This is a genomic window from Pseudothauera rhizosphaerae (assembly GCF_004801305.1).
GTDB classification, from domain to species: Bacteria; Pseudomonadota; Gammaproteobacteria; order Burkholderiales; family Rhodocyclaceae; genus Pseudothauera; species Pseudothauera rhizosphaerae.
This window is the reverse complement of record NZ_SSOD01000018.1, coordinates 1-55,307: the sequence shown is the minus strand read 5'-3', so window position 1 is coordinate 55,307 and position 55,307 is coordinate 1. Positions and strand designations below refer to the sequence as shown.

The window sequence follows — 55,307 nt, the reverse complement described above, 5'->3', positions numbered from 1 at the left end:
GAGGGGCCGTGTTCGGCGGCGAAGTACCAGGCCGCGCTGTTCGGCTCGTTGTTGAGGATGAAGTTGATGTCGCCCTGGCGGTACAGGGCCACGTCCTTGGAACGGTGCTCGGCCACGCGGCTGAAGCCCAGGGCTTCGAACACCGGTTCCAGGGTATCGGGGATGGAGGAGGCGAATTCGACGAATTCGAACCCCATGAGCCCCATGGGGTTCTCGAAGCTGTCTGCCATGGCAGGACTCCTGAACGATCGGTCAATGGAAATTGGACGAGGGATCGATCAGGACTGCGGGGGCGCGCAGGGCCGGCCGCGCACGCTGCGCGCCAGATGCTGGCCTATGCACAGGGGGCTGCCTTCGACGGCGAAGGCGCCGTCGCAATGGCGGGTATAGCGGGACACCGGGTCGTCTCCTCGGTATTGCCGGGCATCTGCGGCCCGGTCTGCTCTGCTGGTGTGCAGCAGTCTAGTCGTACTGCGGCGGATTGTCTTGCAGTGGCGGCTATTCATCCGCGCCCGGGTCCAGGTCCGGGAACAGCACGTCGGTGAAACCGAAGCGGCTGAAGTCGCGCACCCGCATGGGGTACAGGATGCCCGCCAGGTGGTCGCATTCGTGCTGCACCACGCGGGCGTGGAAGCCTTCCGCCTCCCGCTCCAGGGGCCGGCCCCCGGGGTCGAAGCCGCAGTAGCGGATGTGCCGGTGGCGGGGCACCACGCCGCGCAGGCCGGGCACGGAGAGGCAGCCCTCCCAGCCGTCCTCCAGATCGTCGCCCAGCGGCACGATTTCCGGGTTGAGCAGGATGGTGCGGGGCACCGGCGGGGCGTCCGGGTAGCGCTCGCTGCGCTCGAAGCCGAAGATCACCACCTGCAGCCCGACGCCGATCTGCGGCGCGGCCAGCCCCACGCCACCGGCCGCGGCCATGGTGTCGAACATGTCGGCGATGAGTCCGGCGAGCGCCGGCGTGCCGAACTCGCGCACCGGCGCGGCGGGCTGCAGCAGACTCGGGTCGCCCATGCGCAGGATCGTTCTGACGGCCATTTCTCTCACCTCTAAGGGCAGGGCGCGGGCGATGCGCCGCGCCTGCCCGCATGCTATGTTGCCGGCCCGGCACCCGGCAAGTCGCCGCGCCGCCCGTCCGAATCGCACCGGCGCGCGATCCGGTCACGGCGGCGGCGGGCGGATTGCGCTAAGCTGGTTGCCACCACGACGAGAGGACTAGATGCTCATTCTGGCAGCGGACATCGGCGGCTCGCAGGCGCGGCTGCTGCTCGGCACGTGCGAGGGCGCGGGCTGGCGCGAAGTGCGCCGCGAGACGTTTCGCAGCCGCGAGTTCTCCGGCATCGAGGCCTTGCTGCAGCGCTTCCTGCAACCGGGCGAGCAGCCGCACGCGGCCTGTCTCGCCGTCGCCGGGCCGGTGCGCGGCGCGCAGGTGAAGATGACCAATCTGCCGTGGATTCTGGACTCGGCAGCACTCACCGAGCGTTTCGGCTTCCGCCGCCTGCATCTCATGAACGACTTCGCCGCCCAGGCCCTCGCCCTGCCGCTGCTGGGCAAGGACGACCTGCGCACGCTGCAGCCCGGCGTACCCCAGGCCGATGGCGTGTGTGCGCTGATCGGTGCCGGCACCGGCCTCGGCATGGCGCTGCTGGCCGGCTCCGCCGAGCATCCGGTGGCGATGCCCAGCGAGGGCGGCCACGCGGACTTCGCCCCCCGCGACGCGCAGCAACGGTTGCTGCTCGACTACCTGCAGCCCCAGTACGGCCGCGTCAGCCTGGAGCTGCTGCTTTCCGGGCGCGGGCTGGAGCGTCTGTACCGCTTCGTCGCCGGGCTGCCGGCGGGGGCGTCGCCATCCCTCGATGCCGCCGCGATCACCGCCGCAGCGCGGGCCGGCGATGCCCAGGCGGCCGCGGCGGTGGACCTGTTCGGCCGCCTGCTGACCTCGGCGGCCGGCAATCTGGCGCTGACCGCGCTGGCCCACGGCGGCGTATTCCTGAGCGGCGGCATCGCGCCCAGGATCCTGCCTTTCCTGCAGCAGCCAGCGGTGCGCGCGGCCTTCCACGACAAGGCGCCCATGCGCGAGCTGCTGGAACGGATTCCCCTGCACGTGGTGATCAACGAGCAACTCGGCCTGTTCGGCGCCGCGCGCATGGCGGCGAAACTGGCGCAGGCGGGGGAGTGAGCACGATGGAGCCGGAGCGCCCCTCGCGCACCCTCGGCGCCGGCTGGCAGTTCGCCGGGCTGTTCCGCGACTACTGGAACGGCAGCCGCAAGTGGACGGTGCGCGGCGCGGTGCTGCTGCTGATCCTGCTCACCGTCGCCCAGGTGGGGCTGGCGATCTGGGTGAGCTACTGGCACCGGGATCTCTTCGACGCCCTGGAAGACCGTGCGCTGGGCGAACTGCTGCACCTGACCCTGGTGTTCGTGCTGATCTTCGTGCTCACCATGGGCGTCACCGCGCTGCACCTGCACGTCAAGCGCTGGGTGCAGCTCGACTGGCGGCAGTGGCTGACCACGCTGGTGCTCGACCGGTGGATGTCCCAGGCCCGCCACTACCGCCTGCAGTTCGCTGCCGGCGAGCACGACAACCCGGACGGCCGCATCGCCGAGGACATCCGCATCGCCACCGAAGCGGCGGTGGGCCTGGCGCACTCGCTGCTGTATTCGGTGCTCATCCTAGGCAGCTTCATCGACATCCTGCTGGCGGTCTCGGGCAGCGCTGCGCTGCCGGGCACGGACGTGGTCGTGCCCGGCTACATGGTGCTGATGGCTTTCGTGTACGCCGGGGCCGGCACCGGGCTCGGCCTGCTGCTGGGCCGTCCGCTGATCCGCAGCACCAACCGGCTGCAGACCGTGGAAGCCAACCTGCGTTTCGGCCTGGCGCGGGCGCGGGCCCATTCGGAGTCCATCGCGCTGATGCACGGCGAAGGCTTCGAGCGCCGCAGCGCGCGCCGCCTGTTCGACGACGTGGGCCGCGGCTGGAACCGGCAGACCGTGGCCTACCTGGGCATCGTCTCCTTCTCCACCGGCTACGGCACGCTGCTGCCGGTGTTCCCCATCCTGATCGCCGCGCCCCAGTACATCGCCGGCGTGATGACGCTGGGGCTGCTGATGCAGGCCGCCCAGGCCTTCCAGCGCCTGACCTCGGCCCTGTCCTGGCCGGTGGACAACCTGGGCGAACTGGCGCGCTGCCGCGCGTCCATCGACCGCATCGTGTCCCTGTACGACGACATGCTGCAGCTCGAACGGCCCGACCAAGAGGGTGCCGCCGCCGCCGAGCACATCCAGGTCAGCCATGCGCGCCACCCCGATCTCCAAATCCGTGGCCTGTGCCTGACCACCCCCACCGGGCAGCGCCTGCTCGACGGTTTCGACATCCACGTGCGCCGCGGCGAACGCATCCTGATCACCGGCGACCCGGCGGTCACCGTGGCGCTGTTCAAGGCGGTGGCGGGGCTGTGGCCGTGGGGGAAGGGCGAGATCGAGCTGCCCGAAGGGCGCGACGTGATGTTCCTGCCGCAGCATCCCTTCCTGCCCGAGGGCACCCTGCGCGCGGCGCTCTGTTATCCTCACGACGCCGGGCAGTACGGCGACGCCGAGCTGCAGCGCGCGCTCGAATGCGCCGGCATCGTGTGGCTGGCGCCGCGCCTGGACGACAGCGACGACTGGGGCCGCGCGCTGCCCCTGCGCGCGCAGCAGCACCTGGGCGTGGCGCGCCTCGTGCTGCAGCAGCCGGGCTGGGTGTTCATCGACGAGGCCACCAGCGCCTTCGACGGCCAGGACGAGATGGACACCATGGAGATGCTGCACCACGAGCTGCCCAGCACCACGCTGCTCAACATCAGCCTGCACAACGGCGTGCTCCGCTTCTACGACCGCAAGCTGGTGCTCAAGCGGCAGCGCCCGGCGCGCATCCAGTCCTTCCGCACCGAGCGTCCCAGCCTGCTACCCGAAGCGTGAGGGCAGCCAGCCCCGCTCGACCGATGCGCGCAGGCACCAGGCGGGCGTGGTCTCGGTCTTGTAGCTCCAGAAGAACCAGCCCAGCAGCTTCTCGAAGGCGAGGATCTGCGCCGCCGCGTAGCCGCGGCTGGCCACGTCCTGCTGGAAGTCGTCCATGTGTTCCAGGGCGTGGTTGTAAGGGCCTTCGGCCCACAGGGAGACGACCTTCAGGTCCAGCCCCAGGCTCCATTCGCCGCAGATGGCCGGCAGGCCCAGGGCGGCGTTGATGGAATCGGCCTCGTCGCGCCATTCGCCGCTGGCCTTATGGATGTGCTGGTAGATGTCGCTGTCGATGTCGCGGCGGTCGAAGCACTGGTAGCGGTGGTAGTCGAAGATCACGTTCTGCCACACCGGTGGCTGCAGGAAGCCGAGGAATTCCCGGTAGGAGCGGAAGCCGTCGTGGAACACCACCGCCACCCGCTCGGGCGGGCAGTGCTTGCGGATGCGCTCGTAGGCGGCGCGGTAGTAGCCCTTCAGGTAGTCGGTCGGCACGTCCCAGCGCGGTTCGTTCAACACCTCGATGGCGTACAGCGCCCGGTGGGCGCGGTAGCGCTCGGCCAGGCGTTCCAGCACGTCCAGGGAGTGGTCCAGGTATTCGGCCTTGGTGTGCCATTCGCACACGTCCTTGATGCCGCCGTTGTCGAAGCCGTTCTGGCAGCCCGGCGCGGCGTGGAGATCCAGCATCACCCGCAGGCCGAACTCGGCGGCCCAGTCCATGGCCCGGTCCAGCACGTCGATGCCGCCGGTGACGAAGGGGTAGGGGTTGTCGCCGTACTTGGGGTGGTAGGGGTAGTCCGGGCCGAAGATCCAGTGCCCCACCGCGATGCGCACCGCGTTGAGGCCGCGCTCGGCGATCCAGGCGAAGTCCTCGCGGGTGATGAAGCTGTTCCAGTGCCGCCGCAGCCGTTCGCCCGCGGCGCTGCCCAGCTCGGCGCACCAGGTGGTTTCGTCGGTGGCCTGCAGCCCCTCGAACACGCTGGGCACCATCCATTTTTCCAGCAGCAGCCAACTGCCCAGATTGACGCCGCGCAGCTTGTGGGTGGTCGTTGTCGTGCTCATGGCTCGTTCTCCCCGTGTTCCGCCGGATTTGCCAACCAGCATACGCCTGCCGTTTTCAGCCGGCGCGGTCCTTATTGGCGGACGGATGCCGCATCAGGCAGCCCGCCACGAATGCCGCGGCCAGCACCGCGGCGAGCATCAGGAAGCTGCGGGCAAAGGCGGTCGCCAGGGCGGTGCCGGGGTCCAGCACGCTCGCCTGCCATTCGACGAAGACCGCGGCCACGGCCACCCCCATCACCCCGCCCAGTTGCCGGGCATAGGTGATGACCGCCGAGGACTGGCCGAGTTGGTGGGGCGCCAGGCCGCGCAGGGCAGCCAGGTTGAGGGAGGGCAGGATCAGGCCGAGCCCGACCCGGCCCAGCACGGTGACCGCGATCAGTTCGCCGTGGGCGATGCCCCCGCCGAAGATGGCCAGCAGGACGAAAGAGACGCCGAACACCGCCAGGCCGGTCAGGGTGACCCGCTGGGGATGGTGCCGGTCGGCCAGGTGGCCGGCCAGGGGCATGCAGACCGCCAGCACGAGACCCGCGGGCAACAGGATGGCGCCCGCCTGGGTGGCCGAATAGCCGAGGGCGGTCTGCATGAACACGGGGATCAGGTAGGTGGAGGCATAGAACCCGAATCCGTAGGCGAAGGATACGATGCTGCCCATGGCGAAGGGCCGGTCGGCGAACAGTTCCGGGTGTACGACCGGTGCCGGCGTGCGCATGCTGTGCCGCACGAAGCAGGCGAACCCCGCCACGGCGCCCGCCGCCGGCAGCCAGGTCCAGGGACTCCCCAGCCCGCTGTGGTGCAGGCTGGACACGCTTTCGATGGTGCACACCGTCGCCACTGCCAGCATGCCCACGCCAGGCCAGTCGAAGGGCCGCGGCGTGCGTTCGCCCGCCACCGGGAGCAGGTAGAGCGCCGCCACGCCGGCCACCAGGCAGAAGGGCAGGTTGATCCAGAAGATGGCCGGCCAGCCGTAGTGGTCCAGCAGCAGCCCGCCCAGAGCCGGGGCCACCGCCGGGGCGAGGATGATGCCGAAGCCCAGGATGCCCGACGCCTTGCCCTGCCGGTGCGCCGGAAACAGGCGCAGCACGGCCAGCGTGCCCAGGGGCTGCAGCAGACCGGCCGCCAGGCCCTGGACCACGCGCATCGTCACCATGAAGCCGATGCTCGGCGACAGGCTGCCGGCCACGCTGGCGGCGGCCAGCACCGCGATGGCCGCCAGGAAACAGCGCCGGAAACCGAAGCGTTCCAGCAGCCAGGGTGTGGGGAGCATCGCCACCGTCATCGCGCCCATGAAGCCGGTGATGGACCACTGGATGCGCTCCTGCCCCAGACCGAAATGGGCCACCAGGGCGGGAATCGCCACGTTGAAACTGGTCGTGGACAGCACCGCCGCGACGGTGCCGAACGCAACGACGAGCAACGCCAGCCAAGCGTATCGATCACCGAATCGCTCCACCAGCGACTCGCGGGTGGGAGCCCAGGAATGCTTCAAGATATGGACAGCTCAAGCGGAAAGAGCAAAGATATTAGCAAGCTAACTATTAGCCTACAACATGACTCAGCACGATCCGATCCACGACGACTCGGCCCGCTATGCCACCCTGCTGCATCGCGCCTCCGCCCTGTGGCGTACCCGGCTGGACAACCGCCTCCGACCCTACGGCATGACCCAGGCCACCTGGCGCATCCTCTGGCTGCTGAGCCAGGACGGTGCCCCCTGCAACCAGAGCGAACTCGCCGCGCGCCTGGGCGTGGAAAACCCCACTTTGGTCAGGACCCTCGACCGCATGGAGCAGAAAGGCTGGCTGAGACGGGTGGCGGACAGCCGCGACCGGCGCCGGAAGCACGTGGAGATCACCGCGGCCGGACTGGAAGCGGCGCGCCGGATGGAAGGCGACGTGGTGGCGGTGCGCACCGAGATGCTGGCCGGCATCCCGCCCGACGAACTGGTCGGCGGCATACGCCTGCTGGAGCGGATCGTCGCCCAGGGCAGGGCGGGCGAATCGCAGGGGGCCGAGGAAGAACGGTAGGAGGCGGCAGACTCGTGCGTCGTTGCAGACGGGTTGCCTCCATGCAGGTTCAAATCCTGCCCCCGCAACCAGGTGCCGTTCCGGTCATTGTTGCCCATCCTGCCGCCGGAAACCGGGATGGCGTGGCAGCCGGGTTGGATGTATAAACACATATGTCCATAAACACTTATACAGGGGAATCCGATGTCGACGACACGCTGGAATGTGGCGGTTTCCGCCGAAACCGATCAGGCTCTGCGGATGTTCCTCGCCAGCCAGGGGGGCGGACGCAAGGGCGACCTGTCGCGCTTCATCGAGGAGGCGGTGCGTGCCCACATCCTGGAACTGAGTGCGGAAGAGGCGAAAGTGGCCAATGCGGGCATCGGCGAAGCCGAACTGGCCGCGATGGTCGATGAGGCGCTCGGCTGGGCCAGGGCGCGGTAATGCGTGTGGTGCTGGACACCAACATCCTCTTCAGCGCGCTGATCTCGCCCCATGGCGCGCCGGACATGATCTACCGCGCCTGGCGCACGGCGCGCTTCGATCTGGTGACTTCACGCGCGCAACTGGACGAGATCCGCCGCGCCAGCCGTTACCCTAAGCTGCAGGCGGTGCTGCAGCCGGCGAAGGTCGGCGTGATGATCAACAACCTGCAACGCGCCGTGGTGCTGGAGCAGTTGCCGCGAAACTTCGAAGCCGACGACCCGGACGACGCCTTTCTGCTGGCGATGGCCGAGGTTGGCAAGGCGGATTTCCTCGTGACGGGCGACCGCCGGGCAGGGCTGTTGCAGCGTGGCCATCTGGGGCGCACGCGCATCCTGACGCCGGGCACATTCTGCATCGAAGTGCTGAAGGGGTAGGCGGAACACGCCGCCTTACCGCGGACCGTGCATACGCTGCGCCATGTTCCTCGTTCAGTTCGGCCCTGGCCGACCGTTGGAGCAGGGATCAGCGCAAGGCCGCGGCGTGATGGGCGATGTGCTCGCCGATGAAGCTGGCGATGAAGTAATAGCTGTGGTCGTAACCCGGGCGGATGTTCAGTTGCAGCGGATGCCCGGCGGCTTCGCACGCCGCCTGCAGCAGTTCCGGCTTCAACTGGCTTTCCAGGAACTCGTCGTCGCCGCCCTGTTCGACCAGCAGCGGCAGGCGCTCGGTCGCGCCTCTGAGCAGTTCCACCGTGTCGTGCTGCTTCCAGGCCTCCCGGTCCGCGCCCAGGTAGGCGCCGAAGGCCTTTTCACCCCAGGGCACCCGGCTCGGCGCGGCGATGGGCGAGAAGGCCGACACGCTGCGGTAGCGGCCCGGATTGCGCAGGGCGATGGTCAGGGCGCCGTGCCCGCCCATGGAATGCCCGCTGATCGCCCGGGCAGCGCTGGCGGGGAATTCCGTTTCCACCAGCGCCGGCAGTTCGTCCACCACGTAGTCATACATGCGGTAGTGCCTGGCCCACGGCTGCTGGGCGGCGTTGACGTAGAAACCGGCGCCCTGGCCCAGGTCGTAGGCCGGATCGTCGGCCACGTTCTCGCCCCGCGGGCTGGTGTCCGGCGCGACGACGATGAGGCCGTGCTCGGCGGCGTAGCGCTGGGCGCCGGCCTTGGTGATGAAGTTCTGCTCCGTGCAGGTCAGGCCCGAAAGCCAGTACAGCACCGGACAGCGGCGGCCGGCCAGGGCCGCGGCGGGCAGGTAGATGCCGAAGTGCATCCCGCTGCCCAAGGTGGAGGAGGTGTGCTGCCACACCTCCTGGAAACCGCCGTGGCTGGCGTGTCGTTCGATGCGCTCCATGGGATCGGGCCTCGCGCGGGTCAGGTCAGTAGTGGATGACGCTACGGATGGACTTGCCCTCATGCATCAGGTCGAAGGTCTCGTTGATGTCCGCCAGCGGCAGGGTGTGGGTGACGAAGGGTGCGAGCTGGATGCGGCCGGCCATGGCGTCTTCCACCATGCCGGGCAGTTGCGACCGCCCTTTCACCCCGCCGAAGGCGGTGCCCAGCCAGCGGCGGCCGGTGACGAGTTGGAAGGGGCGCGTGCTGATCTCCTGCCCGGCCCCGGCCACGCCGATGATGACCGACTGGCCCCAGCCCCGGTGGGCGCATTCCAGCGCCGCGCGCATCACGTTCACGTTGCCGATGCACTCGAAGCTGTGGTCCACGCCCCAGCCCGTCATCTCCACGATGACCTGCTGGATGGGCTTGTCGAAGTCCGCCGGGTTCACGCAGTCCGTGGCGCCGAAGTGCCGGGCCAGGGCGAACTTGTCGGGATTGGTGTCGATGGCGATGATGCGCCCGGCGTTGGCCAGCTGGGCGCCGTGGATCACCGCCAGGCCGATCCCCCCCAGGCCGAACACGGCCACGGAATCGCCTTCCTGCACCCTGGCCGTGTTCTTCACCGCGCCCAGCCCGGTGGTCACGCCGCAGCCCAGCAGGCAGACGTGCTCCGGGTTGGCGTCCGGGTGGATCTTCGCCAGGGACACCTCGGCCACCACCGTGTACTCGCTGAAGGTGGAACAGCCCATGTAGTGGTAGATGGGCTGGCCGTCGTAGGAGAAGCGGGTGGTGCCGTCCGGCATCAGGCCCTTGCCCTGGGTAGCGCGCACCGCCACGCACAGATTGGTCTTGCCCGACTTGCAGAACAGGCACTCGCCGCATTCGGCGGTGTAGAGCGGAATCACGTGATCGCCCGGCTTCACGCTGGTCACGCCTTCGCCCACCTCCACTACGATGCCGGCGCCCTCGTGGCCCAGCACGGCGGGGAAGACGCCCTCCGGGTCGTCCCCGCTGAGGGTGAAGGCGTCGGTATGGCACACGCCGGTATGGGTGATCCTCACCAGCACTTCGCCCTTTTTTGGCGGGGCCACGTCGATCTCGACGATCTCGAGGGGTTTGCCGGGGGCGAAGGCAACGGCGGCGCGGGATTTCATGGCGGTCCTCCTGTGGGTAAGGGCAGGTGAAGGGATGACCGGCGGGCGGTCGCCGAAGCGGATAGCCGAAGATGGTAACCCACGAGGGTGACGACTCCGTCCATGGAGTTCTGGCGGCCGCCGCCGGTTTCCGCAAGGTGGGAAAACCCTTCCGCAGAGGGTTGTGGAGCAGCACTTGGAAGCAGGGCTTTCAGGCGCAAGCTACGGCGCATGACGAAGTGCCCGTAGGTTGTGCCGCCAGGAACAACACACTGCCTTCGATGGACCCAAAGCAAAAAAGCCAACCACCGTCGGGTGATTGGCTTTTCAGCGATTTTGGTTGCGGGGGCAGGATTTGAACCTGCGACCTTCGGGTTATGAGCCCGACGAGCTGCCAGACTGCTCCACCCCGCGTCGGAGAAAGAGAACTATAGCTGAACCGGCGTTGCCGGTCAAGAAGCTATCGAGAAAATTCCTGGTGCCGGCAGCAGGGATCGAACCCGCGACCTTCGGTTTACAAAACCGCTGCTCTACCTGCTGAGCTATGCCGGCGCGGGCCGGATTATAGCGCATGCGCGGGGTCAGGCCGTGAGGGCGAGGGCCTCCACGGCGGCCGGACAGAGGACGTGGTGCAGGTCCACGACCGGGCCGATGACGATCAGCGACGGGGTGGAGAGGCCGGCGGCTCGCACGCTCGCGGGCAGGTTGCGCACGGGGGCGGTGACGATGCGCTGCTGCGGCGTGGTGGCGGCATGTACCACGGCGGCCGGCGTGTCGGCGGGCAGGCCGTGGGCGACGAGCTGGGTGCAGATGATCTCCAGCGCGCCCAGGCCCATGTAGATGACCACGGTCTGGTGCGGGCGGGCCAGTGCGGTCCAGTCCAGGTTCACGGTGCCGTCCTTGAGATGGCCGGTGGTGAAGATCAGGGTCTGGGCGTGGTCGCGGTGGGTCAGCGGGATGCCGGTACAGGCGGCCATGCCGGCGGCGGCGGTGACGCCGGGCACGACCTCGCAGGCGATGCCGGCTTCGACCAGTTCCTGCATCTCCTCGCCGCCGCGTCCGAAGATGAAGGGGTCGCCGCCCTTCAGGCGCACTACTTTCAGACCCTGGCGGGCCAGCTTGACGAGCAGGCGGTTGATCTCGTCCTGGGGCAGGGCGTGGTTGCCGGCTTCCTTGCCGACGTAGATGAGCTGGGCGTCGGGGCGGACGAGTTCGAGGATGCCGTCGCCGACCAGGTGGTCGTACACCACGGCGTCGGCGTCGGCGATGCGGCGCGCGGCGCGCACGGTGAGCAGTTCGGCGTCGCCCGGACCGGCGCCGACCAGGCTGACCCGGCCGGTGCGCGTCTCGAAGCCCAGCCAGGCGGGCCGCGCCTCGCCATGCAGTCTGCTCTCGAGGGGGATGCGGATGAAGCTGCTGGAAGGCCGGGCATTCATGGTGTTTCCTCTCGCCGAAAGCGTGTGGCGGACTCTAGCAGCGGGGGTGACCGGCTGAAATTGATGCGTGTTAAAGACGTACTTTTCGTAGGGGAACAAAGTCCGCCCTGGCTGACTTAGGCCGATTTCCGGCAATTCACCAGGGAGACTGACCATGAAATTGAAAGGGTTCATGAGCGCCATGGCGCTGGCCACGTTGCCGATGGCAATGAGCAACGCATTCGCGGCCGATGCGCCGCCGCTCACGGAGGACGAGCGCGCCCAGGCGAAGCAGATCTACTTCGAGCGCTGCGCGGGCTGTCACGGTGTGCTGCGCAAGGGTGCGACCGGCAAGAATCTGGAGCCGCACTGGGCCAAGACGCTGGCCGACGGCACCAAGATGGAAGGCGGCACGCTCAAGCTGGGCACGGACCGGCTGGAGAAGATCATTGCCTACGGCACCGACGGCGGGATGGTGAACTACGACGACATCCTGACCAAGGAAGAGATCAACCTGATGGCACGCTACATCCAGCAGACGCCGGACGTGCCGCCGGAGTTCTCGCTGAAGGACATGAAGGATAGCTGGAAGCTGATCGTGCCGGTGGACAAGCGGCCGACCAAGCAGTTGAACAAGATCAACCTGAAGAACGTGTTCGCCATCACGCTGCGCGATGCGGGCAAGCTGGCCCTGGTGGACGGCGACACGCACAAGATCTGGAAGGTGCTGGACACCGGCTACGCGGTGCACATCTCGCGCCTGTCGGCTTCGGGCCGCTACGTGTATACCGTGGGCCGCGACGGCCTTACCACGATCATCGACATGTGGTTCGAGGAGCCGACCACGGTGGCCTCGGTGCGCCTGGGTTCGGATGCGCGTTCGGTGGATGTGTCCAAGTTCAAGGGCTTCGAGGACAAGTACCTGATCGGCGGCACCTACTGGCCGCCCCAGTACTCGATCATGGACGGCGAGACGCTGGAGCCGATCAAGATCGTCTCCACCCGCGGCCAGACCGTCGACGGCGAGTACCACCCGGAACCGCGCGTGGCCTCCATCGTGGCGTCGACGACCAAGCCGGAATGGGTGGTCAACGTCAAGGAGACCGGCCAGATCCTGCTGGTGGATTACTCCGACATCAAGAACCTGAAGAGCACCGCCATCGAATCCGCCAAGTTCCTGCATGACGGCGGCTGGGACGGCTCCAAGCGCTACTTCATGGTCGCGGCCAACGCCTCCAACAAGGTCGCGGCGGTGGATACCAAGACCGGCAAGCTTGCGGCGCTGGTCGATACCGCCAAGATTCCGCACCCGGGCCGCGGCGCCAACTTCGTCCATCCGCAGTTCGGTCCCGTGTGGTCCACCGGCCACCTGGGCGCCGACGTGGTGTCGCTGATCTCCACCCCGTCCGAGGAAAGCAAGTACGCCAAGTACAAGGGCAACAACTGGAAGGTGGTGCAGGAGCTGAAGATGCCTGGCGCGGGCAACCTGTTCGTCAAGACGCATCCCAAGTCCAAGCACTTCTGGGCCGATGCGCCGATGAACCCGGAACGCGAGATCGCCGAGTCGGTGTATGTGTTCGACATGAACGATCTCAACAAGCCGCCGGTGCAGCTCAACGTGGCCAAGGATTCCGGCCTGCCCGAAACCACCGCGATCCGCCGCGCCGTGCAGCCGGAGTACAACGTGGCCGGTAATGAAGTGTGGATCTCCCTGTGGGGCGGCAAGAAGGACCAGTCCGCCATCGTCATCTATGACGACAAGACGCTGAAGGTGAAGAAGGTGATCACCGACCCGTCCATCGTCACGCCCACCGGCAAGTTCAACGTCTTCAACACCATGCACGACGTCTATTGAGCGTGCTCCCGCCCGTCCGCCGTTCCCGCGGCGGACGGGCGGGCCGCGTCGACCACCTACATGCTGGAAGCGGAGACATGACGGATCAAAACGACAAGGCGCCTGCCGGCAAGTCCGGCGGGTTGTTCGCCCGCCTGCGGCGGCCCAGCGCCAGGTATTCGCTGGGGGGACTGCTGGTTGCCGGCTTCGCCATCGGTATCCTGTTCTGGGGCGGCTTCAACACGGCCATGGAGGCCACCAACACCGAGCAGTTCTGCATCTCCTGCCACGAGATGCATGACAACGTGTACCAGGAATACAAGAAGACCATCCACTACTCCAACCGCACCGGCGTGCGCGCCACCTGTCCCGACTGCCACGTGCCCAAGGACTGGACGCACAAGATCATCCGCAAGGTGCAGGCCTCCAAGGAAGTCTGGGGCAAGCTCACCGGCAGCATCGACACGCCGGAGAAGTTCGAGGCCAAACGCCTGCAACTGGCGCGCAACGAATGGGCGCGCATGAAGGCGGCCGATTCGCGCGAATGCCGCAACTGCCACAGCTTCGACAGCATGAACACCGAGGCGCAGAAGCAGCGCGCGCGGCGCCAGCACGAGATGGCGCTGGAAGACCGCATGACCTGCATCGACTGCCACAAGGGCATCGCGCACCACAAGCCCGCGGGCATGACCGAGGAAGACGAAGAGTAAACCCGGCGGCCGCGGCGCGTTCGCCGCGGCCCCGCCTCACCGGAGAATCGACATGAAGAGAACGATGATCGCAGGCGCGCTCGGGGTCGTGTGCGCCGTCGGCTTCAACGCCGCCCACGCCGGGCCCCCGGCCGACTGGAGCAAGGTGGCCGCCACCGACATCACGCTGCTCTATCCCGGCGTGTCGCCGATGGAGTGGATCACCAAGGGCATCGAGCACGGTGGCGCGCGGGCGCTGCGGAAGGGCGAAACCTGTGCCGACTGCCATTCCGAAGAAGCCAACAAGATGGGACAGCTCATTGCCAGCGGGCAGAAGATCGAGCCCACGCCCATCGCCGGCAAGGCCGGCTTCATCCCGGTCAAGGTGCAGGCCGCCCACGATGGCGGCACGCTCTACCTGCGCTTCTCGTGGAAGCAGCCCAAGGCCGCGGGCGGTGCCAAGATGGACGACAAGAATCCGGTCAAGATCGCCTTCATGCTGGACGACGGCAAAGTGGCGATGGCCGACCTGGGCGGCTGCTGGGCGAGTTGCCATGCGGACTCGCGCACCATGCCCGGCGCGGCCGAGACCAAGAAGAAGTACGTCAAGGACGGTGCGCTGGCCACCGGCGTGTTCTACGACCTGGTGCAGTGGCGTAGCGGCGAGAAGAAAGGCTTCGACGGCCACGTGGCCGACACCCGCGTGATGGAAGGCGGCAAGGCGCTGGCGAGCGCGGAAGGCAAGCTCGACGGCGACACCTGGTCGGTGGTGTTCGCGCGCAAGTTCGCCGGCGGCGAAGGCGACGTGACCCTGGCCGCGGGCAAGACCTACAACTTCGGCTTCGCCATCCACGACGACCACGCGGCCGGCCGCTTCCACCACGTCTCGCTGGGCTACAAGCTCGGCATCGACGCCAAGGCCCACATCACCGCGGCGAAGCAGTGATGAGTCCCGCACGGCGGCAGAAAGGGGCGGCAACCGGCGCGGCGCGCCGGCTGCCGGCCGTCGTTCTCGCGCTCACGGCCTGGCTGGCGGTGCCCGCGGCGTGGGCGGCCGAGCACGAGATCGAGGTGGCCGATTCGGCCTTCCGCCCCGCCGTCATCCACGTCCGCGCGGGCGACACCGTCACCTGGGTGAACCGGGAGAAGCGCACCAGCCATTCGGTGGCGTTCGATGCCAGCGGGCAGGAATCGGAACGCTTCTTCCCCGGCGAGCGCTGGTCGCACACCTTCACCGCGGCCGGCGAGCACGCCTACCATTGCGGCCCGCATCCGGAGATGACGGGGAAGGTCGTGGTGGAGTGATGCACCCGGGACGGTCTTGCGGCCGTATCGCGGCCAAGGCCGCTCCCACTGGCCGCGATACGGCCGTCCGGATACCCCGCTCCGCCCCGGCCGCGTTGATTCGAGTCAAGGTTTTTCCACCCTTGCCGGTCCATCGTAGGCACCGTTCCTACGGCAGCGGGATACCGCGATGAAACCTCCGCCTCTCCTCGTCCATGTGGCCGTGCTGCTCGGCACGGCCTTCATCGCCGCCTATGCCGCGGCCGCCGCCGATCCGCAGCCCGAACGCCGGCGCGAACTGGTCAGCATGGTCCGCCAGGACTGCGGCTCCTGTCATGGCCTCACCCTCTCCGGCGGGCTCGGCCCGGCGCTGCTGCCGCACACGCTCGCCGGCAAGCCGGTCGATTCCATGGTCGCCACGGTCATGAACGGTCGTCCCGGCACCGCCATGCCCGGCTGGGCGCGCTTCCTGAGCGAGCCGGAGGCCGAATGGGTGGTGCGCACGCTGATGGCCGGCTTCCCTGCCGATGGGGTGGGGCGATGAGGAGTCTGCTGCTGTCTGCCTCCGCCGTCCTGCTGCTCTCCGCCTGTGCCGCCACGCCAACCCTGCGCGGCACCGGCGACCTGGGCCTGGTCATCGAACGCTCCACCGGCCAGGTGGCTGTGGTCTCCCACACCATCCGCGAGCGTCTCGCCACCGTGCCCGGCCTGGGCGACCTGTCCCACGCCCACGTCACCTATTCCCGCGACGGGCGCTACGGCTACGTGTTCGGCCGCGACGGCGGGTTGACCAAGGTGGACCTGCTGCGCGCCCGCATCGAGCGCCGCGTGGTGCAGGCCGGCAACTCCATCGGCGGTTCCATCTCCCAGGACGGCCGCCTAGTGGTGGCGCAGAACTACGAGCCGGGCGGCCTCAAGGTGTTCGACGCGGACACGCTGGAACAGCTTTCCGAAGTGCCGGCCGAGTACGCGCCGGGCAAGCGCTCCAAGGTGGTCGGCCTAGCCGACCTGCCGGGGCAGCGCTTCGCCTACGCCCTGTTCGAGGCCGGCGAGATCTGGGTCACGGACCTGTCCGATCCCCGCGCACCGAAGACCGAGCGCTACCCCGCCGGCCGCCAGCCCTATGACGCCCTGGTCACGCCGGACGGCCGCCACTTCATCGCCGGCCTGTTCGGCGAGGACGGCCTGGCGCTGCTCGACCTGTGGCACCCGGAACGCGGCGTGAGGAAGATCCTTGCCGGCTACGGCAAGGGCGAGGAGCCCCTGCCGGTGTACAAGATGCCCCATTTGCGCGGCTGGGCGGTGGCGGGGGGCTACGCCTGGCTGCCCGCCATCGGCCGCCACGAGGTGCTGGTGGTGGATACGCGCACCTGGCAGGAGGTGGCGCGCGTGCCGGTGCACAGCCAACCCGTGTTCGTCATGGCCCGCCCGGACGGCCGCCAGGTATGGGTGAACTTCGCCTTCCCGGACAACGGCACGGTGCAGGTCATCGACACCGAGGCGCAGCGGGTGGTGGACACGCTCAAGCCCGGCCGTGCCATCCTGCACATGGAATTCACCCCGCGCGGCGAGGCCGTGTGGCTGTCCGCGCGCGACGACAACAAGGTGGTGGTCTACGACACCGGGACCCGCCGCCCCCTCGCCGAACTGCCCGCCGATCATCCCAGCGGCATCTTCTTCACCAGCCGCGCCGTGCGCATCGGGTTCTGACCGTCATGGACGAGGCCCGCCTGCGCCTGCTCAACGATTGGCAGCACGGCTTTCCGCTCGTGGAGCGGCCCTTTGCCGAGATTGGCGCGGCCGTCGGCATGAGCGAGGACGCGGTGCTCGCCGCCTACCGGGCGTGGCAGGCGGACGGCGTGGTGAGCCGCATCGGCCCGGTGGTCGCCGCGCGCCGCCTGGGCGCCAGCGCGCTGGCCGCGCTGGCCGTGCCGGCCGGCGATCTGGACGCGGTGGCGGCGCGGGTCAGCGCGCTGCCGGAGGTCAACCACAACTACGAACGCGAGCACCGCTACAACCTGTGGTTCGTGGTGGCGGCGCCCGACGCCGCCCGGCTGGACGCGGTGTTCGCCGGCATCGAGGCGGATACCGGCCTGGCGGCCATCGTGCTGCCCATGGAGGAGGCCTACCACATCGACCTGGGTTTCGACCTGGGCGGTGGGGCCCCCTCTCCCCCAGCCCCTCTCCCGCGAGGGGAGAGGGAGAACACCATTGCCCGGACAGACGTTCCGGGGACGAAACTCCCCTCTCCCCTCGCGGGAGAGGGCCGGGGAGAGGGGGCGGCATGCGCACTGCCCGGCATCGAACACGCCTTGCTGCACGCGCTGCAGCAAGGCCTGCCCCTGGTGCCGCGGCCCTTCGACGCCCTGGGCGAGCGGGTGGAACTCTCCGGCGCCCTGGTGTGCGCGCTGATCGACGAATGGCTGGCCGCCGGCCTGCTGCGCCGCTTCGGCGTGGTGGTGCGCCACCACGAACTGGGCTACACCGCCAATGCCATGTGCGTGTGGGACGTGGCCGACGGGCGCGTCGCCGAACTCGGCCGCCAGCTCGGCGCCGAGCCCGGCGTTACCCTGTGCTACCGTCGCCGCCACGCGCCGCCCCACTGGCCCTACAACCTGTTCTGCATGATCCACGGCCGTGCGCGGGACGAGGTGCTGGCCCGGCGCGATGCCATCGCCGCCCGCCTGGGGCTGGACGCCTGGCCCCACGCCGTGCTGTTCAGCCGCCGCCGCTTCAAGCAGTGCGGTGCCTGTTACCTGCCCGACCCGGAGGCCGCCGATGCTTGAAGGACTGGCGCCGCCGCGCGATCCGCTGGACGACATCGACCGCCGCCTCATCAACGGTCTGCAGGGCGGCTTCCCGCTCGCCCACCGGCCCTACGGCGTGGTCGCCGAGCGCCTGGGGCTGGGCGAGGAGGAGGTCATCCGCCGCCTGCGCCGCCTCCTTGTCGACCGCGTGCTGACCCGCTTCGGCCCCATGTTCCAGATCGAGCGCGCCGGCGGTGCCTTCTGCCTGGCGGCGATGGAAGTGCCGGAGGAGCGCTGGGCCGAAGTGGTGGAGCGGGTGAACGGCTTTCCCGAAGTGGCCCACAACTACCGCCGCGAACACCGCCTCAACATGTGGTTCGTGCTCGCTACCGAAACGCCGGACGGTATCGCCGCCTGCGCGCGGGAGATCGAGCGCGCCACCGGGTTGGCGGTGCAGTGCTTCCCCAAGGAGCGTGAGTACTTCGTCGGCATGAAGCTGGAGGCGAGATGAACGCGCCTCATGCCCCGCTGCTGGACGACATCGACCGCCGCCTGATCCGCGCCACCCAGGCCGGCCTGCCACTGTTGCCCAAGCCCTACGAATCCCTCGCCGCGCGTGTCGGCATCCCTGAAGCCGAGGTCATCCGCCGCCTCGCCGCGATGCTGGACGGCGGAGTGATCCGCCGCATCGGTGCGGTGCCCAACCACTACGCCCTGGGCTACACCGCCAACGGCATGAGCGTGTGGGACGTGGACGACGCGGCCATCGACGCGGCCGGCGAGCGCGTCGGAGCGCAGCCCTTCGTCACCCACTGCTACCGCCGCCCGCGCCGCCCGCCGGAATGGCCGTACAACCTGTTCGCCATGGTGCACGGCGTCAGCCGGGAGGAAGTGCTGGCGCGCGTGGGCGAACTGCAGGCCCTGCTGACGGTGGAATTCCCCCGCGCGCTGCGTGATCACGAGGTGCTGTTCTCCACCGCCATCCTCAAAAAGACCGGCCTGCGCCTGCGCGATTGATGCGGATCATTTCGCCCGGTGGCCCGGCCCGCTGTAATCGGACATAACCCGCGAGGCCCGTCCATGTTCCGCATCTCCCAGTTCATCCGCGAACTCGACCATCCCGCCCCGGCCGGCCCCCGGCGCAACCCGCCCGGCCCGGTGGTGATCTGGAACCTGATCCGGCGCTGCAACCTCACCTGCAAGCACTGCTACTCCATCTCGGCGGATACCGACTTCGCCGGCGAGCTGTCCACCGAAGAAGTCTTCCGCGTCATGGACGACCTCAAGGCCTTCCGGGTGCCGGTGCTGATCCTCTCCGGCGGCGAGCCGCTGCTCAGGCCCGATCTCTTCGACGTCGCACGGCGTGCCAAGGCCATGGGCTTCTACGTGGGCCTGTCCACCAACGGCACGCTGATCGACGCCGGCAACATCGGCCGCATCGCCGAGATCGGCTTCGACTACGTGGGCGTCAGCCTGGACGGCATCGGCGCCACCCATGACCGCTTCCGCCGCATGCCCGGCGCCTTCGACGCCTCGATGGCCGGCATCCGCCTGTGCCGCGAGCGCGGGCTGAAGGTGGGCGTGCGCTACACCATGACCGAGGACAACGCCCACGACCTGCCGGCCCTGCTGCGCCTGGTGGAAGACGAAGGCATCCACAAGTTCTACTTCTCCCACCTCAACTACGCCGGGCGCGGCAACAAATACCGCGCCGACGACGCGCACCACCAGACCACCCGCCAGGCCATGGACCTGCTGTTCGACACCTGTCTGGAGCGCGAGCGGCGCGGCCTGCCGCACGAATTCGTCACCGGCAACAACGATGCCGACGGCGTCTACCTGCTGCACTGGGTGGCGAAACGCTTCCCGCAGCACGCCTCGCGCACGGTCCTCCGGCTGCTGCAATGGGGCGGCAATGCCAGCGGCGTCAACGTCGCCAACATCGACAACCTGGGCACCGTACACCCGGACACCATGTGGTGGCACGAGGCGCTCGGCAACGTGCGCGAGCGGTCCTTCTCGGCCATCTGGAGCGATCTCTCCAACCCGCTGATGGCCGGCCTGCGCGCCCATCCGCGCAAACTGGGCGGGCGCTGCGGGCAATGCGCCTATCTGGACATCTGCAACGGCAGCTCGCGCGTGCGCGCCGGGCAGATCACCGGCGACGTGTGGGCGGAAGACCCCGCCTGCTACCTCTCCGACGAGGAGATCGGCCTGGCCCCTGGCGCAGCCGGCGAGCGCGTGCGCACCACGCCCTTCATTCCCCTGCGGCGTGCGGCCGCGCACACGGTGAACCCATGACCCAGGATAGACGCGAGCAGGACCCCCAGTACAAACCGCTGCGCGACTACCTGCCGCGTCCGCTCGAACCCTGGGTGGAAGAAGAGGAGGGCCCGCGGGACGAGCCACTGCGTCCGCCGTCCTCGACCAAGCTGCCGCCCCTGGCCCGCAGAATCATCGTGCTCGCCGCGGTGTGGTTCGGCCTGGCGATGCTGCTCGCCTTCATGCCGGCCAAGGCGCGCGCCACCGACGCGGCTCAGCACTACACCCAGCACTGCGCCACCTGCCACGGCGCCGACCGCCTGGGCGGCATGGGCCCGGCCCTGCTGCCGGAAAACCTTGCCCGCCTGCGCAAGGCGGAAGCGCTCCAAGTGGTGCGCGAAGGCCGCCCGGCCACGCAGATGCTCCCCTTCGGCCAGACCATGACCGCCGCGGAAATCACCGCGCTGGTGGAGTGGATCTACTCCCCGGTCGTACCCGCTCCGCGCTGGACCGAGGCCGACATCCGCGCCTCCCGCATCCAGCACGTCGATCCGGCCACCCTCGCCGACCGCCCCGTGTTCGATGCCGACCCCCTCAACCTCTTCCTGGTGGTGGAGGCGGGCGACCACCACGTCTCGGTGCTGGACGGCGACCGCCTGGAACCCATTCACCGTTTCCCCAGCCGCCACGCCCTGCACGGCGGGCCGAAATTCGCCCAAGGCGGGCGCTACGTGTTCTTCGGCTCGCGGGACGGCTGGGTCACCAAGTACGACCTGTGGAATCTCAAGGTGGTGGCCGAGGTGCGCGCCGGCATCAACACCCGCAACGTCGCCGTGTCGCCGGACGGCAAGCACGTCGCCGTGGCCAACTACCTGCCCCACACCCTGGTGCTGCTGGACGGCGACCTGAACCTGCTCAAATCCATAGCCGCCACCGACCGGGACGGCGTGAAAAGTTCGCGCGTCTCCGCGGTGTACGAAGCCACTCCGCGGCAGTCCTTCATCGCCGCGCTGAAGGACGTGCCCGAAGTCTGGGAGATCAGCTACACCCGCGCGGTGGACGACATCCCGATCGGCTTCATCCACGACTTCAAGCAGGGTGAAGGCGAATTCATCCCCGGTTACCTCAACCCCCGCCGCACCCAGCTCGACGACGTACTGGACGATTTCTTCTTCACCCAGGACTACTCGGAACTGATGGGCGCCTCCCGCGAGGGCAGGGGCCAGGTGGTGAACCTGGACGTGCGCAAGAAGGTCGCCGACCTGCCGCTGGCCGGCATGCCCCACCTGGGCTCCGGCATCACCTGGGACTGGCAGGGCCGCCGCGTCATGGCCAGCACCAACCTCAAGGCCGCCGAGGTCACGGTCATCGACCTCGCCACCTGGGAAGTCCTGCGCCGCATCCCCACCCGCGGCCCCGGCTTCTTCCTGCGCAGCCACGAAGCCAGCCGCTACGCCTTCGTCGATTCCATGATGAGCCCGGAAAACAAGCACGTGCTGCAGGTCATCGACAAGGAAAGCCTGGAAGTGGTGCGGGAGATCGCAGGCGAACCCGGCCGCACCCTGGCCCACGTGGAATTCACCCGCGACGGCCGCTACGCGCTCGCCAGCCTGTGGGAGGACGACGGGGCAGTGGTGGTGTATGACGCACGGACGCTGGAAGAGGTGAAGCGGCTACCGATGCGGAAGCCGGTGGGGAAGTACAACGTGTGGAACAAGGTGATGCGGGAGGAAGGCACCAGCCATTGAGTCATGACAGCGCCCGGCAAGCCGGGCGTTGTCGCGTGGATGGGATGGGGCGGAGCATAGGGCGGTTGGCTGCCGCGAGCAGCGCAGCCACGAGCGGCTTCAGATGGCTCCATGGGGCCATCATATTCTCTCCGCCAGCGCCACGGCATCAGCTCCGGCTGGGAATCGCAGTTGGCCGGATTGGTCGTTGGCGGCGCGCCATATCGCTTCCGCGACGTCGGCCTCGGTGGTCACGGCACCAACTTGCGTGAGCGAAGCGAAAATGCGCTGTGCGAAAGGCTGATAGGCCTCGGGGATCAAGCCACGCATGCGCTCGCTGCCGTTGCTCGTGAAACGCGTGGTCGGCGCGTAACCCGGCTGCACCAGCTTCATGCGCACGTCGAAGGCCTCCAGTTCGAAAGCCAGCGAAGCGGTGAAGCCTTCCACGGCGGTCTTGCTCGCCGTGTACGCGGCAACCAGCGGCATGGGCGCAAGCGTTGCGCTCGAGGTGACGTTCACGACGACACCCGAGCGGCGTGCGCGGAACTGCGGCAGCACCGCCTGCGTCATTGCCATCACGCCGAACGTGTTGGTCTCGAAGACCTCGCGCGTCGTCGCCATCGGAGTGGCCTCGAACGCACCGAAGAGGCCGATGCCGGCATTGTTGACGAGCACGTCGATGGGGCCGCTGGCCTCGAGTGCCGCGGCAATGCTGCGCGGGTTGGTCACGTCCAGCGGCAGTACCCGTAGCCGCTCCGACCGGGGCAACAGGTTTTCGTGCGGGCTGCGCATGGTGGCGATGACGTTCCAGCCCTGCGTGTGGAAGTAGCGGGCGGTCTCCAGGCCGTAGCCGGAGGAGCAGCCGGTGATCAGCACGGTATTCACGGTGGTTTCCAGGGTGGTTGGCATGGGTGACACGATAGGGGGCAAAGACAGGACGCTCTACAATGGAAAGTCCGGAATCAATTGGCGACTGTCCTGCAATGACCGATCCGCTTGCAGAAGTCATCGCGCTGCTGCAGCCCCGCACGGTGTTCGCCAAAGGCATCAGCGGCGCCGGCCGCTGGGGGGTCCGCTACGATCACTTCGGGCAGCCGAGCTTCTGCGTCGTGCTCGAAGGCAGTTGCCGTCTGGCCGTCGATGGCTGGGCTCCCATCGCGCTGGAGACTGGCGACTTCGTGCTCCTGCCGGCGACCCCTGGCTTCGTGTTGTCGGGTTTCGGGCCGGTGGCGCCCACGCGCATCGACCCCAAGGCTGCAGCCGGGCAAACGGGTGAAGTTCGCCACGGCACGCGCAGCGGTCCACCCGATGTACGCCTGCTCGGCGGCTACTTTGTCTTCGACTCGCCGGATGCAGCCTTGCTGGTGTCGCTGTTGCCCGCATTGATCCACGTGCGCGGCGTCGAGCGCCTGTCGGTGCTGGTGCGACTCGTCGATGGAGAGTCGGGCGAACAGCGGCCCGGCCGCGACCTCGTACTCTCACGACTGGTGGAGGTGCTGCTCATCGAAGCCCTGCGGTCGACGTCGGGAGAGGATGCGCCGCCCGGGTTGTTGCGCGGCCTGGCCGATGCGCGCATCGCACAGGCGATCCGGCATATGCACGGAGACCCCGCACGCTCCTGGACGGTGGCGCAACTGGCGAAGAAGGCCGCACTATCGCGTTCTGCGTTCTACGATCGGTTCACGCGTACGGTGGGTCTGCCGCCGATGGAGTACCTGCTGGCTTGGCGCATGGCCTTGGCGAAGGACCTGCTTCGCGGCCATGATCTCGGGATCGCCGAGGTCGCCGAGCGCGTAGGCTACGGATCGGCAAGCACGTTCAGCACCGCGTTCAGCCGCCACGTGGGCCAGCCTCCCGGGCGCTACGCGCGGGCGAGTCGATGGGTTCCTCATCGGGCATCCAGCACGTTGCCGAGGGATGACGCAGAAGATTCCCGCAAATGACAGATGACGGGATGATGGTGCTGGTTGCCGTTACAAACGCAGGAGTCCGCCATGAGTACCAGTGATGATCTGGAGTCCAGGCTCGACCCGTTCTTTGCCGGATTGGTTGGAGTCGATGCGACGGAGATGCTGGCGAAGATTCCCGGAGATGCAGCCACCGGCCATCCAGCCACACAAGACGAGAGCTATGCGCGCATTCGCCACGAGCGCCAGGAGGAAGACGGCAGCGTGCCGCCCGGCATCTGGAGACACGAATTCAAGCGCGCCGATTGGGTGGCGGCAAGCGAACTGTCGGCGCAGGCACTGGCCAGGCGCAGCAAGGATCTGCAACTGGCAGCCTGGCTCTTCGAGGCGCTAGTTGGACGCATCGGCCTGCGGGCTGTGGCACCTTGTCTCCTGCTGATCGACGGCCTGTTCGAGCGTTTCGGTGCGCAACTGCATCCGCAGGACACCGAGCATCGCATCAGCCTGCTGCAGTGGATCAACCACAAGCTGCCGCAGTCGCTGCGCCGGATACCACTCACCGTTACCGGCGACGGGCGCGACTACGGGTGGGACGATTGGGAACAGGCGCAACGAAACGAACAAGTGCGTGCTTCGCTGGGCAAGAAGGCCGAAGCCGGGATGGAGGGAGCCACGCTCGCCGACATTGGCACTGCACTGGCCTGCACGCCGCAGGAACACGTTTTTTCCCACATCGAATGCCTGGAAGCCGGCAGGCAGGCCTTGGATACACTCGAAGCCACGCTTGCCGAACAGATACCGGACGACGCGCCGGGCCTCGGTGCGATGCGCAGACTGCTGGAGCGCATCGAGGGGATGCTGCAGGCCGAGAGCCGGCGGCGCGGCCTCCAATGAGCAGCGGTGTACCGGATCGCCGTGAGGCCTATGCTGCGTTGTTGCGCAGCGTGCCCTCGCTCTGACTGGCTGCATTGGCATGCTCCCGCAATGCCGCAACGTCTCGCTTGGGGGGCACGCCGAACAGACGGCTGTATTCGCGGCTGAATTGGGAGGGGCTCTCGTAGCCCACTTTGAAGGCCGCACTCGACACGTCCAGGTGCTCGTTCAACATCAGTCGTTTCGCCTCGTTCAACCGAAGCCACTTCTGGTACTGCAACGGGCTCATCGCGGTGAGCTGCCGGAAATGGTGATGAAACGTCGGCGTGCTCATCTGCACCCGGGCCGCGAGTTCATCGACGCGAAGCGGCAAGGCGTAGTTCAGCTTCAGCCAGTCGATGGCTCTTGCAATCCGATGGCCCTGGCCGTCCACGGAAGCGATCTGCCGCAGCCTGGCCGCCTGATCGCTCATCAAGAGCCGGTAGTGAATCTCCCGCTGGATCAACGGTGCAAGCACGGGGATCGCTTCCGGCTCATCCAGCAGTTCCAGCAGACGCCCGAATGGCGCCAGGATGGTGGGTGTCGCCACTCCGATGCCCACCCCCATTCCCATCGCTCGATCACGACGCGGCGGCAGACCGCCCTGCGCGATCAGCTCGGCCAGCATGCGCAGATCGAGCTTCAGGGCCAGTCCCAGATAGGGCTGCTCCGGGCTGGCCACCATGACCTCCGAATTGACGGGTATATCCAATGAAGTGATGAGGAATCGCGAGGCGTCATAGGGGTACGCCTCGCCACCTACCCACATCCGCTTCGCGCCTTGGGCGACGAGGATAATGCTCGGTTCGACCATGCAGACGGCGGGCGGTGAAGGCGCTTCGCGCCGAAAGAAGCTGAGGCCGGCGATCGGCGTCCCAAAGTCGCCCGTTCCGCTCGTCCTCGAGCCAATGACGCGCACGAGGGTTTCTTGTGGCGATCCATATCGGACTACCGTGTCGTGTCTGGGTGTCATGTTTGCCTGGAACCTCCGCAGGGGACTGTACCCGGCACGCAGAATCCTGCCTGCAAATCATTCTTCCACTCATAGGATCAGGCAAGAAAACCAGCGAAATGAGCTACTGGTTCATCAACCGGGCCGGGAAAATGTTCATCTGAGCCAATGCACGAAGGAGACTTCAAATGCTTGTACAAGCCTATGGCGCCCACGCTGGCGACAAACCCCTGGAGCCGCTCCAAATCACCCGCCGCGCGCCAGGCGCGCACGATGTCCAGATCGACATCGCTTTCTGCGGCATCTGCCACTCGGACCTGCACCAGGTGCGCGCCGAGTGGGCGGGTACCCAGTTCCCCTGCGTTCCGGGCCATGAGATCGTCGGGCGCGTGTCGGCGGTCGGTGCGCACGTGTCGGACTTCAAGGCAGGCGATCTGGTCGGCATCGGCTGCATCGTCGATAGCTGCAAGCACTGCGACGATTGCGAGGCCGGCCTGGAGAACTACTGCGAAGGGATGATCGGCACCTACAACTTCCCGACGCCGGACGAGCCCGGCTGGACGCTGGGCGGCTACTCGCAAAAGATCGTGGTGCACGAGCGCTATGTGTTGCGCATCCGCCACCCCGAGGCGCAGCTTGCCGCCGTCGCCCCCCTGCTATGCGCGGGCATCACCACCTATTCCCCGCTGCGCCACTGGAACGCCGGGCCGGGCAAGAAGGTGGGCGTCGTCGGCATCGGCGGCCTGGGGCACATGGGCATCAAGCTGGCCCACGCGATGGGCGCCCACGTCGTGGCCTTCACCACCTCCGAATCCAAGCGCGGGGCGGCGAAGGAACTGGGTGCCGATGAGGTGGTGGTGTCGCGCAATGCCGAGGAAATGGCCGCACACGCCAGGAGCTTCGACTTCATCCTGAACACCGTGGCGGCACCACACGGCCTCGATGCATTTCTGGCGCTGTTGAAACGCGACGGCACGATGACCCTGGTCGGCGCGCCAGCTACGCCGCATCCGTCGCCGAACGTGTTCAACCTGATCATGACGCGGCGCTCGATTGCGGGCTCGATGATCGGCGGCATCCCCGAAACGCAGGAGATGCTGGATTTCTGCGCGGAGCACGGCATCGTCGCCGATATCGAGCTGATCCGCGCGGATCAGATCAACGAGTCGTACGAGCGCATGCTCAAGGGCGACGTCAAGTATCGCTTCGTGATCGACAACGCCACCCTGACCGGGCAGACGACCACTGATACCGTCGAGGCATGACGGTTCAACTGAACGGAATTCGAATGCGAAAAGTATTACTTGCCCTCGGACCTCTCATTGCGTCCTTCCACCGTACGCAAGTGGAGGATCGGCGATAAAGCGGCCCGCGGTCCATCGCAATAGCTGTGCGACATTATCGAGTGCAAGGGTCTTGAACTGTGCTCAGAGAGTCACGGACGCACATAGCTCGGCGTTACTTGAGTCCCGGAAAGTACAGGGGCCGCTTACGGAAGCAACGTTCAAATCCCGCCTTTGCAACCAACGCCATTTCAAGAGCCCCGGCCAGTCCGGGGCTTTTGATTTCTGCCGTCAGCGCACCGCCTGCTGCTCAGCCTTTTACAGTGCTGCACGGGTGGTTGGCATGACGATGCCGGCCTTGATCGCAGCCATGATGTCGTCGAATTCGCGCCGCGCCGGAGCAAGCTTGTAGCGCGCGTGCGCAGGATCAGGCCTCGCCGCATGCAGCAGATTCCGCACGTCTTCCTCGAAGTGGAGAGTACGGTCAGATACCTCGGCATCGAAGTCGATGACGCTTTGGAAATTTCTGAGCAGATCGAGATGTGAAGCCCGGGCGGTCGAGGGATGCGAGCAGCACAAGCGCTCTGCGGCCGCTTTCTGAGAGGATGTTGAAAGGGTACTATCGTACTTTAGCTGTCTATGAAAACTTTGTTTTGAAGGTCTGCAGTGGGTTGCGGCCGAACAAGTACTAGAATGCCTACCCACCCCCCGAACGGCCGCCGGCACGTCGCCCCTTGGGTTCGAACATCATGCATGGCAGGCCGGACGAGGCCAGTACGTCCTGCGCGGGCTGACGCCGGGTCTTGAAGCCGAGCCGTCGGCAGCCGTAGGGAAAGGTCGGGTCGTGGGTGATGTAGTAGTGCGCGCAGGCCTTGCAGTCGGGGGCGTGCGCGGTGTCCTGATTGGTCATTGCAGGGGCTGTACCGGCAGGAACAGCAGCAAAGGATTGCCCGGCGCGGCGGTGAAGCCGGCCGCATGAGGGGCGGGTGCATCGAAGAGAGTGCCGGCGCCTTCGTCATGGATGCGCTTCGCCCGCTGCAGCGCATCCACCAGCAGTAGCTCACCCACCGCGTTTCTGGAAACGGGACGATGCGGCCAGCCGCCCAGCGCGCATGCTCCAGTCGCATGGGAATAGGCGGATGGCCTTCTCGTGCTCGATGTCTGTCGGTGTGGTGCCCATGAAGTGCTTCCGCGGATGATCGCGGCAGTCTATTACCGTCGCAGGAATGGCGCCATCGTCGGTATGATCGTATGGCTGTGGGAGCGGGCTTGCCCGCGATGTTTGCATGCGGAACTGCTGCATCGCGGGCAAGCCCGCTCCCACAGCGTTGGGGCGGCGATATGTGGGATGCGCTTCGCCGCTCAGTTCAGGCTCTTCCTCAGCCGCCCGATGTCCGGAATGTGGATGGTGCGGCCCTCCACCTCGATCAGGCCGGCGTCGATCAGTTCGTGCAGGATGCGGGAGAAGTGTTCCTGGGTCAGGTTCAGGCGGGAGGCGATGGTGCCCTTGCTGGTGGGCAGGCGCAGGGATACGGCGCCGCTGGCGTGGCCTTCGCCGTCCAGTTCGTCCTCGCGCAGCAGGTAGCCGATGATGCGTTCGCGGCCGGAGCGCAGGGAATAGGTTTCCACGTCGGCGATCAGGTGGTGCAGGCGCTGGGCCAGGCCGGCGATGATCTTGCGGCAGAACATCGGGTCGCGGCCCATCTCGTCGAACATCACGTGCTTGGAGATGTGCAGCAGGGTGCTGTCGGTGAGGGCCTGGGCCATGACCACGTAGGGCTTGTCCATGAACATCACCGCCTCGCCGAAGGTCTGGCCGGCGCGGATGATCTCGATGACCTTCTCGTGGCCGTCGGCGGAGGTGAAGGCGAGCTTGATCTGGCCGGCCAGCACGAGGTGGAAGCCGTGGCAGGGGTCGCCGCGGTGGAACAGGACGACGCCTTTTTCCACCTTCTGCTCGCGCACGCCGCGGGTGAAATGGACGATCTCGTCGTGGGCCAGGCCGTTGAAGAGGGGGGCCTGGGCGAGCAGGGCGGCGAGGCGTTCGGTTTCCGGGTCCAGCGGCCGTTCGCCGCTGCGGGGCGCATGGTGTTCGGGGGCGAACATCGATGCACAGGGCGGGGGTTCACGCAGGATCATCGCTTCACCTCGTCAGTTGAGCGTAGAACAGGGGCAGCCGGGCGGGCAGTTCCTCGGGTTTGCGGATCACCGCGTAGCCGGCGGGGCCGAACAGGTGGGGCAGGTAACCGGCGCCTTCCCGGTCGATGGTCACGCAGAAGGGCGTGAGCCCGGCGCGGCGGGCTTCCATGACCGCCATGCGGGTGTCCTCGATGCCGTAGCGGCCGTCATACAGGTCCAGGTCGTTGGGCTTGCCGTCGGACAGGATGAGCAGGATGCGCCGCGCCGCGCCGTGGTTTTCCAGCAGCCGGATGGCGCGCCGGATGGCTGCGCCCAGCCGCGTGTAGTAGCCCGGCTTGATGGCCATGACGCGGCCGCGGATGCGGTCGTCGAAGCGTTCGTTGAAGTCCTTGAGGCGGTGGAAGCGCACCTTGCTGCGCTTGACGGACGAGAAGCCGGCCAGGGCGAAGGCGTCGCCGGTGGCGCCCAGGGCCTCGCCAAAGAGCAGCAGGGCGTCGCGGATCACGTCGATCACGCGGGCTTCGGAGGACACCCAGGTGTCGGTGGACAGGGACAGGTCGGCCAGCACCAGGCAGGCGAGATCCCGTTCGCGCTTTTCCAGCGAGAGGTAGAGCTGTTCGGAGGGGTGGCGGCCGCAGGCGCGGTCGGTCTGGGCGCGCACGGCGGCGTCCACGTCCAGCTCGCTGCCGTCGGGCTGGGCCTTGAGCCAGCGCCGGCCGGGGGCGAGGGCGGAGAACTGCTGGTGCAGGCGGCGCGCGGTGCGCTTCAGGTGCGGCGGCAGCGGGCAGGGCGTGGCGTGGCGGGCGGCCATCTCGGTGAGGCGCACGTGGTCTTCCAGCAGGCGCTGCTTGCGGTAGTCCCATTCCGGCAGGGGGATGCCGTCGCCCAGCACCACGTCGTCCTCGGCGGCCGAGGGCAGGTCCAGGTCGAAGCGCACCCTGGAGGCGACGCGGTCCTCGTTCTCGGCCAGGGAAAGCTGGTCCAGGTCGCGGGCCGCGTCGGCGGCGTTGGGGTCGGGCTCGTCGTCGGTGGGGCGGTTGAGCTTGAGGAATTCCGTGACCGCCAGCAGGCTCTCGGCGCGGAACACCATCATCAGGCCGTTCTTTTCCTGGGGCAGGTCCACCCGCTCGGCGCGGTGGGCGTGGCGTTCGGTTTCCTCGGCCGGCGGGGGGCCACCGCTGGCGGCGTTTTCCGGGTCGGGGTTCGCGGCGCGGGGGAAGGGCGCGGGCGCGGCGTCGCCGCCCGCCAGCCACAGCAGCACCGGCGCGGCCGGCGGCGTGCCGGGCGGCACCGGGGGGAGGGCCGCGACGCTGCCCGGTTCGCGCAGGGCGGCGACGATGGCCTCCTCGCGCGCGCGTTCGGCCGGCGGCATCTTGGGCTTGGTCAGCCCCGCAACGAGCCGAGTCAAGCCGTTCGGGCTGAGCCTGTCGAAGCCCTGTCGCGACAATCGCCCTTCGACAGGCTCAGGGCGAACGGTATCGGGTCGCAGGCCGGACAGGCGGCGAGGCACATAGGCCTCCACCAGCCGGCGGTAGCGTGCGGCCACGCCCGGCCAGGTGGCGAGTGCGGCCAGCACCGCGCGCTGGCTGCGCTGGAAGTCGGTCTCGTCCGCCGGGCCGGGGGGCAGTTGCGCCTGGGCGGCGGCCAGCGCGGCCAGCCACAGGTAGAGGTCGCGGTTCAGCGCGCGGTCGGGGAAGGCGTCGATTTCCGGCGGCAGGCGCAGGGTGGCTGCGTCCATGCGGGCGTGGGCCGCGCGGTCGCCGATGCCGGCCACGCGGGCCAGAAGTCCGCGCCGCGCGGCGTGCGGGTCCACCGTGGCCGCGGCCACGCGCAGGCCGGGGTCGCCGCCCAGGGCGCGGAAGAACACCCCGGCGGTGCGCTCCACTTCCTTCAGGCGCACTGCGGCGGCCGGGTAGCTCACCCCGGCGGCGCGGGTGATCAGGCGGTGCCAGAGCTTGCCGACGGTCTCTTCCATGTGCGTGCCCCCTACTGGCCGCGGCCGGCGCGAAAGCCGGCCTCGTTCTGGCGCGCGGCTTCGTCGCTCACCCAGGTCAGCAGCGGTCCCTGCGGGTTGCCGCGCTGGCTCTGCTCGCAGGCCTGCAGGCACTGGCCGCACTGGGTACAGGTGAACATGTGGCGCTTGATGTTGCGCGGGTTGAGCCGCATGGGGCAGACCATGTCGCAGGCCGATTCCCGGTTGGGCAGGCAGGTGGCGCACTGGCTGGCGCGCTGGCGCTGGAAGCCCACCACCATGGCGTCCCGGTTGCTCACCCAGGCCAGGCTCTGGAACAGGCCCACCGCACAGGCGAAGCGGCAGAAGAGATGGCGCGCGAAGAGGAATTCCAGGCTCAGCACGGCGGTGAACGCGCCGATGAAGAGCGCCTGGTTGCGGGTGGGCGTACCGTGCAGGAGGTTGCCGTACACCTCGGCCGGCGGCAGCAGGTAGGTGAGGAAGACCACCGCCCAGGCAAAGGCGAACAGCACCGCGGCCGGCGCCACCAGCAGCCACCAGCGCGCATCGGTGCGGCGCGGCATGCCGTCCGGCTCCCAGGGCGCAAGCGGCTTCTTCTCCCACACGCTGGGCTTGCCGGAGGCGCGCAGCATGAGCTTGTTGATGGTCTCCACCACCGAGAAGTGGGGGCACAGCCAGCCGCAGTACAGCCGCCCCCACCGGTACGCTACCCAGATGAAGGCCGCCGCGCCGGCGAAGATGGGCAGGAACAGGCGCAGCAGCACGTTGGCGCCGGCCTCCAGCGCGCCGATGCGCCCGGCGAGGAAGTCGTCCAGCCCCAGCCGCCATTGCATGCCCAGCAGCCAGGCGTGGCCGGCATCCAGGTCGTAGCGGAAGAGGTCGAACACCGGCGCCAGGACGAACAACACGAAGAGGCCCGCCTGGGTGGCGAGGCGCTGCTTCTGCACGCGGTTGAGGCCCAGGCGGCCGGCGGCGGTATTGGCCTGGACGATGGGGATCACCCTGCGCGGCGTGCTGGCAGACATGGCATTCAGTCTTCCAGGCGCGGCCCGAGCACCGGGTAGCGGTAGGGGCGCTGCAGGATGGCGGCGTTGAGCCCCATGACGCCGAAGATGATCAGGGTGGCGTGCAGGCAGACGAAGTACAGCACGCCGATGACCCACGACCAGGGGTTGTCGAAGCCGCCGAGCAGGAACACCGCCACCGACAGCCCCACCAGGATGAAGCCGCCCCAGATGCTGACGGTGACGGTCTGCTGCAGGTGGTTGCGCACCAGCGGCGAGGGGTGGCGGCGCTTGAACAGCCACAGCAGCATCAGCAGGGCGAAGCCCACGCCGGGCAGGATCATCAGGTTGATCAGGAACAGCGCCTCCGCGGCGACAGCCAGCGGCGGGCCGGGCATGTTTTCCTTCAGCAGGTCGGGTTCGTCGTGGCTCATGGGGGGCGTCCCGGGGGCTGTCAATGGCCGAAGGTGGCGGCGACCACTTCCATCAGCGCCTCGGCCACTTCCGCGTCGTCGGTGAGGCTTTCCACGATGGCCGCGCGGCAGGCCGCCAGCGGGGCCATGCCGGCGCGCACCAGGGTGGCGGCATAGACCAGCAGGCGGGTGCTGGCCGCTTCCTCCAGGTCCTGGTCCTTCAATGCCCGCAGCGCCCGGGCGATGTTCACCAGGCGGCGCGCCAGGTCGGCGTCGCAGCCGGTTTCGCCGCGCAGCACGGCCTCCTCGCGCGCGGCGTCGGGGAAATCGAAGCGCAGGCTGACGAAGCGCTGGCGGGTGGAAGGCTTCATGCCCTTGAGCAGGTTCTGGTAGCCGGGGTTGTAGGACACCACCAGCATGAATTCAGGCGGCGCGGCCAGCAGTTCGCCGGTACGGTCGATGGGCAGCAGGCGGCGGTCGTCGGCCAGCGGGTGCAGCACCACGGTGGTGTCCTTGCGCGCCTCGACCACCTCGTCCAGGTAGCAGATGCCGCCTTCGCGCACCGCGCGGGTCAGCGGGCCATCACACCACACGGTCTGGCCGTCGCCGATCAGGTGGCGGCCCACCAGGTCGGCGGCGGTGAGGTCGTCGTGGCAGGCCACGGTGTACAGCGGGCGGCCCAGGCGCGCGGCCATGTGGGCGACGAAGCGCGTCTTGCCGCAGCCGGTGGGGCCCTTGATCAAGAGCGGCAGGCGGTTCTTCCAGGCGTGCTCGAAGACCTCGATCTCGTCGCCGGCCGGCTGGTAGAAGGGGATGTCGACATGCGGGGTGTTGAGGTCCATCAGGGCATTCCTTTCCAGTAGGCAAGGCCGATCAGCGCGCACACCAGCGCCAGCCAGCCGAGGGTGAGGAGCTTCCACAGCAGCGGCGCGCGGGCGAGCGCCATGAAGTCGAGGATCACCGCCGCACCCTTGAGCAGAGCCACGCCTAGCAGCAGCGCGGCGATGACCGGCCCGCCGGCGCCGCCTTCGCCCACCGCCCAGGTGAAGGCGGTGGCAACGATGAGCAGCCCCCACAGCACGGTGCTGCGGCGGTCGGCGGAGCGGATGTCGCGGATCATGGCGGCGCCCTCAACGAATCACGTAAACCAGCGGGAAGAGCACCAGCCACACCAGGTCCACCATGTGCCAGTAGGCTGCGCCGCTTTCGATGCCGTTCATGTTGTCGGCGTCGTAGCGCCCGCGGCGCGCGTTCACCCACAGCGCGCCGAGGATGACCATGCCCAGCAGCACGTGCATGAAGTGGAAGAAGGTCAGCGACAGGTAGAACATGTGGAAGGTGCTGCTGGACAGGCTGATGCCCGCCTCGAAGGCCGCCGCGTACTCGGCCAGCTTGATCGCCACGAAGCCCGCCGCGCAGCCCAGCGCGGCCAGCAGCCAGCGTGCCCCCCGGTGCCCGCGTCCGGCTTCGGCCGCATGCACCGCACGCACCACGAAGTAGCTGGCGGTGAGCAGCAGCACGGTGTTGATCGCGCCCGCGCTGCGGTTCAGCGCCAGTTGTTCGGCGGCGAAGAGCGCCGGGTCGTTGGCGCGCGCAAAGGCGTAGGCGGCGAAGAACACGCCGAAGGCGAGCAGTTCGGCGAGGATGAAGATCCAGATCGCCAGGTCGCCGGCCAGCCGGGCGTCATGGCGCTCGGGCGGCGGGGCGGGGGCGAGGGCAACGGTGGTGGTGGCGTCCATGCCCGAATTCTGGGCAAGCGCACCGGTCTTTCACTTGATTCCGGTTAACTTCGCAAGATCCTGTTTTTCTTGACCTATGACAAGAGTTTGCCGGAACTGCGCCTTTCCACGGCGCAGCCCGCGGTTCGCCGGATGAGGATCAGAAACGGTGGCGCACGCCAAAACTGACCTGGCGCGTGTCCACGTCGTCATCCGTCAGTTTGTTGTAGAAGCCATAGAGGTCCGTGCGTTTCGACAGGGGGTGCAGGTAGGCCAGCGCATGGCCATCCACCCGGGCCTGCTTGGCCTTTTGCCAGGACGTCAGGATCGAGCCCTTGCCGACGGGGATGCTGGCGCCCACAGTGTAGCTGTCGACCTTGTCGTGCCCGGCAAAGATGCCGCCGTTGCCGTCCTCGACCCGGCCGTAGGCGCCGTACAGGCGCAACGGACCGAAATCGTAGTTGAGTGCGGCCTGCAGGTTGGAGGCGTCCTTTCTGGTTGCGATCTGCTCGGTTGCCCGGAGCTTCTCGTAGGTCAGCGCCCCTCTCAGGGGGCCGTTGCGATAGCGCAGGCCTGCGCTGAGCACGCGGTTGTTGTTCTTGGTGCCGGCCTGCTCGTCCGCGTTGGCGGAGAAGCTGTAGCCGACGCCGGCCTGGAAACCGCCGAAACTGGGGGAAACATAGAAGGCTGAATTCTGCAGGCGTCCGCCGTTGGGGCCGAAATCCCCGCTGCGATAGCCCAACGTCCGGCCCGCCGCGGCGTTGGACCACGCGGCGCCGAACGGGCTGGCTTCCGCGGCGCCCCAGTCGTAGCCGAAATTGCGATGCAGGCCCAGGCGGACTTCACCGAAGCCGCCGCGCAGCCCGACGTATGCCCAGCGGCCGAACAGACTGCCACCCTGCGCCTGGGTACCTGTATCGATATCTACGCCGCCTTCGAGCAGAAACAGGGCAGTCAGGCCGTTGCCGAGATCCTCGCTGCCGCGCAGCCCCCAGCGCGACCCCGAGACGTTGCCGCTGTCTATGGCATGACGATCCTTGTAGCCGTCCGTCTTCTGATAAACGTAGCCCGCGTCGAGCAGGCCGTACAGCGTTACCGACGATTGTGCGGAAGCCGGCGGCAGCAGACCGGCTGTCATGCCGAGCATCAGGATTTTTCCTTTCATGAAACGCTCCGATTGAATGAGTTTATTTGTTCGATTCTGTATTCACGAAGAGTGAATGCAGGGACGGAGCCTACGTGCCGGTACATGAGCGGAAAAATCACGATTTATATTTACTTTCCCATTAATATGGAAAAGATGAAATGACGAACTGCGGAATCGGTGTTCAACATCATGTATTTATTGTGGAAATATATTCATGTTGGCGGTCGGATGAAATTCGCGTTTTATTTTCCATGAAGCTTCTCTTATCGATTTTCCCCGTGGCTTAATGAATTCTCCGCGAGGCCGGCGGTCAGCCGGCGTATGTCGGGCAGCGAAGAAAGCGTGCCGAGAAGTTCGTAAAGTTCATGGACCTGCGCCGCGGGCAGAATCCGGCTGGCGCATTCCTCGAACTTGGCCCGCACCATCGCGGGGGTGAGGGGGTGGTCGTATCCCGCACCGAGGGCCTTGACGACGTGGGTCTGATACAGGCTGCCGTCCCGGGTACGTACGCTGACCTCGGCGCCGCCCAGGTTGTCCTGCTCCCCGTAGCTGCCGAAGGAAATCCGTGCCATCAGGCTGCGCACCAGCGGATCGCGGTAGCTGTCGTCCTCGAAGTCGCTGATGCGCAGCGTCCCGCGCAGGAAGGCTTGGGCGACGCAGAAATGCACGCTGAATTTGGCTTCCAGCGGCGAGGCGGGATCGGGTACGTTGATGTGCGGAAAGCGGATCGGATGGACTTCGACGCGGATGGACTCGATGTCTTCCGCCCGCAGCCCGTGGGCGTCCCGCAGGGCGAGGATGCCGTCGATGGGGGCCAGACATGCATAGCAGACCGGAAAGCGTTTCTGCTTGATGCCCAGATCGAGCACGCACGGCGGGTCGTTCCAGCCCGCCAGCAGCCTGTCGATGTCGTAGTTTTCGCTGCCGCCGTTGTAGACGCGCAGGTAGCCCTGCGGATGCTCGAAGGCGTCGCTCGCGGCGGTGAAGCCCTCCGCCGCGAGCAATACCGCCTGCAGGCCGTTGCGCGCGGCCTGCCCCACGTGCAGCGGCTTGGTCATGCTGCCGAAATTGGATTTCACCCCCGCGCTCATGGAGGCGGCGATGCCCAGCGCCTGGGCGATGCGCGCCTCGTCCAGGTCGAGCAGCAGCGCACATGCCGCCACCGCGCCGAAGATACCCACCGAACTGGTCGGGTGCCAGCCCAGCGTGTACTGGTAGCGGCTGATGCCGGTACCGATGCGGGCGGCTGCCTCGAAGCCGCCCAGGTAGGCCTCCACCACCTGCCGGCCCGAAGCCCCCTCCCGTTCGGCCAGGGCCAGCAGGGCGGGCAGCACGGCCACCGAAGGATGGCCGAACAACTGCGAGTTGGAATCGTCGAAGTCGAGCATGTGCGCGGCCATACCGTTGATCTGCGCCGCATCGAGCAGTCCGGCCCGGCGCGGGTCGCCGACCACGGTGGACTGGCCGTCGCTGCCGTTGCCGAGGACGACGCGCTTGAGTGCGGAGACCCCGGCGTGGTCGCTGCCGGCCAGCATCACGCCGACGGTATCGAGAATCGCCAGTTCGGCCTTGGCGCGCGCTGCGGCGGAAAACTGCTGGGTGCGCAGACCCGCGATGTTGCGGGCGATGAGGGTTGACAGGTGCATGGATGCGTCCTCGTGAAGCGTTGAGGGACGGCCGGGCGCGAGCCTGGCCGAGCCTGGGGTGGAAACAGGGGATGTGGAAAGGTTGGCCGCGCCTGCCGGCGGCCGGTGCCCTCAGCCGTCGCCGGATGCGCTGTCCGGCGCGAGGGCGGCGAGCAGGGCGGGAAGGGTGGCCGGGTCCCCGACGGCGGATGCCGCGCGATACAGTTCGGCGGCACGGGCGGGGCCGGCGACCTGGGCCACCAGGGTGTGAAACTTCTCCGCCAGCTCCGCCTCGCTCAGCGGGTTCTGGGGCACGCCGCGCACCACGTCGGTATCGGCCTGCAGGCGTTCGCCGTCTTCCAGCTCGACGAACAGATGCGCTTCGTGCGCCGGCTGGCCGTCGACCGCTTCGAGTTCCACGAGCGGGACGATGCGGGTCACGCGCTCGTCGGCGAACACCGCATCCACGAAGTCGGTGGCGGCCAGCGTGTAGCCGCGCAGCCCGAGGGCGATGCAGAACGGAATGCTGAACTTGCCTTCCAGTGCCGTGGCCGGTGCGCGCCGCCCGGCCGTGACCAGGCCGTTGGGGTGGATGAGCGCACGCACGCGGCGTACCGCCCGCGCACCGATGCGCGGCGCCAGGCTGCGGGCGGCCTGGGCGCTGGCATGGGTGGCGCGGCAACTAGCATAGAGCTTGAGCCCGTTGTCAAGCAGTTCCCAGTGGCCGAAATCCAGTGGCGGCACGACGGCGTCACCGTCCTGGATGAAGGCACCGAGCAGGCCCTGGCCGGTTTCGTACAGGTCGGTGGCGGCGACGAAGCCGTCCGCCGCCAGTTGAGCGGCGAGGATGCCGTCCATGGCGGCCTTGCCGGCGTGGAAGGGCTTGCCGTGGGTGCCGAAGGAACCGAGCAGGCCGCCCGCCGTGGTGGCCGCCGCGCCCAGCGCGTGGGCGATGGCGCCGCGGTCGAGGCCGAGCATGACGCAGGCGGTGGCCGCGGCGCCGACGCGGCCCACCACCGAGGTCGGATGCAGGCCGCGCCGCTGCAGGCTGCGCCCCACCCCCGGCGGGCCGCCGCCGCCCAGGCGCGCCATGACCTCGTAGCCGGCGACGAAGGCGGGCACGACCCGGCGGTACCCGTCGGCGGCTTCGCCCGCCAGCGCCAGGGCGGTGGACCAGCACGGGCCGCCGGGGTGGGTGTCGTCGTAGTCCATCGCATGGGCCATGGTGCCGTTGACCAGCGCGGCCAGCGCCGGCGTGGTGCGCCCACCCAGGTAGATGCGGGCCGTGCCGCGAGCCTGCCAGCGGGCGGCGGTATGGCGCACCGCGCGTACCGCGGGATCGTGGACCGCGCCCAGGGCGCAGGCCAGATGGTCGATCAGAGCGCGGCGCACCGCCTGCCGCACCGCTTCGGGCAAGGCGCGCCCCGTGGCCGTGGCGATGTAGTCCGCGAGCTGTGCGCCACGGGTGGCGACGGAGGCGGCCGTGGACGTTGCTGTGCTCAATGGATTCTCCGGGGGTAAGCGGTGTCGCGGCGTCTCATGCCAGGGCGCCGCGCCAGACGCGCCGCTGATGCAGAACGAAGCTGAGCACGAGGATGCCGACGCTCAACGCCGTGAAGACCTGGCCGATGGGACTGGCGACGAAGATCGCCGGCGACCCGCCCGAGATCGTCAGCCCCTGGCGCAGCGACTGCTCCAGCGGGTCGCCCAGCACCATGGCCAGCACCAGCGGCGCCGTGGGCACCTGGAACTTGCGGAAGGCGTAGCCCAGCAGCCCGAAGGCCAGCACCAGGTAGAGATCGAACACGCTGCCGTTGATGGAGTAGATGCCGATGCCGGCGATGACCACGATGCCGGGCAGCATCAGCCCGGTGGGGATGTAGAGCAGGCGCACGAAGATGAAGATCAGCGGCAGGTTGAGCACCAGCAGGGCCAGATTGCCCACGTACATGCTGTGGATCACGCTCCACACCAGTTCCGGGTGCTGCTGCATCAGCATGGGCCCGGGCTGGATGCCGAACATGACGAAGGCGCCCAGCAGGATCGCCGTGGTGCTGCCGCTGGGCAGCCCGAGCGTGAGCAGCGGCACCAGATTGCCGCCCACCGCGGCATTGTTGGCGGCTTCCGGCCCCGCCACGCCCTCGATCGCACCCTTGCCGAAGCGCTCGGGCGCCTTCGACAGGCTGCGCTCCAGGCTGTAGGAGAGCACCGTGGCGATGGTGGCGCCGCCGCCGGGCAGCAGGCCCTTGACGAAGCCGATGCCGGTGCCGCGCAGGATGGGCCACACCGAGCGTCGCCATTCCTCGCGGGTCAGCCACAGGGGGCCGGAGATGCCCAGCACCTCGGAACGCCCCCGCAGATGGGCTTCCAGGTTCACGAACACTTCGGCAAGGGCGAACAGGCCCACCGCCGCGATCAGGAAGGGAATGCCGTCGAGCAGTTCCACGTGGCCGCCGGTGAAGCGCGGCATGCCGCTCTGCAGGTCGATACCGACCGTGGCGATGACCAGCCCCAGCAGCATGGAGAACAGGCCCCGCGCCAGCGACTTGCCGGTGAGCGCCGCCACCGAGCACATGGAAAACAGCAGCAGGGTGAAGAATTCCGCCGGCCCCACGTGCAGGGCGAATTCGGAAAAGGGTACCGCGAACAGGCTCAGCAGCAGCACCGAGATGGTGCCGGCGATGAACGAGCCGATGGCCGATACCGCCAGCGCCGCGCCGGCCCGTCCGCGGCGCGCCATCTGGTAGCCGTCCAGCGTGGTCATCACCGCCGCCGATTCGCCCGGCGTGTTGATCAGGATGGAGGTGGTGGAGCCGCCGTACATGGCGCCGTAGTAGATGCCGGCCAGCATGATCAGGGCGCCGGTCGGGTCCATGCCGAAGGTGATCGGCAGCAGCAGGGCGATGCCCGCCGCCGGCCCCAGCCCCGGCAGCACGCCGATGACGGTGCCGAGCAGGCAGCCCAGCAACGTGTACCACAGGTAGATGGGCTGAAGGACGGTGGCGAATCCCTGCAGCATCTGGGCATAGACGTCCATGGGCACCTCAGGAGAACAGCGTGCCGGACGGCAGCGGTACTTTCAGCAGACGGGCGAACAGCAGGTTCGAGCACAGCGGGAAGGCCAGCGCGCAGATCAGCGCCACGCGCTTGTTGGCATGGCAGCAGAGCATGCCGGCGGCCATGAACAGCATGGTCGATAGCAGATAGCCGAGCCTTTCGAAGAGGACGAAATACAGCGCGATCAGGCCGATGGCCACGCCCACCGCACGCAGATCGGTGTCCCCGCGTTCCATGGCCGGGCTGCCCTGACGGCGGGCCTCGAAGAACAGCAGCGCCGCGCAACCCAGCAGGCCCGCCGCGAGCAGCATGGGAAAGGCGCGCGGCCCCAAGGGGTCGCCGCCGCTGGCCAGGGCCGGGATGCGCGTCGCGCCGTGGTACCACGCCGTCGCCAGGACGATGCAGAACAGAGCGAGGATCTTGTTGATCATGCCTGGCCGACCACCTTGCCTGCAGCGGGAATCGGGCCGGCGGGCGAGGCGCCGCGCAGGGCAATGCGTACGGCCATGTCCTAGTTCCCCAGCCGGCCCAGGGCGGTGTAGAGCGCGTGCAGGCGCGCGGCATCGCTGTCGAACAACTGCCTGGCGGCCTCGCTGCCGCCGTAGCGGTCGGTGAGATGGTTGCGTTCGAGTTCGGCCTGCCACTGGGGCGTCAGCGTCACGCGGCGGATGGCCTCCTCCCAGAAGCGCACCTGCTCGGGCGTCAGGTCCGGCGGGCCGACGACCACGCGCCAGCCGCGGATTTCCACGTCGGCCCCCAGTTCCCGCCAGGTGGGCACGCCTTCCAGTTGCGCGCCCGGCAGCCGTTTGCCGGCGGCCACGGCGATCAGGCGCAGGCGTCCGGCCTCGGCGAACGGCACCAGGCTGAAAGGCGTGGTGATGGCCACGTCCACATGGCCGCCCAGGGTCGCCGTCACACCCTCGGCGGCGGAACCGAAGCTCACCGTCTTGAGCCTTTGGATGTCGGCGCCGGCGGCCTGGGCCAGTTGCACCGCGGCGATGTGGTTGAGTGTGCCCACGCCGCTGGAGACCGAGAAGCTGACGCTGGCCGGGTCCTGGCGCACGCGCTCGAACAGGTCGCGGGCGTCGCGGATCGGCGAATCGGACTTCACGGCGAAGAGGAACTGTTCGTCGAACAGCACGGCGAGCGGGGTGAACTGCGTATAGTCGATCGGGCTGCGGCCCAGCAGCTTGTTGGTGACCACCGGCGAGTTGACCACCTGGATGACGTGGGGATTGCCGGCCTGGCGCAGCGTATGGGCGAAAGCCACCGCATGGCCGCCGCCCGGCTTGTTGGCCACGGTGGTTTCAGCGGGGACCAGCCCCTCGGCCGCCAGCGCATCCCTGAGCATGCGGGCGGTGCGGTCCATGGAGCCGCCAGGACCGACGCCGACCACCACTTCGACGGCCTTCGTCGGCGTCCATGCAGGCTCGGCGGCATGGACGCCGCCGACGAGCAACAAGGCCAGCGTGGCGCACAGGCCGCGCAATGGGGCGGCGGCAATCCGGAAAACGCAATGACTCATCGTGTTCGCTCCTAAGTAGTTTCCCGTTTCAAGAAATTCCAGCGATGATTTGCCGTTCAGTCCGGCCGGAAAATACATCTGGTATTTTCGAATGCCGGCGCGGCGCGTCCTGAAAGTGCCGCAGATTATCCACGGGGAGGAGTCTTTTCGTATTAGCCCGCCGGCGCTCGTTCATTAGAATATTTGAAGTATTCCGGTATCGAATGGCGTCCTGCCTGGTTTATCGATTATTTTTCACTTTGTTTTTCATGTGCTTGCATTTTTTGCCCGAATCCTTCGATCCGTTTCTCCGCCGGATATCAATAAGCAATTCACAAATATGTATTTACCGCGCTCATGTGCTTGCCGGGTATTCTTGGCCGCCATCCTTGGGTGCTCCACATATTCATGGAGCGCATTTTTCTCGTGTCCATGAATATCGGGTAAGTGGTGATCTCCAGCTCCTGCGCCGCAGTACCTTTCATCCTCCTGTCCATCGCACTGGCGTTTGCCGGGGGTGCGCTGGTCAATTCCCTGGGTATTCCGTTTGGCTGGATGCTGGGTGCGATCGCGGTTTCGGCGTTTGCGGTCCGCCGGGATGCGCGCCTGAGGCCGCCGCCCGCGGTGCTGGACTGGGCCAGGGTGCTGATCGGCCTCCTGGTCGGCAGTGCGGTGACGCCGGAGTTTCCCCGCCAGGTGGTCCAGTTGTGGCCCATCGTGGCGGTCGTGCTGGTGTATGCGGGCACCCTGATGCACCTGGGCAGCTTCTTCTTCCGCCGCCATGCCGCCTTCGACCGGGTCACGGCATTCTTTTCCGCCGTTCCGGGGGGGCTGTCGGAAATGCTGGCCCTGAGTTCAATGCTCGGGGGCAATACCCTGGCCATCGCGACGACGCATCTGGTTCGCTTCGTCGTCATCATCGTGGGCATCAACGTGATTGCCCAGACCGTGGGATTCCCCCCTGCGGTCGCACCGCCCGCCGGCGCCGCAGCGGCAGCGGACTGGATCGTACTGGCGGCCTGCGGCCTGGGCGGGTTCCTGTTCGCCCGGCGTTTCAGGATGCGCATCGGGCTGCTGCTGTTCCCGGCGCTGCTGAGCGGCGTGGTGCACGGCGCGGGACTGGTCGTTGCCGCCCCGCCGGGCTGGGCCATCGTCATCTGCCAGGTCATCATCGGCGCGGCGGCCGGCGCGCGCCTGACCGGGCTCGGCGATCATGCGGTGCGCAACCTGCTCGCCGCTTCGGCCATCTGGGCCGTGCTGCTGTTTTCCATCACCCTCGGCCTGGCCTGGCTGGTGCACGCCCTGCTGGACTGGCCCCTGGTGACGGTCCTGCTGGCCATCGCGCCGGGCGGGGTCACGGAGATATCCGTCATCGCCCTGGGCCTGGGGGCGGACGTGGGCCTGGTGGTGACCGCCCAGTTGAGCCGGCAATTCCTGATTCTGCTGTTTACCCAGTTCGGCCTGCGCCGCATCGAAAAGCGGGCCCATTCCGACTCCGAGCGGGCGCTTTCGAACCATGACGTACCTTGACCTGGAACTCCTCCACACCCTGACGATGGTGGCGCGTTACGGCACTTTCGCTGCCACGGCGCATCGTCTGGGCAAGACCCAGTCGGCCGTGACCCAGCAGATGCAGCGCCTGGAGGAGCGCGTGGGCCAGCCGCTGTTCAAGCGGCACGGACGCACCAAGCGCCTGTCGGAATACGGCCAGAAGCTGGTCGAGTACGCCAAGCAGATGCTGCGGATCAACGACGAGGCGCTCCGGGTCCTGAGCGACACCACGAACTGTGGCACCCTGCGCATCGGCGCGCCCGGCGGCATCGCCGACAGCCTGCTGCCCAAAGTGCTGACCCACGTCGCCCGTTTCTCTCCCGGCCTGCGCGTGGAGATCCACAACGGCCGCAGCGTGCAACTGCTCGACGAACTGGAGCGCGGCACCCTCGATCTCGCCGTGTCCAACCGCAGCGCGCCCGGCCTCGAAGGCATCGTGCTGCACCATTCCCCCGTGGTCTGGCTGTGCGCGGCCGACTACGTGTTCAGGCGCATCATGCCCTTGCCCCTGATCCTGTCGGACGAACTCAGCCTGTACCGCAAACTGGCGATCGACGCCCTCGACCGTCACAGCGTTTCCTGGACCCTGTCTTATCTCTCGCCGGGCCTGCCCGGCGTCAAGGCGGCGCTGCGCGCGGGGCTGGGGGTCACCGCCCGCAACGTGGAAATTCTCGGGCCCGACATGCGGGTGCTGGGCGAGAAGGAAGGGCTGCCGCGGCTGCCGGAGGTCTCCTACTACCTGTGGCGCCGGCCCGGCACCGTGTCCCCGCTGATCGGGCAGGTGTTCGACATCCTCAGGATGAACATGGGCCTGGGTACCGTGACCGGCGACATGCCGGGCATGCTGCCGGTGCATCGTCCGGAAGTGCGCGAGGACGGGCCGGCCACGGTGTGAGTCAACAACCACTCCTCGCAACTCCGCTTGCGGCAGGAGCACCTTTTTCACTGCGCAGTAAAAATTGCCATCTGGCCATATTTTCGCTAGATTTCGCATATTTACTGAACAGTAAACAAGGCCCAGCGTCGCATGCCTGAGTCCACCCTGACCGAACGACAGTTGATCGCGCGCTTCGTTGACGCTCTGCGAGAGCTTCCGGAGGTGGAGGCCAACCTCGACCATTGGGAGCCCGTCGGCCAGCGCAGTGACCGTGGATACGATGCCCAGGTCGATCTGCACGTCGCCGGCAAGTCCTTCGTCCTGCTGCTCGAAGTCAAGAAGACCGTCTTTCCCCGAGATGTCCGCCAAGCAATTTGGCGGCTTCAGGCGTCGAGTCACGGAAAGCCCACTGGACAGGGGGACACGCCCTTGTCGCTCCTTGTCGCCGAGTCCATCTCCCCCGGCGCAAAGGAACTGCTCAGAAGCGAGCGCATCGGCTACTACGACAGCGGCGGCAGTCTGTACCTGCCTGCGCCCGGTGCATACCTCTACATCGACAAACCGCCCCCCAAGGCCCTGACGAAGTCGGTGCGCACGCTGTTTACCGGACGACGCGCCCAGGTGCTCCACACCCTGTTGGTGCACCATCAGAGCTGGTTCGGCGTCACCAAGTTGGCACAGCAGGCGATGGTGTCGCCAGCCACCGCCTCGCAGGTGCTGACCGAGTTGGAGCGTTTCGACTGGCTGGAGGCACGTGGGCAAGGTCCGGGCAAGGAGCGCTACCTCCGCGAGCCAGCAGCCTTGCTGGACGCATGGGTTAAGCAACTCGCCAGCATTCGTCCGCTGACCCTGCGCCGGTACTACGTGCCGGGCACGAAGGCTGACGCGCTGGTGGCGCGGATCGGCCAAGTCTTCGACGCACACGACGTCCAGTACGCGATCAGCGACGAGGCTGCCGCGCAACGCTATGCGCCCTTCCTTTCCAATGTTTCCCAGGTGCGCGTGCGCGTGCAGATCGACGCAAACTCCGATGCTGCGATCGGTGACCTGAATGCGCGTGTCGTCAACGAAGGCGCCAATTTGGGCGTCATCGAAGCCAAGTCGCCGGGTGAACTGCTGTTTCGCGAGCAGGCCGATGGCCTGTGGCTGGCCAGCCCGATCCAGATCTATCTCGATCTGCTGCGCGGCGAAGGCCGCTCCAAGGAAATGGCTGAGCACTTCCGCAAGGAAAGGATCGGCTTCTGATGGCCAAGCCCGCAACACTCGACGGTTACAGCGACCAGTACACGGTGGATTGCGAGCGTGTCCTCGTGACGCTGCTGCGCGGTCTCGGGCCGTGGAAGGATTCGGTCTATCTGGTCGGCGGGCTCACGCCGCGGTATCTCGTCGCCGCGCGGCCGCCTGCGGTGCCGGCGCACGCCGGCACGCTGGATGTAGACATCGTGATCGACCTGCAAATACTGGCCGACACCGAGGCATATCACACGCTGGAGGATAACCTCAAGAAGATGAACTTCCAGCGCGCCGAGAACGATGCCGGGAAGAAGCTCTCGTGGCGGTGGCAGGCACGCACCGAACGCGGCGCGCTGATGGTGCTGGAACTGCTGGCCGATGCACCGGACCTCGGTGGCGGCAAGGTACAGCCGTTACCAACGGAGGGCACGATCTCGGCCCTGAACATCCCGCACTCGTCGATCGTTTTCGACCTGCACCAACTCACCGAAATCCAAGCGGAGCTGCTGGGCGGCAACGGCGTCGCCACCGAGAAGATCAGGCACGCCAATCTCGTCAGCTTCACCTGCCTGAAGTCCTTCGCGTTCGACCAGCGCTTCGAGCGTAAAGACGCGCACGATCTGATCTATTGCATCGAGCATGCGCCCGAAGGCATGGACGCCGTGGCCGACATCTTCCGCAACGAGCGGGGCGGCAAGCACGGCGCCGTCATTGAAGCCTCGCTGGCCATCCTGCGCAATCGTTTCGCAGGCGACGAAAAGACCGAGGGCTATCGTAAGGATGGCCCAGTATCGGTCGCCAAGTTCGAACTGGGCGAAAGCGATGAGCCAGAGCAACGCGAAGCGCGGGCATTGCGACAGCGGCAGGCCAGCGATGTGATCGAACAGTTCCTTGTCCGAATCGGATGAGGAACACATGGTGCGATGCTGGATAAACAGGATCAATGGATGGCGCTTTCAGGGCTTCGAGGATGCAAAGATCGCCTTGATCGAGGGGATCGTCACGGGGCTGGTCGAGAAGCGTTCGGCGTTGAACAAAGCGGCGGTGTCCGCCAGAAAAAAGGGCGGCCCGCGGGCCGCCCTGCAAATTACATGAGCAGGCGTTCCTCCCCCTTCAAGGGGGAGGCCAGGAGGGGGACGGGTTTCCGTTCAGCATGGCAATGAACCCATCCCCACCCCAACCCTCCCCTTGAAGGGGAGGGAGCCTATCAGCCGCGCGGCACGGTCGCGGTGCCAGCCGGCACCGCGGCGGCCTGCTCGTCGCCCTTGACGAAGAAGCTCGCCAGGTACAGCACCAGGCCGATGAAGAACACCACGCCGGTCGTTTCACGCAGCCAGTAGAACAGGGAGACCTGCTCCTGCACCGCCATGAAGGACAGCGGCGTGTCGGAGACGCGCTGCAGCCACACTTGCAGGATGCCGGCGGCGGTGAGGAACAGGGTGATGAACACCATGGCGATGGTCATCAGCCAGAAGCTCCACATCTCCAGCACCTGGGCCTTGCGGCTGTTGCAGGCGCGGCCGCGCAGGATGGGCATGGCGTAGCTGATGATGGTGATGACCACCATCACGTAGGCGCCGTAGAAAGCCATGTGGCCGTGCGCAGCGGTGATCTGCGAGCCGTGGGTGTAGAAGTTCACCGGCGCCAGGGTGTGCAGGAAGCCCCACACGCCGGCCCCCAGGAAGGCCATCACACCGGTGCCCAGCGCCCACAGCACGGCGGCCTGGTTCGGGTGCTCGCGGCGGCGGCGGTTCACCATGTTGAAGGCGAACACGGTCATGGCGAAGAAGGGGATCGGCTCCAGTGCGGAGAAGATCGAACCCCACCACTGCCAGTATTCCGGCGTGCCGATCCAGTAGTAGTGGTGGCCGGTGCCGATGATGCCGGTGACCAGCGCCAGGGCGATGATCACGTACAGCCACTTCTCGATGACCTCCCGGTCCACCCCGGTGACCTTGATCAGCACGAAGGCGAGCAGCGCGGCCATGATCAGTTCCCACACGCCTTCCACCCACAGGTGCACCACCCACCACCAGTAGAACTTGTCCATCACCAGGTTGGTCGGGTTGTAGAAGGAGAACAGGAAGAACACCGCTAGGCCCCACAGGCCCAGCAGCAGCACGATGTTGATGGCGGTCTTGCGGCCCTTCAGCACGGTCATGCTGATGTTGAACAGGAAGACCAGCGCCACCACCACGATACCGATCTTGGTGAGCAGCGGTTGTTCAAGGAACTCCCGCCCCATGGTCGCCAGGATGTCGTTGCCGGTGTACTGGGCGAGGGTGGCGTAATCCACCGCCAGATAGCCCACGATGGTCAGCGCGCCGGCCACCAGGAAGATCCAGAACATCGCCAGCGCCAGTTTGGAGCTGAACAGCTCGGTTTCCGATTCCTCGGGCACCAGGTAGTAGGCCGCCCCCATGAAGCCGAACAGCAGCCACACGATCAGCAGGTTGGTGTGGACCATGCGGGCCACGTTGAACGGGATTTCGGGGAACAGGAAGTCCCCCACCACGTACTGCAGGCCCAGGATCAGGCCGAAAATGATCTGCCCCACGAACAGCCCGATCGCCGCGATGAAGTAGGGCATGGCGACCGCTTGAGATTTGTATTTCATGACAGCATTCCCCTTGGAGTTTTCGGTGCGCGCATTTCCTCAGCCCTCGATGTTGGGCGGCCAGTTCTGGGTGTTGATCTCGGAGGTGTACTTGAGGAACTCCACGAGGTTGTTCAGCTCCTCGTCCGACAGATTGAAGTTGGGCATCTGCCGGCGGCCGGGGGCGCCGGTCGGCTGCGACTGTATCCAGGCCTTGATGAACTCCGGCCCGCGGCGCTTGTACACGTTGCCCAGCTCAGGCGCGTAGTACGCCCCTTCGCCCAGCAGGGTGTGACAGCCCAGGCAGTTGCGGGTCTCCCAGATATGCTTGCCCGCCGCCACCGCCGGGGTGATGTTGTGGCGGTTGTCGCTCTTGGGCAGCCCCGACGTGGTGTCGAAGGTCAGCGCCAGGAAGAGCAGGAAGAAGAACACCGTCCCGCCGTAAAAGATGTTGCGGGCCATCGCCTTGGTGAAGGTGCCGCTCATGGTTTTCCCCTCATTGTTTCGTGCGTCCGTGTGAGTGTCTGAACAGGTCCAGCAAACCCGAAGGTTCGGCGCACTGTATTTACGGGGGGGTGGGGGCTCCATGATTTGCATCAAAACGGCCCGGAGGGAACCGCATCCGCCTTGCCGGTCTGGCGCCCTGATGGCGACCGAAGCCCCGCCCGGTTCAGAGAACGGGCAGGGGGAAGTCCATCCTTATGAAGGTTTGCGGCTAAGGGAGCGCGAGGAAATCCGCCGGAGCGACGACGCGGATATCGTGAAAAGGGTCGAGCGCCAACAGGTCGCCGTCACCGGTGACGATGGCCTTGGCGCCGCCGTTCCAGGCTACGTCGAGGAACTTGTCGTCCTTCGGGTCGCGGCAGGCGCGAAAGCGTCGATTGATCGGAACGGTACGCGCGACGCCACCGAGCAGGGCGATGAAACGCTGGCGCTCCTCGCGGGTCACGTAAGGGTCGAACTTGGGGTGGCCGAGCACCAGGACCAGTTCGGCAAGCGTGGCCTCGGACATCAGCAACGTGCCGCGCGAGAGCGCGTGGTCAACCGCGCGGGCGGCGATGCCGCGCGGTGCAAGCAGACGGCTGACCAGTACGTTGGTGTCGAGAACCCAAAGTACCGATTCAATCATCGGCCAGTAGCCTGCCGAGTTTTTCTTCCGTCAAACCCCGCTCTGCGGCCTGGGCTCCCACGGCATCGCAGAAACGCTGGAACTCGCTTACGTTCAGACGGACCAGTCGTTCGTATTCCTGCATCGACATCACCACCGCGACGTCGCGCTTCTGCCGGCGGATGACCACCGGTTCGCGTGCTGCTGCTTCGATGACGCCGGCCAAGCCCTGTTTGGCCTCGCTTGCCGTGACGGTACGCATGCCTTTTTCTCCTGCCAGTCAGTGGGTGGGAATTGTACATCTTGTACCTTTTGTATGTGCGGCTTCACGGGGCAACTCCGGCCTTTCCCGCACAGGCTGCGCGCCAGGCATTACCTGTGCCGCAGTTCCAGGCGGCAACGCAGCGCGGGTGGGAGAAACCGCAGAAGACAGGCCGTTGGTCGCATGGTGTGACCCACTCCACGCTTGCGTCATGGAAAACGGAAAATTTGTGCTTGAATTGACTGGTAGCCGCCACTTTTTTCCCGGCAGCGGCTTCGGTGGTCGTATCTTTCACCCCTTGTTTCCTGCGATGAGGTAGGCATCCGCATGGCCCTCCCCCGTCTGAGCATCCGTGAAAGCCTCGTCCTGCACGCCTTCCTGATCGTGCTGGCGACGCTGGCGCTGTTCGCCTTCAGTGCCTACCGCTTCATCGTCGTCCCCGCCATCGGGGAGATCGCCCAGTCGCAGATGGTCCAGGCTGCCTCCGGGGTCGAGGCGCGCATGCAGCGCCTGCTGGCCACCGTGGAAACCACGCTGAACACCAGCCGCCAGTGGGGCGTCGACGGGAATCTGGACCAGGACGACATCCTGGGCTTCAACCGCTTCTTCTCCCCGCTCATCCGGCACAACGCGGACATCGCCTCGGTGATCTTCGCCCACGAGTCGGGGCGGGAAATCCTGCTGCTGCCGGACGGGAACGGCGGCTGGATGAACCGCATCAGCCATCCGGACCTGTGGGGGCGGCAGACCTTCTGGATGTTCTGGAACGCGGACGGGGAACTGGCGCGGGTGGAGATGCGCGAGCTGGACTACGACGCCCGCACCCGGCTCTGGTTCAACGGCGCCATGGCCCTGAGCGACAACGACCCCCTGCCGTACTGGACCGCGCCCTACATCTTCTACACCACCGGCGATCCGGGGGTCACCGTGGCCCGGCAGTGGAGGGCCGCGGACGGCAGTCGCTACGTGATCGGCCACGACGTGACCCTGATCGATCTTTCCCAGTATTCCTCGCAACTGCAGGTGGGCGGGGAAGGTTTCTCCATGCTGATGGCCGAAGCCGGGATGAAGGTGGTGGGACTGCCGCGCCGCGGCCGTTTCGAGGAAGACGCGGCGATGCGCGAGGCCATGCTGAAGACCCCGCTGGAACTGGACATCCCTTCCCTGTCGGGCGGTTTTGGCCGCTGGCAGGCGAGCGGGCAGGCCGGGGATCGCCTGTTGCCCTACGAATCGGGCGGCGCCCACTGGTTCGCCTATTTCCGCCCCCTGATCCTGGGTACCCAGCCTTTCTGGCTGGGCCTGTTCGCGCCGGAAAAGGATTTCGTCCCCGGCCGGGCGAGGGATCTGCCCCTGGGCATCGCCCTGACCCTGGGCGTGCTGGCCTTCGCCTTCGTGGTCGCCCTGCGCATGGCGGCGCGCTTCTCGCGCCCGGTGGAGCAACTCACCGCCGAGAGCGTACGCCTGGGCAACATGCAGTTGCAGCAGCCGGTGCGGGTGCAGGCTTCCTGGCGCGAGGTGGACAAGCTGGCCTGCGCCCAGGAGAGCATGCGCGTGGAACTGCTGCGGGCGACCCGCTCGCTGGAGGAAGCCAACGCCCACCTGGAAGAGAAGGTGCTGGAGCGCACCCGCGAACTGGAGGACGCCAAGTCCGCCGCGGAACTCTCCCGCCGCATGCTCCTGGACATGGCCGATTCCCTGCCGTGCGCCGTGTTCCGCCACGAAAGCCACCCCGACGGCACGGCGGGTTTCGTCTTCGTCAGCAGCCCGGTCAAGGACATCCTCGGCGTCAGCCATCGGGAGATTCTGGAAAATCCCATGCTGTGGCGGAAATACCTGCATCCGGAGGATGCGGAGGCGGTGCGCGGCAGGCCCGCGGAGACTGCGACGGAAAGTCCGGGCACCGTGTTCATGGCGCGGGTCAGCCTGCCCGAAAAGGGTGTGCGCTGGGTGGAAACCTGTTCGGAACTGACCATGCTGGCCGACGGCACGGTATCCCGCAACGGCTACTGGCTGGACGTGACCCAGCGCGAGGAAGCCCAGCAAGTGCTGCGGGAGACCGAAGCATGGTTCAAGGCGATCCTGGAATCGGCCCCGGTCGGCCTGCTGGTCGTGGATGCCGGCGGGTCCATTGCGCTGGCCAACCGCCAGGCCAAGCGCCTGTTCGGCTACGAGGAGGAGGAACTGGTGGGCCAGCCGGTCGAACGGTTGATGCCGGACAACGTGACCGGGCGCCACAGGGACCACATGGCGGGCTATTTCAGCCACCCCGACGTGCGCTCCATGGACCAGGGCAGGGGACTGCCCGCGCGGCGCCGGGAAGGCAGCTTCTTCCCCGCCGAGATCGGCCTCGGGCCGTTGCCGGCCATCAGCGGGCGCCTGCAGTCGGCGGCCGTTTCCGTTGTAGACGTCACCCTGCGCAAGGAGCAGGAAGCGGCGTTGCGCCGCGCCAAGGAAGAGGCCGAGGAGGCCACGCGCATGAAGTCGGACTTCCTGGCCAACATGAGCCACGAGATCCGCACGCCCATGAACGCCATCATCGGCATGTCCCACCTGGCCATGAGGACCGAACTCAGCCCCCGGCAGCGGGACTACGTGGAGAAGATCCAGCAGTCCGGCCAGCACCTGCTGGGCATCATCAACGACATCCTGGACTTCTCCAAGATCGAGGCCGGCAAGCTCACCGTGGAGCACGTGGAGTTCGATCTGCAGAAAGTGCTGGAGAACGTGGGCAACCTGATCGCCGATAAGGCGGCTGCCAAGGGGCTGGAGCTGGTGTTCGGCGTGGACCGGGACGTGCCCACCCTGCTGCTGGGCGACCCCCTGCGCCTGGGCCAGGTGCTGATCAACTATGCCAACAACGCGGTGAAGTTCACCGAACGGGGCGAAATCGACATCCTGGTGCAGATGCGCGAGGCCGATGCGGAAAGCGTGCTGCTCTACTTCGCCGTACGCGACACCGGCATCGGCCTCACCCCCGAGCAGCAGGCGCGCCTGTTCCAGAGCTTCCAGCAGGCCGATACCTCCACCACCCGCAAGTACGGCGGCACCGGGCTGGGGCTGGCCATCTGCAAGAGCCTGGCGGAGCTGATGGACGGCGAAGTGGGCGTGGATTCGGAAGCGGGCAGGGGTTCGACGTTCTGGTTCACCGCCCGCCTGGGGCTCAGCCGCAAGAAGCGCCGCCCGCTGGCCCTGAGCAGCGAACTGGCGGGCAGCCGGGTGCTGGTGGTGGATGACAACGAGAATGCCCGCGCGGTGTTGCGCGAGATGCTGGTGGGGATGAACCTGGCCGTGGGCGAGGCCGCCTCCGGCCCGGAGGCGCTGGACATGGCGGTGCGCGCCCGGGCGGAGGGCCGGCCCTTCCAGGTCGCGCTGGTGGACTGGCAGATGCCGGACATGGACGGCATCGAAACGGCCCGGCGCCTGCAGGCCGAACTGGGGCCGGATTGCCCGCGCATGGCCATGGTTACCGCCCATGGCCGCGAAGAAGTCATGCACAGCGCCGCCCATGCCGGCCTGGAGAACGTGCTCATCAAGCCGGTCAGCCCCTCCCTGCTGTTCGAGGAGATCATGCGCCTGCTGGGCGGCGCCGAGCTGCCGGGCGAGGCGAGCAGCGAGGCGCTCCTGGGCTCCGGCTCCGGCCTGGAGTCCCTGGCGGGCGCGCGCATCCTGCTGGCGGAGGACAACGAGCTGAACCAGCAGGTGGCCAGCGAAATCCTCGCCGATGCCGGCTTCCAGGTGGAGGTGGCCGAAGACGGTGCGGTGGCCGTGGACATGGTGCAGGCAGCCGGGGAATTGCCCTACGACCTGGTGCTGATGGACATGCAGATGCCGGTGATGGACGGCCTGGAAGCCACCCGCCGCCTGCGCGCCCAGGGCTGCAGGCTGCCCATCGTGGCCATGACCGCCAACGCCATGCAGGGCGACCGGGAGCGCTGCCTGGAAGCGGGCATGAACGACCACGTGGCCAAGCCCATCGAACCGGACCAGCTATGGGCCGCCCTGCGGCGCTGGATCGCGCCGCGGCCGGGCCTCGGGCACGGGGCGGACGCGGTGCCGGTCGCCTCTTCCGCCGCTTCCGCCGCTTCGGCGCCCCCGGCGGCGGGCGGACTGCCAACCGGGATTCCCGGCCTGAACGTCGCCGACGGCCTGCGCCGCGTGCTGGGCAAGGAAAGCCTGTACCGCGCCATGCTGGAGAAATTCCGTGCCGGCCAGGCCGATGCGCCGGCCCGCGTGGCCGACGCCCTGGCGGCCGGCGACTGGCCCCTGGCCGAACGCCTGGCCCACACGCTCAAGGGCGTGGCCGGCAACATCGGCGCCGCGGCGGTGCAGGAGGCCGCCGCCCGGGTCGAGGCCGCCTGCCGGGAGAAGGCGTCGGCCGAGAAATGCCGGCCTCTGCTCGACGCCCTGCAGCAGGTTCTCGACCCGCTGCTGGAGACGCTGGCGGGCGTGCTCGAGGTCTCCGCCCGCGGCGAACCCGCGCCGCCCGTGGACCGGGACCGTTTGCAGGCCGTGCTGCAGCGTCTGGAGGCGCTCCTCGCCGACGACGACGCGGAGGCTGGCGAACTGCTGCAGGCGGAGCAGGAACTGCTGCGCCGGGGGTTGGTCGAGGATTTTGTTGTTCTCGAAGGGGCCGTCGAGCGTTTCGAGTTCGAGGCCGCCCTGGAGATTCTGCGCAAGGCCTGTGCCGAGCGCCACCTCACGTCGGGAGAACATTCATGAGCGACGCGCTGGACATCGTCATCGAAAAGCCCACCGTACTGGTGGTGGACGACACGCCGGACAACCTTTCCCTGATGAGCGGCCTGCTCAAGGACCTCTACCGGGTGAAGGTGGCCAACCACGGCGAGAAGGCGCTGCGCATCGCCGCCTCGGACACGCCGCCGGACCTGATCCTGCTCGACATCATGATGCCGGACCTGGACGGCTACCAGGTCTGCGAGCGGCTCAAGGCGGAACCGGCCACGCGGGACATCCCGGTGATCTTCCTCACCGCCAAGACCGAGGTCGAGGACGAGCAGCTCGGCTTCGAGCTGGGGGCGGTGGATTACATCACCAAGCCCATCAGCCCGCCCATCGTGCTCGCCCGCGTCGCCACCCACCTGCAATTGAAGGCGAGCGCCGACTTCCTGCGCGACAAGGCCGCCTTCCTGGAAACCGAGGTGGCCAAGCGCACGCGCGAAGTGCAGGCCATCCAGGACGTGACCATCCTGGCCATGGCCTCCCTGGCGGAAACCCGCGACAACGAGACCGGCAACCACATCCGCCGCACCCAGCACTACGTGCGCGCGCTCGCCCGCCAGCTCCAGCCCCATCCCCGCTTCCGGGACTATCTGAGCAACGCGGCGATCGACATCCTGTACAAGTCCGCGCCCCTGCACGACATCGGCAAGGTGGGCATCTCGGACCGCATCCTGCTCAAGCCCGGGCGCCTCACGCCCGAGGAATTCGAGATCATGAAAACCCACACGACCCTGGGCCGCGACGCCATCGAGGAGGCGGAAAAGCGCCTGGGGATGACGGTGGATTTCCTCGCCTGCGCCAAGGAGATCGCCTACGGCCACCAGGAAAAATGGGACGGCAGCGGCTATCCCCAGGGCCTGGCGGGCGACGCCATCCCCATCCCGGCCCGGCTCATGGCCGTGGCCGACGTGTACGACGCGCTGATCAGCCGCCGGGTGTACAAGCCGGCCATGACCCACGAGCAGGCCCGCCAGATCATCGTCGAAGGCAGCGGCAAGCACTTCGACCCGGACATCGTCGAAGCCTTCGTGCTCATCGAGCCCGAATTCCAGGACATCGCCGCACGCTACAAGGACAGCGAGGCGGACCTGGCGCGGGAGGTGCAGCGCCTGGAGGCCGACGTGGCGGAGCAGGTGAAGTTCTAGGCGGGGCGCTTTTTCATCCCTGAAGCCACCGTTTGATAAATGCGAACGCCGGACGGAGGTGAACTGGCTAGACTCGGTCCTCCCGAGCGGCGGGGCGTGTTCGCCCCGGCAGCAATCACCAAGGAGGACGGCTTTGAAGATACTGGTTCCAGTCAAGCGCGTGGTCGATTACAACGTCAAGGTGCGGGTCAAGGGCGACGGCACGGGCGTGGACATTGCCAACGTCAAGATGAGCATGAATCCCTTCGACGAGATC

The 55,307-nt window shown here is 67.4% G+C and carries 55 protein-coding genes, 2 tRNA genes and 1 pseudogene (1 of these 58 running past the window's edge); 27 read left to right on the top strand and 31 right to left on the bottom strand.

The features are described 5' to 3' along the window. Both hppD and def read right to left on the bottom strand, forming a co-directional pair. A protein-coding gene (gene hppD, locus E6O51_RS18265; protein ID WP_136386448.1) for a 4-hydroxyphenylpyruvate dioxygenase crosses the window boundary here: on the bottom strand, positions 1-230 show its start. It extends 850 nt beyond the left edge of the window; 230 of the gene's 1,080 nt are visible here — the first part of the coding sequence; its start codon is at positions 228-230; the stop codon falls past the left edge of the window. 268 nt (positions 231-498) lie between these two features. Further along, positions 499-1,035 carry a peptide deformylase gene (gene def / locus E6O51_RS18260; protein ID WP_136386447.1) on the bottom strand — a complete coding sequence of 179 codons (537 nt, stop codon included), beginning with the start codon at positions 1,033-1,035 and terminating at the stop codon, positions 499-501. Positions 1,036-1,216: 181 nt separating this feature from the next. Between def and glk the strand changes: the two genes are divergently transcribed. Further along, positions 1,217-2,176 carry a glucokinase gene (gene glk / locus E6O51_RS18255; protein ID WP_136386446.1) on the top strand — a complete coding sequence of 320 codons (960 nt, stop codon included), beginning with the start codon at positions 1,217-1,219 and terminating at the stop codon, positions 2,174-2,176. Positions 2,177-2,181: 5 nt separating this feature from the next. Beyond that, positions 2,182-3,954 carry an ABC transporter ATP-binding protein/permease gene (locus tag E6O51_RS18250; protein WP_136386497.1) on the top strand — a complete coding sequence of 591 codons (1,773 nt, stop codon included), beginning with the start codon at positions 2,182-2,184 and terminating at the stop codon, positions 3,952-3,954. On the opposite strand, the gene E6O51_RS18245 is transcribed toward E6O51_RS18250, so the two are convergent. Together E6O51_RS18245 and E6O51_RS18240 are read right to left on the bottom strand one after the other, a co-directional pair. Continuing rightward, positions 3,940-5,052: a glycoside hydrolase family 5 protein gene (locus E6O51_RS18245; protein ID WP_136386445.1), complete on the bottom strand. Its 1,113-nt coding sequence runs from the start codon at positions 5,050-5,052 to the stop codon at positions 3,940-3,942. The genes E6O51_RS18250 and E6O51_RS18245 overlap by 15 nt on opposite strands. Before the next feature lie 55 nt (positions 5,053-5,107). Next, positions 5,108-6,538 carry a DHA2 family efflux MFS transporter permease subunit gene (locus E6O51_RS18240; RefSeq protein WP_230976844.1) on the bottom strand — a complete coding sequence of 477 codons (1,431 nt, stop codon included), beginning with the start codon at positions 6,536-6,538 and terminating at the stop codon, positions 5,108-5,110. 61 nt (positions 6,539-6,599) lie between these two features. Here E6O51_RS18240 and E6O51_RS18235 point away from each other — a divergent pair, with 61 nt between their 5' ends. The 3 genes from E6O51_RS18235 to E6O51_RS18225 all read left to right on the top strand — a co-directional run bounded on the left by E6O51_RS18235 (position 6,600) and on the right by E6O51_RS18225 (position 7,915). Then, complete coding sequence (locus tag E6O51_RS18235) at positions 6,600-7,076, top strand: MarR family winged helix-turn-helix transcriptional regulator (protein WP_136386443.1); 477 nt, start codon at positions 6,600-6,602, stop codon at positions 7,074-7,076. Between the two features lie 183 nt (positions 7,077-7,259). Next, on the top strand, positions 7,260-7,499 hold the full coding sequence (locus E6O51_RS18230; protein ID WP_136386442.1) for a ribbon-helix-helix domain-containing protein: 240 nt from the start codon (positions 7,260-7,262) through the stop codon (positions 7,497-7,499). Further along, a complete protein-coding gene (locus E6O51_RS18225; protein ID WP_136386441.1) occupies positions 7,499-7,915 on the top strand; it encodes a putative toxin-antitoxin system toxin component, PIN family in 417 nt (138 codons plus the stop codon). The genes E6O51_RS18230 and E6O51_RS18225 overlap by 1 nt, the downstream gene beginning before the upstream one ends. 88 nt (positions 7,916-8,003) lie before the next feature. Here E6O51_RS18225 and fghA read toward each other — a convergent pair whose 3' ends face one another. The 5 genes from fghA to cobA form a co-directional block, all read right to left on the bottom strand. Next, the gene (gene fghA, locus E6O51_RS18220; protein ID WP_136386440.1) at positions 8,004-8,834 is read right to left on the bottom strand and encodes an S-formylglutathione hydrolase; all 831 of its coding nucleotides are present in this window, start codon (positions 8,832-8,834) and stop codon (positions 8,004-8,006) included. A 25-nt stretch (positions 8,835-8,859) separates the two neighbouring features. Continuing rightward, positions 8,860-9,969: an S-(hydroxymethyl)glutathione dehydrogenase/class III alcohol dehydrogenase gene (locus E6O51_RS18215; RefSeq protein ID WP_136386439.1), complete on the bottom strand. Its 1,110-nt coding sequence runs from the start codon at positions 9,967-9,969 to the stop codon at positions 8,860-8,862. A gap of 316 nt (positions 9,970-10,285) precedes the next feature. Continuing rightward, positions 10,286-10,362 (bottom strand) — tRNA-Met (locus E6O51_RS18210). Between the two features lie 62 nt (positions 10,363-10,424). Beyond that, positions 10,425-10,500 (bottom strand) — tRNA-Thr (locus E6O51_RS18205). A gap of 29 nt (positions 10,501-10,529) precedes the next feature. Next, on the bottom strand, positions 10,530-11,384 hold the full coding sequence (cobA, locus tag E6O51_RS18200; protein ID WP_136386438.1) for a uroporphyrinogen-III C-methyltransferase: 855 nt from the start codon (positions 11,382-11,384) through the stop codon (positions 10,530-10,532). Positions 11,385-11,538: 154 nt separating this feature from the next. Here cobA and E6O51_RS18195 point away from each other — a divergent pair, with 154 nt between their 5' ends. The 11 genes from E6O51_RS18195 (at position 11,539) to E6O51_RS18145 (ending at position 21,927) form a co-directional block, all read left to right on the top strand. After that, a complete protein-coding gene (locus E6O51_RS18195; protein ID WP_136386437.1) occupies positions 11,539-13,218 on the top strand; it encodes a cytochrome D1 domain-containing protein in 1,680 nt (559 codons plus the stop codon). A gap of 77 nt (positions 13,219-13,295) precedes the next feature. Then, on the top strand, positions 13,296-13,907 hold the full coding sequence (locus tag E6O51_RS18190) for a NapC/NirT family cytochrome c (RefSeq protein ID WP_136386436.1): 612 nt from the start codon (positions 13,296-13,298) through the stop codon (positions 13,905-13,907). Between the two features lie 52 nt (positions 13,908-13,959). Further along, on the top strand, positions 13,960-14,832 hold the full coding sequence (locus E6O51_RS18185; protein ID WP_211091456.1) for an ethylbenzene dehydrogenase-related protein: 873 nt from the start codon (positions 13,960-13,962) through the stop codon (positions 14,830-14,832). Then, the gene (locus E6O51_RS18180) at positions 14,832-15,191 is read left to right on the top strand and encodes a cupredoxin domain-containing protein (protein WP_136386434.1); all 360 of its coding nucleotides are present in this window, start codon (positions 14,832-14,834) and stop codon (positions 15,189-15,191) included. Before E6O51_RS18185 ends, E6O51_RS18180 begins: the two co-directional genes overlap by 1 nt. Positions 15,192-15,360: 169 nt before the next feature. Further along, positions 15,361-15,714 carry a c-type cytochrome gene (locus E6O51_RS18175; protein ID WP_136386433.1) on the top strand — a complete coding sequence of 118 codons (354 nt, stop codon included), beginning with the start codon at positions 15,361-15,363 and terminating at the stop codon, positions 15,712-15,714. Beyond that, complete coding sequence (locus tag E6O51_RS18170) at positions 15,711-16,880, top strand: cytochrome D1 domain-containing protein (protein WP_136386432.1); 1,170 nt, start codon at positions 15,711-15,713, stop codon at positions 16,878-16,880. The genes E6O51_RS18175 and E6O51_RS18170 overlap by 4 nt, the downstream gene beginning before the upstream one ends. Positions 16,881-16,885: 5 nt before the next feature. Beyond that, positions 16,886-17,956, top strand: a complete 1,071-nt coding sequence (gene ahbB / locus E6O51_RS18165; RefSeq protein ID WP_136386431.1) for a siroheme decarboxylase subunit beta — start codon at positions 16,886-16,888, stop codon at positions 17,954-17,956. Next, complete coding sequence (locus E6O51_RS18160) at positions 17,949-18,428, top strand: AsnC family transcriptional regulator (protein ID WP_136386430.1); 480 nt, start codon at positions 17,949-17,951, stop codon at positions 18,426-18,428. The genes ahbB (E6O51_RS18165) and E6O51_RS18160 overlap by 8 nt, the downstream gene beginning before the upstream one ends. Beyond that, entirely contained in the window at positions 18,425-18,934 is a 510-nt protein-coding gene (ahbB, locus tag E6O51_RS18155) for a siroheme decarboxylase subunit beta (RefSeq protein ID WP_136386429.1), read from the top strand. The genes E6O51_RS18160 and ahbB (E6O51_RS18155) overlap by 4 nt, the downstream gene beginning before the upstream one ends. 63 nt (positions 18,935-18,997) lie before the next feature. Next, entirely contained in the window at positions 18,998-20,218 is a 1,221-nt protein-coding gene (nirJ, locus tag E6O51_RS18150; RefSeq protein ID WP_136386428.1) for a heme d1 biosynthesis radical SAM protein NirJ, read from the top strand. A gap of 188 nt (positions 20,219-20,406) precedes the next feature. Continuing rightward, positions 20,407-21,927, top strand: a complete 1,521-nt coding sequence (locus E6O51_RS18145; RefSeq protein WP_136386496.1) for a nitrite reductase — start codon at positions 20,407-20,409, stop codon at positions 21,925-21,927. Between the two features lie 120 nt (positions 21,928-22,047). On the opposite strand, the gene E6O51_RS18140 is transcribed toward E6O51_RS18145, so the two are convergent. Beyond that, positions 22,048-22,815 carry an SDR family oxidoreductase gene (locus E6O51_RS18140; RefSeq protein ID WP_136386427.1) on the bottom strand — a complete coding sequence of 256 codons (768 nt, stop codon included), beginning with the start codon at positions 22,813-22,815 and terminating at the stop codon, positions 22,048-22,050. 74 nt (positions 22,816-22,889) lie between these two features. On the opposite strand from E6O51_RS18140, the gene E6O51_RS18135 reads away from it, so the two are divergent. After that, a complete protein-coding gene (locus E6O51_RS18135) occupies positions 22,890-23,849 on the top strand; it encodes an AraC family transcriptional regulator (RefSeq protein ID WP_211091455.1) in 960 nt (319 codons plus the stop codon). Between the two features lie 51 nt (positions 23,850-23,900). Next, positions 23,901-24,707 carry a type VI secretion system protein TssA gene (locus E6O51_RS18130; RefSeq protein ID WP_136386425.1) on the top strand — a complete coding sequence of 269 codons (807 nt, stop codon included), beginning with the start codon at positions 23,901-23,903 and terminating at the stop codon, positions 24,705-24,707. 28 nt (positions 24,708-24,735) lie between these two features. Here the strand turns inward: E6O51_RS18130 and E6O51_RS18125 are convergent, their stop codons facing one another. Further along, on the bottom strand, positions 24,736-25,644 hold the full coding sequence (locus tag E6O51_RS18125; protein WP_230976843.1) for an AraC family transcriptional regulator: 909 nt from the start codon (positions 25,642-25,644) through the stop codon (positions 24,736-24,738). Between the two features lie 221 nt (positions 25,645-25,865). Between E6O51_RS18125 and E6O51_RS18120 the strand changes: the two genes are divergently transcribed. Further along, positions 25,866-26,942, top strand: coding sequence for an NAD(P)-dependent alcohol dehydrogenase (locus E6O51_RS18120; protein WP_136386423.1), 1,077 nt, complete (start codon positions 25,866-25,868; stop codon positions 26,940-26,942). A gap of 336 nt (positions 26,943-27,278) precedes the next feature. Here E6O51_RS18120 and E6O51_RS22540 read toward each other — a convergent pair whose 3' ends face one another. The 16 genes from E6O51_RS22540 to E6O51_RS18045 form a co-directional block, all read right to left on the bottom strand. Beyond that, the gene (locus E6O51_RS22540; protein ID WP_211091454.1) at positions 27,279-27,539 is read right to left on the bottom strand and encodes a hypothetical protein; all 261 of its coding nucleotides are present in this window, start codon (positions 27,537-27,539) and stop codon (positions 27,279-27,281) included. A 118-nt stretch (positions 27,540-27,657) separates the two neighbouring features. Then, positions 27,658-27,870, bottom strand: a complete 213-nt coding sequence (locus E6O51_RS18110; RefSeq protein ID WP_136386422.1) for a uracil-DNA glycosylase — start codon at positions 27,868-27,870, stop codon at positions 27,658-27,660. Beyond that, positions 27,867-28,028, bottom strand: a complete 162-nt coding sequence (locus tag E6O51_RS21930; RefSeq protein ID WP_168735322.1) for a hypothetical protein — start codon at positions 28,026-28,028, stop codon at positions 27,867-27,869. Before E6O51_RS21930 ends, E6O51_RS18110 begins: the two co-directional genes overlap by 4 nt. A gap of 294 nt (positions 28,029-28,322) precedes the next feature. Further along, on the bottom strand, positions 28,323-29,066 hold the full coding sequence (locus tag E6O51_RS18105; protein WP_136386495.1) for a Crp/Fnr family transcriptional regulator: 744 nt from the start codon (positions 29,064-29,066) through the stop codon (positions 28,323-28,325). 37 nt (positions 29,067-29,103) lie between these two features. Then, positions 29,104-31,074 carry a nitric oxide reductase activation protein NorD gene (locus tag E6O51_RS18100; protein WP_136386421.1) on the bottom strand — a complete coding sequence of 657 codons (1,971 nt, stop codon included), beginning with the start codon at positions 31,072-31,074 and terminating at the stop codon, positions 29,104-29,106. An 11-nt stretch (positions 31,075-31,085) separates the two neighbouring features. After that, entirely contained in the window at positions 31,086-32,096 is a 1,011-nt protein-coding gene (locus E6O51_RS18095) for a 4Fe-4S binding protein (protein WP_136386420.1), read from the bottom strand. A gap of 5 nt (positions 32,097-32,101) precedes the next feature. Beyond that, a complete protein-coding gene (locus E6O51_RS18090; RefSeq protein ID WP_136386419.1) occupies positions 32,102-32,509 on the bottom strand; it encodes a hypothetical protein in 408 nt (135 codons plus the stop codon). 20 nt (positions 32,510-32,529) lie between these two features. After that, positions 32,530-33,330: a CbbQ/NirQ/NorQ/GpvN family protein gene (locus E6O51_RS18085; protein WP_136386418.1), complete on the bottom strand. Its 801-nt coding sequence runs from the start codon at positions 33,328-33,330 to the stop codon at positions 32,530-32,532. Next, positions 33,330-33,608 carry a cytochrome C oxidase subunit IV family protein gene (locus E6O51_RS18080; RefSeq protein WP_136386417.1) on the bottom strand — a complete coding sequence of 93 codons (279 nt, stop codon included), beginning with the start codon at positions 33,606-33,608 and terminating at the stop codon, positions 33,330-33,332. Before E6O51_RS18080 ends, E6O51_RS18085 begins: the two co-directional genes overlap by 1 nt. Positions 33,609-33,618: 10 nt before the next feature. Continuing rightward, positions 33,619-34,227, bottom strand: a complete 609-nt coding sequence (locus E6O51_RS18075; protein ID WP_136386416.1) for a cytochrome c oxidase subunit 3 family protein — start codon at positions 34,225-34,227, stop codon at positions 33,619-33,621. A gap of 139 nt (positions 34,228-34,366) precedes the next feature. Further along, positions 34,367-35,371 carry a porin gene (locus tag E6O51_RS18070; protein WP_136386415.1) on the bottom strand — a complete coding sequence of 335 codons (1,005 nt, stop codon included), beginning with the start codon at positions 35,369-35,371 and terminating at the stop codon, positions 34,367-34,369. Between the two features lie 245 nt (positions 35,372-35,616). Then, a complete protein-coding gene (locus tag E6O51_RS18065; RefSeq protein WP_136386414.1) occupies positions 35,617-36,999 on the bottom strand; it encodes an MmgE/PrpD family protein in 1,383 nt (460 codons plus the stop codon). 111 nt (positions 37,000-37,110) lie between these two features. After that, positions 37,111-38,481 (bottom strand): MmgE/PrpD family protein, encoded by a 1,371-nt coding sequence (locus E6O51_RS18060; protein WP_136386413.1) that lies wholly within the window; start codon positions 38,479-38,481, stop codon positions 37,111-37,113. A gap of 34 nt (positions 38,482-38,515) precedes the next feature. Continuing rightward, positions 38,516-40,015, bottom strand: coding sequence for a tripartite tricarboxylate transporter permease (locus tag E6O51_RS18055; RefSeq protein WP_136386412.1), 1,500 nt, complete (start codon positions 40,013-40,015; stop codon positions 38,516-38,518). Positions 40,016-40,022: 7 nt separating this feature from the next. Further along, on the bottom strand, positions 40,023-40,466 hold the full coding sequence (locus E6O51_RS18050) for a tripartite tricarboxylate transporter TctB family protein (protein WP_136386411.1): 444 nt from the start codon (positions 40,464-40,466) through the stop codon (positions 40,023-40,025). Positions 40,467-40,546: 80 nt separating this feature from the next. Beyond that, the gene (locus E6O51_RS18045; protein WP_168735321.1) at positions 40,547-41,560 is read right to left on the bottom strand and encodes a tripartite tricarboxylate transporter substrate binding protein; all 1,014 of its coding nucleotides are present in this window, start codon (positions 41,558-41,560) and stop codon (positions 40,547-40,549) included. Positions 41,561-41,986: 426 nt separating this feature from the next. Here E6O51_RS18045 and E6O51_RS18040 point away from each other — a divergent pair, with 426 nt between their 5' ends. The 5 genes from E6O51_RS18040 to E6O51_RS18020 all read left to right on the top strand — a co-directional run bounded on the left by E6O51_RS18040 (position 41,987) and on the right by E6O51_RS18020 (position 46,295). Beyond that, positions 41,987-43,069: an AbrB family transcriptional regulator gene (locus E6O51_RS18040; protein WP_136386409.1), complete on the top strand. Its 1,083-nt coding sequence runs from the start codon at positions 41,987-41,989 to the stop codon at positions 43,067-43,069. Continuing rightward, the gene (locus E6O51_RS18035) at positions 43,056-43,985 is read left to right on the top strand and encodes a LysR substrate-binding domain-containing protein (RefSeq protein WP_136386408.1); all 930 of its coding nucleotides are present in this window, start codon (positions 43,056-43,058) and stop codon (positions 43,983-43,985) included. The genes E6O51_RS18040 and E6O51_RS18035 overlap by 14 nt, the downstream gene beginning before the upstream one ends. 132 nt (positions 43,986-44,117) lie before the next feature. Next, positions 44,118-45,212, top strand: a complete 1,095-nt coding sequence (locus tag E6O51_RS18030; protein ID WP_136386407.1) for a hypothetical protein — start codon at positions 44,118-44,120, stop codon at positions 45,210-45,212. After that, positions 45,212-46,108 (top strand): antitoxin, encoded by an 897-nt coding sequence (locus E6O51_RS18025; protein WP_136386406.1) that lies wholly within the window; start codon positions 45,212-45,214, stop codon positions 46,106-46,108. Before E6O51_RS18030 ends, E6O51_RS18025 begins: the two co-directional genes overlap by 1 nt. Further along, on the top strand, positions 46,092-46,295 hold the full coding sequence (locus E6O51_RS18020) for a hypothetical protein (protein ID WP_136386405.1): 204 nt from the start codon (positions 46,092-46,094) through the stop codon (positions 46,293-46,295). Before E6O51_RS18025 ends, E6O51_RS18020 begins: the two co-directional genes overlap by 17 nt. Before the next feature lie 112 nt (positions 46,296-46,407). Here the strand turns inward: E6O51_RS18020 and E6O51_RS18015 are convergent, their stop codons facing one another. The 4 genes from E6O51_RS18015 to E6O51_RS18000 all read right to left on the bottom strand — a co-directional run bounded on the left by E6O51_RS18015 (position 46,408) and on the right by E6O51_RS18000 (position 49,166). After that, positions 46,408-47,817, bottom strand: a complete 1,410-nt coding sequence (locus tag E6O51_RS18015; RefSeq protein ID WP_136386404.1) for a cbb3-type cytochrome c oxidase subunit I — start codon at positions 47,815-47,817, stop codon at positions 46,408-46,410. A 39-nt stretch (positions 47,818-47,856) separates the two neighbouring features. Beyond that, positions 47,857-48,282, bottom strand: coding sequence for a c-type cytochrome (locus E6O51_RS18010; RefSeq protein WP_136386403.1), 426 nt, complete (start codon positions 48,280-48,282; stop codon positions 47,857-47,859). 229 nt (positions 48,283-48,511) lie between these two features. Then, positions 48,512-48,925, bottom strand: coding sequence for a putative toxin-antitoxin system toxin component, PIN family (locus E6O51_RS18005; protein ID WP_136386402.1), 414 nt, complete (start codon positions 48,923-48,925; stop codon positions 48,512-48,514). Further along, positions 48,918-49,166, bottom strand: coding sequence for a type II toxin-antitoxin system Phd/YefM family antitoxin (locus E6O51_RS18000; RefSeq protein ID WP_136386401.1), 249 nt, complete (start codon positions 49,164-49,166; stop codon positions 48,918-48,920). Before E6O51_RS18000 ends, E6O51_RS18005 begins: the two co-directional genes overlap by 8 nt. 327 nt (positions 49,167-49,493) lie before the next feature. Between E6O51_RS18000 and E6O51_RS17995 the strand changes: the two genes are divergently transcribed. The 3 genes and pseudogenes from E6O51_RS17995 to E6O51_RS17985 all read left to right on the top strand — a co-directional run. Next, complete coding sequence (locus tag E6O51_RS17995; RefSeq protein ID WP_136386400.1) at positions 49,494-53,885, top strand: response regulator; 4,392 nt, start codon at positions 49,494-49,496, stop codon at positions 53,883-53,885. Next, the gene (locus E6O51_RS17990) at positions 53,882-55,051 is read left to right on the top strand and encodes a response regulator (protein WP_136386399.1); all 1,170 of its coding nucleotides are present in this window, start codon (positions 53,882-53,884) and stop codon (positions 55,049-55,051) included. Before E6O51_RS17995 ends, E6O51_RS17990 begins: the two co-directional genes overlap by 4 nt. A 133-nt stretch (positions 55,052-55,184) precedes the next feature. Continuing rightward, positions 55,185-55,307: pseudogene (locus E6O51_RS17985) on the top strand (electron transfer flavoprotein subunit beta/FixA family protein); the annotation flags it as partial.

Bases quoted from the DNA above. Each gene is read 5' to 3' on its own strand.
- E6O51_RS18225 (WP_136386441.1), top strand. From the start codon at position 7,499: ATGCGTGTGGTGCTGGACACCAACATCCTCTTCAGCGCGCTGATCTCG.
- E6O51_RS18000 (WP_136386401.1), bottom strand. From the start codon at position 49,166: ATGCGTACCGTCACGGCAAGCGAGGCCAAACAGGGCTTGGCCGGCGTC.
- E6O51_RS18065 (WP_136386414.1), bottom strand. From the start codon at position 36,999: ATGCACCTGTCAACCCTCATCGCCCGCAACATCGCGGGTCTGCGCACC.
- E6O51_RS18025 (WP_136386406.1), top strand. From the start codon at position 45,212: ATGGCCAAGCCCGCAACACTCGACGGTTACAGCGACCAGTACACGGTG.
- def (WP_136386447.1), bottom strand. From the start codon at position 1,035: ATGGCCGTCAGAACGATCCTGCGCATGGGCGACCCGAGTCTGCTGCAG.
- E6O51_RS18015 (WP_136386404.1), bottom strand. From the start codon at position 47,817: ATGAAATACAAATCTCAAGCGGTCGCCATGCCCTACTTCATCGCGGCG.
- E6O51_RS18235 (WP_136386443.1), top strand. From the start codon at position 6,600: ATGACTCAGCACGATCCGATCCACGACGACTCGGCCCGCTATGCCACC.
- E6O51_RS18120 (WP_136386423.1), top strand. From the start codon at position 25,866: ATGCTTGTACAAGCCTATGGCGCCCACGCTGGCGACAAACCCCTGGAG.
- E6O51_RS18180 (WP_136386434.1), top strand. From the start codon at position 14,832: ATGAGTCCCGCACGGCGGCAGAAAGGGGCGGCAACCGGCGCGGCGCGC.
- E6O51_RS18185 (WP_211091456.1), top strand. From the start codon at position 13,960: ATGAAGAGAACGATGATCGCAGGCGCGCTCGGGGTCGTGTGCGCCGTC.
- E6O51_RS18055 (WP_136386412.1), bottom strand. From the start codon at position 40,015: ATGGACGTCTATGCCCAGATGCTGCAGGGATTCGCCACCGTCCTTCAG.
- E6O51_RS18045 (WP_168735321.1), bottom strand. From the start codon at position 41,560: ATGAGTCATTGCGTTTTCCGGATTGCCGCCGCCCCATTGCGCGGCCTG.
- E6O51_RS18195 (WP_136386437.1), top strand. From the start codon at position 11,539: ATGAAATTGAAAGGGTTCATGAGCGCCATGGCGCTGGCCACGTTGCCG.
- E6O51_RS18005 (WP_136386402.1), bottom strand. From the start codon at position 48,925: ATGATTGAATCGGTACTTTGGGTTCTCGACACCAACGTACTGGTCAGC.
- E6O51_RS18230 (WP_136386442.1), top strand. From the start codon at position 7,260: ATGTCGACGACACGCTGGAATGTGGCGGTTTCCGCCGAAACCGATCAG.
- E6O51_RS18010 (WP_136386403.1), bottom strand. From the start codon at position 48,282: ATGAGCGGCACCTTCACCAAGGCGATGGCCCGCAACATCTTTTACGGC.
- E6O51_RS18100 (WP_136386421.1), bottom strand. From the start codon at position 31,074: ATGGAAGAGACCGTCGGCAAGCTCTGGCACCGCCTGATCACCCGCGCC.
- E6O51_RS18145 (WP_136386496.1), top strand. From the start codon at position 20,407: ATGCTGCTCGCCTTCATGCCGGCCAAGGCGCGCGCCACCGACGCGGCT.
- E6O51_RS18080 (WP_136386417.1), bottom strand. From the start codon at position 33,608: ATGATCCGCGACATCCGCTCCGCCGACCGCCGCAGCACCGTGCTGTGG.
- E6O51_RS18050 (WP_136386411.1), bottom strand. From the start codon at position 40,466: ATGATCAACAAGATCCTCGCTCTGTTCTGCATCGTCCTGGCGACGGCG.
- E6O51_RS17990 (WP_136386399.1), top strand. From the start codon at position 53,882: ATGAGCGACGCGCTGGACATCGTCATCGAAAAGCCCACCGTACTGGTG.
- E6O51_RS18070 (WP_136386415.1), bottom strand. From the start codon at position 35,371: ATGAAAGGAAAAATCCTGATGCTCGGCATGACAGCCGGTCTGCTGCCG.
- E6O51_RS18190 (WP_136386436.1), top strand. From the start codon at position 13,296: ATGACGGATCAAAACGACAAGGCGCCTGCCGGCAAGTCCGGCGGGTTG.
- glk (WP_136386446.1), top strand. From the start codon at position 1,217: ATGCTCATTCTGGCAGCGGACATCGGCGGCTCGCAGGCGCGGCTGCTG.
- E6O51_RS18110 (WP_136386422.1), bottom strand. From the start codon at position 27,870: ATGACCAATCAGGACACCGCGCACGCCCCCGACTGCAAGGCCTGCGCG.
- E6O51_RS18075 (WP_136386416.1), bottom strand. From the start codon at position 34,227: ATGGACGCCACCACCACCGTTGCCCTCGCCCCCGCCCCGCCGCCCGAG.
- E6O51_RS18160 (WP_136386430.1), top strand. From the start codon at position 17,949: ATGCTTGAAGGACTGGCGCCGCCGCGCGATCCGCTGGACGACATCGAC.
- E6O51_RS18215 (WP_136386439.1), bottom strand. From the start codon at position 9,969: ATGAAATCCCGCGCCGCCGTTGCCTTCGCCCCCGGCAAACCCCTCGAG.
- E6O51_RS18035 (WP_136386408.1), top strand. From the start codon at position 43,056: ATGACGTACCTTGACCTGGAACTCCTCCACACCCTGACGATGGTGGCG.
- E6O51_RS18095 (WP_136386420.1), bottom strand. From the start codon at position 32,096: ATGTCTGCCAGCACGCCGCGCAGGGTGATCCCCATCGTCCAGGCCAAT.
- E6O51_RS18175 (WP_136386433.1), top strand. From the start codon at position 15,361: ATGAAACCTCCGCCTCTCCTCGTCCATGTGGCCGTGCTGCTCGGCACG.
- E6O51_RS18105 (WP_136386495.1), bottom strand. From the start codon at position 29,066: ATGTTCGCCCCCGAACACCATGCGCCCCGCAGCGGCGAACGGCCGCTG.
- E6O51_RS18085 (WP_136386418.1), bottom strand. From the start codon at position 33,330: ATGGACCTCAACACCCCGCATGTCGACATCCCCTTCTACCAGCCGGCC.
- E6O51_RS18090 (WP_136386419.1), bottom strand. From the start codon at position 32,509: ATGAGCCACGACGAACCCGACCTGCTGAAGGAAAACATGCCCGGCCCG.
- E6O51_RS18250 (WP_136386497.1), top strand. From the start codon at position 2,182: ATGGAGCCGGAGCGCCCCTCGCGCACCCTCGGCGCCGGCTGGCAGTTC.
- E6O51_RS18030 (WP_136386407.1), top strand. From the start codon at position 44,118: ATGCCTGAGTCCACCCTGACCGAACGACAGTTGATCGCGCGCTTCGTT.
- cobA (WP_136386438.1), bottom strand. From the start codon at position 11,384: ATGAATGCCCGGCCTTCCAGCAGCTTCATCCGCATCCCCCTCGAGAGC.
- nirJ (WP_136386428.1), top strand. From the start codon at position 18,998: ATGTTCCGCATCTCCCAGTTCATCCGCGAACTCGACCATCCCGCCCCG.
- ahbB (WP_136386431.1), top strand. From the start codon at position 16,886: ATGGACGAGGCCCGCCTGCGCCTGCTCAACGATTGGCAGCACGGCTTT.
- E6O51_RS18170 (WP_136386432.1), top strand. From the start codon at position 15,711: ATGAGGAGTCTGCTGCTGTCTGCCTCCGCCGTCCTGCTGCTCTCCGCC.
- E6O51_RS18135 (WP_211091455.1), top strand. From the start codon at position 22,890: ATGACCGATCCGCTTGCAGAAGTCATCGCGCTGCTGCAGCCCCGCACG.
- ahbB (WP_136386429.1), top strand. From the start codon at position 18,425: ATGAACGCGCCTCATGCCCCGCTGCTGGACGACATCGACCGCCGCCTG.
- E6O51_RS18130 (WP_136386425.1), top strand. From the start codon at position 23,901: ATGAGTACCAGTGATGATCTGGAGTCCAGGCTCGACCCGTTCTTTGCC.
- E6O51_RS18140 (WP_136386427.1), bottom strand. From the start codon at position 22,815: ATGCCAACCACCCTGGAAACCACCGTGAATACCGTGCTGATCACCGGC.
- E6O51_RS18245 (WP_136386445.1), bottom strand. From the start codon at position 5,052: ATGAGCACGACAACGACCACCCACAAGCTGCGCGGCGTCAATCTGGGC.
- E6O51_RS17995 (WP_136386400.1), top strand. From the start codon at position 49,494: ATGGCCCTCCCCCGTCTGAGCATCCGTGAAAGCCTCGTCCTGCACGCC.
- fghA (WP_136386440.1), bottom strand. From the start codon at position 8,834: ATGGAGCGCATCGAACGACACGCCAGCCACGGCGGTTTCCAGGAGGTG.